We start from the raw sequence: 57,671 nt of genomic DNA on the forward strand, positions 1-57,671 counted from the left end.
GGTGCCGTGATTGAAACGCCGATGGGCACCATGCAGGGACACTACGTGATGGTCGACGAGCAGGGTGAAACCTTTCACGTTGAGATCCCGGTTTTCCGCCTCGCAATTCAGACTCACATTCATTGATTTACACGCCTGTTGCCCGCGTCGTCGGGCAAATTTTCATACTGGATAAAAGTCTATGAGCACATACCTGATTGGTGACGTTCACGGGTGCTACGACGAATTACGTGCGCTGCTGCAGCAGGTCGATTTCGATCCTCAGCAGGATACGCTGTGGCTGACCGGCGACCTGGTGGCACGCGGCCCCGGCTCGCTTGAAGTCCTGCGCTACGTTAAATCGCTGGGTGACGCGGTGCGGCTGGTTCTGGGTAATCACGATCTCCATCTGCTGGCTGTCTATGCCGGCATCAGCCGTAATAAGCCTAAAGATCGTCTGACACCGCTACTGGAAGCAGACGACGCCGACGAGCTGATTAACTGGCTGCGTCGGCAGCCGCTGTTACAGGTCGATGAAGACCACAAGCTGGTGATGGGCCATGCCGGTATTACGCCACAGTGGGATATCGAAACCGCGAAAAAGTGTGCGCGTGAAGTGGAGTCGGTGCTCGCCAGTGACAGCTATCCGCTGTTCCTGGATGCGATGTATGGCGACATGCCGAATAACTGGAGCGAAGAGCTCACCGGACTGGCCCGCCTGCGCTTCAGTACCAATGCCCTGACCCGCATGCGTTACTGCTTCCCGAATGGTCAGCTGGATATGATCTGTAAGGATGCGCCGGAGTCGGCGCTGCCGCCGTTAAAGCCCTGGTTCAACATTGAGGGACCGGTAGCACGCGACTACACCATTGTGTTCGGTCACTGGGCTTCGCTGGAAGGCAAAGGCACGCCTGCAGGGATTATTGGTCTGGATACGGGCTGCTGCTGGGGCGGCACGCTGACCCTGCTGCACTGGGAAAGTCAGCGCTACTATGTGCAGCCTTCCAATCGCCAGCAACCGCTGCCGGATGAAGTCATTACGCAACAATCCGCAGGTTGATCAGACAAACAAAAACGCCCTGAAAATTCAGGGCTTTTTTTATTGCGCGCGGGCTTAACGGCGGCGATCGAGGATCTCAAAACAGTAGCTGTGTGAGTTCTGCGCATCCGCGTCATGAAACTCGCTGAAGGTCGATTGCCACTCATCGGGCTCATAGTCCGGGAACTGAGTGTCGCCTTCCACTTCCGCATCAATATGGGTCAGATAGAGACGGTCAGCGCGCGGCAGCATCTGCTCATAAATCCGGCCGCCACCAATCACCATCACCTCTTCCGCCTCACCTGCAGCCTCTAACGCCGCCTCCAGCGAGGTGACCCAGGTAACGCCTTCCGTGCTGCCCGGCTTGCTGCTGACCACGATGTTCAGACGGCCCGGCAACGGACGACCAATCGATTCAAAGGTCAGCCGCCCCATAATAACCGGCTTTTTCAGCGTGTTGCGCTTAAACCACGCCAAATCTGCAGGCAGGTCCCACGGCATGGCGTTCTCCATACCAATAATGCGATCTGCTGCTAATGCCGCGATAAGACTAATCATGTTAACCACTCACTGGAAAAAATTGGCGCCATCATACGTAAAGGCGAAACTTTCGTCGATAGCGGGAAAGGTCTATTTGCGTAAAGCTGTTTAGCCACCGCGTTTTCGCGCTGATGCAGAGTTTTTCACCGCACATTGGCAGCAGTTGACCACAGCTCGCCAGAGATCCGGCTCAGGCTGGTACAAAAAGGAGAGGAAGAGATAAAAACGGCTCCCGCAGGAGCCGTCAGGATAATCAGAAGTCGTAGCGCAGACGCACCAGATTCATATCACCGAGGTTATCAGTGCTGGAGGTAAAGACATGTTCGTAATCGACGCGGAAGCCATAGTCGAGGAACAGCGTAACGCCCAGGCCGTTATCGATACGCTGGTAATTACGACCGTTAGCGTACTCGATACGATCGCCCATGACATAAGGCTGCACCGCTTTCAGACCATACTGCGCCACCGGAACTTTATAACCGGCAAAGTATTCAATGCCCCAGGCGTCGTCAGCAAAGTAATCGTGCACATCTTTGCGTTTGGTGGTCATGAAGTTCTGATACCAGCCACCGCCCGCCGAAAGGGTCCAGTTGCCTGGCGTCCAGCTCAGCGCAGTACCCAGAATGTTCTGGTCATAATCTTTGCTGTCGCCGTTATCCGGGTTACGCATCGCCGCACGGGTATAGTTCCACGCCGTGCCCCAGGTCAGATCGTCAGTGATGTGATAATCCAGACCCAGCGAACCGCCGCCTTTACGTTTGTAGCGCAGGCCGTTGCCTGGCAGATATTCGTTATCGTCAAACAGGTAGGAGGCATAGAGATCGACGTCGCCGAAGGTGTTTTTATACTTCAGCTGCTTACGCGAGCGGTAAGATCCGTCGTAGTCGCCATTGATGCCGTTGCCAGGTGCCTGGCCGATCATGTCGTAATCCCAGATATCGGTTTTGGCGCCTACTACGTCGTAATAGACGCTGTTCTGCTGGCCAAAGGTCAGCTGACCCCAGGTTTTGCTTTTCAGACCGGTATAGAGCTGGCGACGGGTGGTGTTATTGGCACCATCCGCGTAGTGACGATCCCAGTCGAATACCGCCGGCACGTTGACGCCCAGCTCGTAGTAGCTGATCCAGCTGACATCATCAAACAGGTAGTAGTCAGCACCGAAACGGAAACGGGTGCCGCCGTCAAAGCCGTCACGCTTGTAGGATTTATCATTGACGCCGGTCTGGTGGTTGACCTGGGCACGAATACTGCCGCCCACGGTAAAGTTCAGACGGCTAAGCGGATCGCCCGCCTGCGGGTCCTGTTTTAACAGGGTAATTTCCGCCTGGCTGGCGAAAGGGAGCATTGCCATTAGTGCAGCCACTGCACTCAGAGAAAAAGTACGCATTTTCATTTTATTTTTGTCCTGAATCCGCTCTGGTAATAAGCGGCAGGCATAGTACTGATGAAAGATTTGTACAGGAAGTGTTTCAATTATAAAAACGTGCGAAACGACTTTATTCGCACCGAAAGCTAAAAAATTAAGCCAAATCAGTAGCTTTAATTCAAATGCGTCTGCTTATCACGAGCATTTCAGTACCAATAAAAGCCAAAAAAAACGGCTCCCGCAGGAGCCGTTATCACCATTATTTCGCTTTGATTTGTGCGTGCATTTCCTGCACCGAAATAACCTGTTCCGTCGGATCGGCATTCAGCGCCATCGCCGTGGCGAAACCGCCGTTCAGCGTGGTGTCGTAGTGCACTTTATACTGCAGTGCGCTGCGGCGAATCAGCTTGGAATCTTCAATTGCCTGACGGCCTGCGGTGGTATTGACGATGTAGGTGTACTCGCCATTCTTCAGACGATCCTGAATGTGCGGACGCCCTTCATGCACCTTGTTGACCAGCCGCGGATTGATGCCGGCTTCACCCAGCACTACCGCCGTACCGTGGGTCGCATCCAGTTCGAAACCAAACTTCTGCAGTTTAGCGGCGAGGTCGACGATACGTTTCTTATCGCCTTCACGCACCGACAACAGCGCACGGCCTGATTTCTTCATGTTGCTCTGCGCACCGAGCATCGCTTTGGCAAAGGCTTCAGCGAAGGTCCGGCCCACACCCATCACCTCACCGGTGGAGCGCATTTCCGGGCCCAGGATCGGGTCGACACCCTGGAACTTGTTGAACGGCAGCACCACCTCTTTCACCGAATAGTAAGGCGGAATCACCTCTTCGGTGACGCCCTGCTCGGCCAGGGTTTTGCCAGCCATCACGCGCGCTGCCACTTTCGCCAATGGCACACCGGTCGCCTTGGAGACGAACGGCACGGTACGCGCGGCGCGAGGGTTGACCTCAATCAGATAGACTTCATTGTCTTTCACTGCGAACTGCACGTTCATTAAGCCGCGCACGTTGAGCTCAAACGCCAGCTTCTCAACCTGCTGACGCATCACATTCTGAATCTCCTGATTCAGGGTATAGGCCGGCAGGGAACAGGCGGAGTCACCGGAGTGCACGCCAGCCTGCTCAATGTGTTCCATGATGCCGCCAATCAGCACCCGCTCACCGTCGCAAATCGCATCGACATCCACTTCTACCGCATCATCAAGGAAGCGGTCGAGCAGTACCGGCGCATCGTTTGAAACCGAGACCGCCGTCTGGAAGTAGCGCTTGAGGTCGATTTCGTCATAGACGATCTCCATCGCGCGTCCACCCAGCACATAGGAAGGACGCACCACCAGCGGATAACCCAGTCCGGCGGCTTTTTCCACCGCCTGCTCCAGCGTCGCCACTGTGGCATTCGCCGGCTGCTTGAGGTTCAGGCGATCGACAGCCTGCTGGAAACGCTCACGGTCTTCAGCACGGTCAATCGAGTCCGGGCTGGTTCCGATAACCGGTACGCCAGCGGCTTCCAGCGCGCGCGCCAGTTTCAGCGGGGTCTGACCGCCATACTGGACGATAACGCCCTTCGGCTGCTCGATGCGCACAATCTCCAGCACATCTTCCAGCGTGACCGGTTCGAAGTAGAGGCGATCAGAGGTGTCGTAGTCGGTCGAAACGGTTTCCGGGTTACAGTTGACCATAATGGTCTCGTAACCATCTTCACGCAGCGCCAGCGCCGCGTGCACGCAGCAGTAATCGAACTCAATGCCCTGGCCGATACGGTTGGGTCCGCCGCCCAGCACCATAATCTTTTCGCGATCCTGATTCGGATTCGCTTCGCACTCTTCTTCATAAGTGGAGTACATGTAAGCGGTATCGGTGGCGAACTCTGCGGCGCAGGTATCCACGCGCTTGTAGACCGGGTGCAGGTTAAACTGCTGACGCAGCTTACGAATCTCGCTTTCAGCCACACCAGCCAGCGTCGCCAGTCGTGCATCGGCAAAGCCTTTACGCTTCAGGGCGCGCAGGAACGTATAGTCGAGGCTGTTAACCCCTTCACGCGCTACCTGCTCTTCCAGCCGCACCAGCTCTTCAATCTGCACCAGGAACCAGCGGTCGATGTTGGTCAGGTTGAAGACGCCATCCACGGACATGCCGGCACGGAACGCATCCGCGATATACCAGATGCGGTCAGAACCGGCATCTTTCAGTTCGCGACGGATGCGGGTCAGCGCTTCCGGATCGTCGAGGTGAACTTTCGGGTCGAAGCCATTAGCTCCGACTTCCAGCCCGCGCAGCGCTTTCTGCATCGATTCCTGGAAGGTGCGGCCAATCGCCATCACTTCACCCACCGATTTCATCTGGGTGGTCAGGCGATCGTTGGCACCGGCAAATTTTTCAAAGTTGAAGCGTGGGATCTTGGTCACCACGTAGTCAATCGAGGGCTCGAACGAGGCTGGCGTTAAGCCGCCGGTGATGTCGTTCATCAACTCATCGAGGGTAAAGCCGACCGCCAGTTTGGCTGCCACTTTAGCAATCGGGAAGCCGGTGGCTTTGGACGCCAGCGCGGAGGAGCGCGAGACGCGTGGGTTCATCTCGATCACAATCAGTCGACCGTTTTTCGGGTTGACCGAGAACTGCACGTTGGAGCCACCGGTTTCGACACCGATTTCACGCAGCACCGCCAGCGAGGCGTTACGCATGATCTGGTACTCTTTATCGGTCAGCGTCTGGGCAGGTGCGACGGTGATCGAGTCACCGGTGTGAATACCCATCGCATCGAAGTTTTCGATTGAGCAGACGATGATGCAGTTGTCGTTCTTATCACGCACCACTTCCATCTCATACTCTTTCCAGCCAATCAGCGACTCATCAATCAGCAGCTCGTTGGTCGGAGAGAGGTCGAGACCGCGTTCGCAAATCTCTTCAAACTCTTCGCGGTTATAGGCGATACCGCCGCCGGTGCCGCCCATGGTGAATGAAGGACGGATGATGCAGGGGAAACCGACATCTTCAGCCACCGCCAGCGCTTCTTCCATATTGTGCGCGATGCCAGAGCGGGCGGTATCCAGCCCGATACTTTTCATCGCCACGTCGAAACGGCGACGGTCTTCAGCCTTATCAATCGCATCGGCAGTGGCACCAATCATGGTGACGCCAAATTCCGCCAGCACGCCCTGACGTTCCAGCTCCAGCGCACAGTTCAGCGCTGTCTGGCCGCCCATGGTCGGCAGGACCGCATCCGGGCGCTCTTTTTCGATGATTTTACGTACTACTTCCCAGTGAATCGGCTCAATGTAGGTCGCATCGGCCATTTCCGGGTCAGTCATAATGGTCGCCGGGTTGGAGTTGACCAGAATGACGCGGTAACCCTCTTCACGCAGCGCTTTACACGCCTGCGCACCGGAATAGTCAAATTCGCAGGCCTGGCCGATCACAATCGGACCGGCGCCAAGAATCAGGATGGATTTTATGTCTGTACGTTTTGGCATGATTAGCTCCTGATTACTTCGCTTTCGAACGGAATGCGTCAATCAATTCAATAAAGTGGTCAAACAGCGGTGCGGCATCGCCCGGCCCCGGACTCGCTTCAGGGTGACCCTGGAAGCTGAACGCGGGCTTGTCCGTGCGGTGAATCCCCTGCACGGTCTGGTCAAACAGCGAAATGTGCGTCACGCGCAGGTTCGCCGGCAGATCGGTTTCATCCACTGCAAAACCGTGGTTCTGCGCCGTAATCATCACGCGGTTGTTATCCAGATCTTTCACCGGATGGTTGCCGCCGTGGTGGCCCAGCTTCATCTTGACGGTTTTCGCTCCGCTGGCCAGCGCCAGTAACTGGTGGCCGAGGCAGATACCAAACAGCGGAATATCGGTTTTCAGGAAGGCCTGAATGGCGCTGATGGCATAGTCACAGGGTTCCGGGTCGCCCGGACCGTTGGAGAGGAAAATGCCATCCGGGTTCAGCTTCAGCACTTCTTCGGCCGGTGTCTGTGCCGGAACGACCGTCAGGCGGCAGCCGCGGTCCACCAGCATCCGCAGGATGTTACGCTTGGCACCGTAGTCATAAGCGACCACATGGTAAGGCAGCGCTTCCGCTGAGGCCTGCTCTGGCAGTCCTCCTTCCAGCTGCCAGCTGCCCTGCTGCCAGCTATAGGTTTCCGCTGTGCAGATTTCTTTCGCCAGATCCATTCCTTTCAGACCCGGAAACGCCTGGGCTTTTTGCAGCGCCAGCGCAGCATCCGGGTTGTCACCGGCAATGATGCAGCCGTTCTGTGCCCCTTTCTCACGCAGTAAGCGCGTCAGCTTACGGGTATCAATATCGGCAATCGCCACAATGTTATTGCGCTGCAGGTAGGCGGATAAGCCCTCTTCGCTACGGAAGTTGCTGGCGATCAGCGGCAGATCACGAATAACCAGGCCCTGAGCATGAATCTGACTGGATTCTTCGTCGGCGGCATTGGCACCGACATTGCCGATATGAGGATAAGTGAGAGTGACGATTTGGCGGGAATAGGAAGGATCAGTGAGGATTTCTTGATAACCGGTCATTGAGGTATTGAAAACGACTTCCCCCACTGCCGACCCTGTTGCCCCGATGGCCCGACCGTGGAATTGGGTTCCGTCTTCCAGAACCAAGAGCGCTGACTTAATCAAAACATCCTCCAGGGAATAAACAGTCACAATATCTGCATATTAATTCAAAATAGTGGCCTGAATCAATGCAAAAACCGCCTGAATTGTCGATTTTTGGCAAATTGCGCGCATTCTAATGATCGACCTGGTGCTTGTCTACCCTGAGCCGGTATTTTTTCACTATTATCTGCCTTCTGAGTGGTAAAACGGGCATGAGCGGTAAAAAGAGAGGAAAACTCGGTGGAATAATCGTTTGCCAGACAGCAAAAAATCGAAACCGTGACGTAGCGGCGGTTATTTTTGACCAAATGGTCAAAATTAGCAATTTTAAGAGCAGAAAATCAGTGATGAAGATTAAAAATAGATTTTACGATGCATTATGACATCGAAACGCCTGTTTTGGATAAAATTAAGGGCAATGAAAACATTGCCCCTTTTCAATCAAGTAATTACCGATTGAAACAACCACATCACGATGGTTCACAACACTCACAACATCGATAAATCCAGCACATCACGCATATCAAACAGGCCAGATTTCTTGTCTTTCAGCCAGGATGCCGCCTTAACGGCACCATTTGCAAAGGTCATACGGCTTGAAGCCTTGTGGGTAATCTCTACCCGCTCGCCAATATCAGCAAACATCGCCGTGTGCTCACCCACGATATCCCCCGCCCGCACCGTCGCGAAGCCGATGGTCTGTGGCTGGCGCTCACCGGTATGGCCTTCACGGCTATAGACCGCATGCTCATCCAGTTTCCACTGCATGGCATCGGCAATCGCTTCCCCCATCGCCAGCGCGGTGCCAGACGGCGCATCCACTTTGTGACGATGGTGAGCTTCAATAATTTCGATATCCGCATAGTCGCCCATTACTTTGGCCGCCTTCTCCAGCAGCTTCAGCACCAGGTTCACGCCCACGCTGAAGTTAGCGGCGAATACAATGGCGATCTCTTCTGCGGCGGCACGGATCGCTGCTTTACCGGCTTCATCAAAACCGGTGGTGCCAATCACCATCGCTTTCCCCTGCTCACGACAGACAGCCAGATAATCCAGCGTGCCTTCCGGGCGGGTAAAGTCGATCAGCACATCGAAGTCATCGATCACGGCGCCTAAGTCGTCAGCGATAATAATGCCGTTTTTGCCAATACCGGCCATCTCACCGGCGTCGCTGCCGATCAGAGAAGAGCCCGGACGCGCCAGCGCGGCACCCAGTTCTACCCCGTCCGCCTGCTGCGTCGCCTGGATCAGATGACGGCCCATACGGCCCGGTGCGCCGACAATGGCAATGCGGATATTCTTCATATTTATTCATTCCTAAAACAAAACTATGCATCCAAAGCGTCATCAGGTTAACCACGAGTTAACAGGCACGCCACTATTAATCAGGGATAATAAGAATTTTATGCCAGCCGCGCGCGATTATCAGTAAAAGCAATCATGGCAGCGCATTGGCGAGAGAGAAAAACAAAAAAGGCCGAACAGAGTCGGCCTTTATTTTAAATCACAATCAGTCACTTACTGCACGTTACGCACATCAACCCGCAGTTCTTTCGGCACTTCAAAGACGATATTCTCTTCACGACCAATCAGCTCAATCGCCGCTTCGCCGCCCAGGTCACGCAAGCGCTGGATCACCTGCTGCACCAGAATATCGGGCGCTGATGCACCTGCGGTCACGCCGATGCAGTCAACACCTTTGACCCACTCTTCCTGAATATCATCGGCAGAGTCAATCAGCTTCGCCAGTTTACCGGCACGCTGGGCCAGTTCCGCCAGACGGTTAGAGTTAGAGGAGTTTTTCGAGCCTACCACCAGCACCACATCCGCATCTTTAGCCAGGGTACGCACCGCTTCCTGCCGGTTGGTGGTGGCGTAGCAGATGTCATCTTTACGCGGCCCGATGATCGCCGGGAAGCGCTGACGCAGCGCATCAATGATGTCAGAGGTATCATCCACCGACAGCGTGGTCTGCGTCATGAAGCTGAGATTGTTCTCGTCTTTCACCGTCAGCTTAAACACATCTTCCGGCGACTCGACCAGATACATACCGCCTTTGGGGTTGTTGTACTGCCCCATAGTGCCTTCCACTTCCGGGTGCCCGGCGTGACCAATCAGAATCGCTTCCACGCCCTTACGGCTGGCGCGCGCCACTTCCATATGTACTTTGGTCACCAGCGGACAGGTAGCATCAAACAGCATGGTGAGATTGCGCGCCTTCGCTTCTGCACGCACCGCCTGAGAGACACCGTGCGCAGAGAAGATCAGAATCGCGTCATCGGGCACTTCACTAATCTCTTCAATGAAGATGGCGCCGCGTTCGCGCAGACTGTTGACCACGTAGCGGTTGTGCACCACTTCATGACGCACATAGATCGGTGCGCCGTACATCTCCAGCGCACGCTCGACAATACTGATTGCCCGATCTACGCCAGCGCAGAAACCGCGCGGATTAGCCAACAGGATTTGCATCGTTCGCCTCCAGTGCCGGATCAATCTCCAGCACCTCGATATCAAACTGAACACGATGACCTGCCAGCGGATGGTTGAAATCGACGGTGATGGAATCACCTGAGACTTCACGGATCACCCCTGGCATTTCACTGCCGCCCATGCCGGTGAACAGCATAATGGCACCCACTTCAGGTTCTCCCGCGTCGATAAAATCACGACGGGAGAAATACTGGATCAGATCAGGGCTGACGCTGCCAAACGCCTCTTCGGGCGCCAGGGTGAACTGTTTAGTTTCACCCGCCTTCAGCCCCAGCAGCGCCTGTTCCAGCGCAGCCGACAGGCTGCCATCGCCCAGACGAAACAGCGCCGGCTTGCCGTTTGCACGGGTCGATTCCGCCGTCGAGCCGTCTTCCAGCTTCAGCGTAAAATGCACCAACACCGCGCTGTCGCGCTGTACAGACTCACTCATCACTTACCCTTTCTGTTTTGCCTGTTTGCTGGCCGGGCTGAAAAAGCCCTCCAGCACCACTAACGCCGCACCAATACAGATGCCGCAGTCAGCGATATTAAATGTAGCGAAGTGCCAGTTACCGACGTAGAAATCGATAAAATCGACCACAAAGCCGTGATAAGAGCGATCAAACAGGTTGCCTATCGCTCCGCCGATGATCAGTGCATAGGCGATATTGGCGATCTTCTGACTGGCGCGATTGCGATACATCATCACCAGCAGCGAGACCACAATCGCCAGCGCGATACCGGCAAAGAACCAGCGCTGCCAGCCGCCTTTGTCCGCCAGGAAGCTGAACGCCGCACCGTAGTTGTGGGCGTAGAACAGATTCAGGAACGGCATCAGCGGCTGCGTTTCGTGCAGCATCATGTTGTTCATCACCCACTGCTTACTGGCGAAGTCGACAACAATCACCACCAGCACCAGCCACAGCCAGCGCAATCCGGTTGAGAAAATAGGTTTACGCATCAGGCAAATTTACGCTCTTCACCGTTGCCGGCTACGTTGGTATAACAGCGACCACACACTTCAGCGTGCTCCGGGTTCTGACCGACGTCGGTAGTGTAATGCCAGCAACGCTGACATTTCTCGCCTTCCGCTTTATGCAGGGCAATTTTCAGACCTTTCAGCAATTCACTCTGCTGCGCTTCGTCGTTCGCCAGGGCGTAATCCGCCACCTGCGCGCCCGAGGTCAGCAGCACAAAGCGTAGTTCATTGCCCAGCGCCTGCAGTTTGGCCGCCAGCTCTGGCTCGGCATAGAGCGTCACCGTCGCTTCCAGTGCGCCACCGATACGTTTGTCGGCACGCGCCTGCTCGATCACCTTGTTAACTTCGCCGCGCACTTTCAGCAGCTCAGCCCAGTAGGCGTCGTTCAGCGCTTCATCTTCTGCCAGGCCAAACAGGCCCTGATACCACTCTTCGGTGAAGACATACTGCGCGCGATCGCCAGGCAGGTAGCCCCAGATCTCATCCGCGGTAAACGACATGATCGGTGCCATCCAGCGCACCAGCGCCTCAACGATGTGCCACAGCGCGGTCTGACAGCTGCGACGCGCCAGGCTGTCGCCTTTGGCGGTGTACTGACGGTCTTTGATGATGTCGAGATAGAAGCTGCCCATCTCCACCGAACAAAACTGCATCAGGCGCTGGATCACTTCATGGAAGTCATAGTTTTCGTAGGACGCGGTAATATCCGCCTGCGCCGCCTGCGCACGGCCCACGGCCCAGCGATCCACCACCACCATCTCTTCCGGCTGCACCAGGTCGGTCGCCGGATTGAATCCGCTGAGGTTAGCCAGCAGGAAGCGGGCAGTGTTACGGATACGACGATAAGCATCGGCAGAACGCTTCAGGATCTCGTCTGACACCGCCATTTCGCCGGAGTAGTCGGTTGAAGCCACCCACAGACGCAGAATATCAGCGCCCAGTTTGTTCATCACATCCTGCGGCGACACGGTGTTGCCGATCGACTTCGACATCTTGCGGCCCTGACCATCCACGGTGAAGCCGTGGGTCAGTACCTGACGATAAGGCGCTTTGCCTTTCATCGCCGTGGAGATCATCAGTGAGGACATGAACCAGCCGCGATGCTGATCCGAACCTTCCAGATACATATCCGGGGCGTGACCGCCAAACTCCGGACGCGCATCGACCACGGAGTAGCTGGTTGAACCGGAGTCAAACCAGACGTCCAGGGTATCAGGCACCTTAACGTAGTTATCGGCGTCATCGCCCATCAGTTCACGCGGATCGAGATCCCACCATGCCTGAATGCCATCCTGCTCTACGCGCTGCGCGACTTTCTCCATCAGCGCCAGCGTCTCCGGATGCAGCTGCTCGGTCTCTTTATGGACGAACAGCGCCATCGGCACGCCCCAGGTACGCTGACGCGAGATGCACCAGTCAGGACGGTTAGCCACCATCGATTCAATGCGCGCCTGACCCCAGTCCGGGATCCACTGCACGCCTTTGATCTCCTGCAGCGACTGCGCACGCAGGCCTTTCTGATCCATGCTGATGAACCATTGCGGTGTGGCGCGGAAGATGATCGGCGTTTTGTGACGCCAGCAGTGCGGATAGCTGTGCAGCAGTTTCTCAACGTGCAGCAGCGCATCTTTCTCTTTCAGCAGCTCAACGATCATGTCGTTGGCTTTAAAGACGTTGACCCCATCCAGCGTCGGATAGGTGCCTGGCAGATAGCTGCCATCCGGACCGACCGGATTGGCGGTTTCGATGCCATATTTCTGGCCGATGATATAGTCATCCGGGCCGTGGCCTGGCGCCGTGTGCACCGCACCGGTACCGGCTTCCAGCGTCACGTGATCGCCCAGTACCACCAGCGACTGAATCGCCATGAACGGATGCTGGAATTTCTGCAGCTCCAGCGCCGCGCCTTTGCATTCGCCCAGCACGCGCCATTCGCTGACGCCAGCGCGCTTCATCACGCTTTCGACCATCTCTTTCGCCAGGATCAGCGCGCGACCGTCGATCTGCAGCAGCTGGTAGTCAAATTCAGCGTTTAATGAGATCGCGCGGTTAGCCGGCAGCGTCCACGGCGTGGTGGTCCAGATCACCAGGGAAATCGGGCCATCAACCTGCGCCGCACCAAACGCCTGACGCACCGCGTCGGCATCGATAGCGTTGAACATCACGTCGATTGAAGGCGAAGTCTTGTCGTAATACTCCACTTCCGCTTCTGCCAGCGCAGAACGGCAGTCAAGGCACCAGTGCACCGGCTTGGCGCCTTTGTGCAGGTGACCGTTACCGATGATTTTACCCAGCGCGCGAATGATGTTGGCTTCGGTGGTGAAATCCATCGTCAGGTAAGGACGATCCCAGTCGCCGAGCACGCCCAGACGAATAAAGTCCGCCTTCTGGCCTTCAACCTGCTCAGCCGCATATTGGCGACAGGCGGCGCGGAACTCGGCGGCAGTGACCTTCTCGCCTGGCTTGCCGATCATCTGTTCAACTTTATGCTCGATCGGCAGACCGTGACAGTCCCAGCCCGGCACGTACGGCGAGTCGTAGCCCGCCATGCCTTTCGACTTGACGATAATGTCTTTCAGAATCTTGTTAACGGAGTGACCAATATGAATGCTGCCGTTTGCATACGGAGGGCCATCATGCAGGATAAAGGTTTTTTTCCCCTTTTTGGCTTCGCGGATAATGCCGTACAGGTTGTCAGCATTCCAGCGTTGCAACATTCCCGGTTCGCGTTTGGCCAGATCGCCACGCATCGGGAATCCCGTTTCCGGCAAATTCAGGGTAGATTTATAGTCACTCATCAGATTCTCGATTCCGTTTTTCGCTCAGGTTAAAGCCCAAAGAACTGCCGGGCCGTTACCACATCTTTCGCAATTTGTTCTTTCAACGCCTCCAGTGAGGCAAAGCGCTGCTCGTTTCGTAATTTATGCTTCAGCACCACGTCGATGTGCCGGCCATACAGATTCATATTGATGTCAAGCAGGTGAACTTCAAGCTGCTGGCGTAAACCTTTTACCGTCGGGCGGGTACCGATGTTGGCGACACCGGGTAGCGGCTCTGGCGTCAGGCCGTGTACCTCTACCGCATAGACCCCTTTCACCGGTGAAACGCTGCGGCGCAGAGGAAGGTTAGCGGTAGGAAAACCCAGCGTGCGTCCCAGTGCATCACCGTGCACCACACGACCTGAAATACTGAAGGGGTGGCCTAACAGCGACTGCGCCAGCGCTAAGTCATCCGCGGCCAGCGCCTGACGAACGGCGGTGCTGCTGATGCGCTTGCCGCCGTCACAGAAGGTTTCGGTGCTGACGACATCAAAGCCATACTCCGCACCGGCTTTCTGTAATAACAGGAAATCCCCCTGGCGACCAGCGCCAAAGCGGAAATCATCGCCCACCGCGAGATAGTTCACGCCCAGTTTTTCGACCAGTAATTCACTGATAAAACTCTGGGCGGACAGGGCCGCAAAGCGGCGGTCAAAGCGAACGCACAACACTTTATCGACCCCAGCTTCAGCCAGGTAGCGCAGTTTTTCACGCAGACGCGTCAGACGAGCCGGGGCTTTGTCACCCGCAAACAGCTCCAGCGGTTGTGGCTCAAAAACCATCACTACCACCGGTAAATTACGCTTCCGTCCCTCTTCACACAGACGGGACATCAGCGCCTGGTGACCGCGGTGCACGCCATCGAAATTACCAATGGTCAGAACGCAGCCGCGATGCTGCTCGTTAAGATTATGAATACCGCGGATAAACTTCATGGCTGACTCAAACCGGTGGAAATCGGCGGATTATACCCTTGAAACCGGCTGAGGTTAACCCGTCAGCACGCCTTTCATGCTTAACGGTGCGCATTTACTGGCGTGGAAGCCCCGGATAAGAATTTTGTCGCGAAATACTGTATTCAGCGAGGCGAAGCTGGTAGAATCTTGCGCCATCAAATACGTAACCGAGTGCTGCTCATAGAGCGACGCTTATTTGCACAAATCCATTGACAAAATCAGGTTGGAAGGGCATAGTCCTCGGCCTTTGATTTGTCTCTATAGAACACATTTGGGAGTTGGACCTTGGCTAATATCAAATCAGCTAAGAAACGCGCCGTAACATCTGAGAAACGCCGTAAGCATAACGCTAGCCGCCGCTCTATGATGCGTACCTTCGTTAAGAAAGTATACGCGGCGATCGCTTCAGGCGACAAAGCTGCTGCGCAGAACGCATTCAATGAAATGCAACCAATCGTGGACCGTCAGGCTGCTAAAGGTCTGATCCACAAAAACAAAGCTGCACGTTATAAAGCAAACCTGACTGCACAGATCAACAAACTGGCTTAATCGCCGCTTGTTCATCGCTTTGTTGAAAGAACCGGCGCTATGCCGGTTTTTTTTCGTCTGCGATATGGCGAGGAAACAGCGCGCTGAAGTCGGCATGGCAGATACGCTGGACGGCCGGATGCTGAATCATTCGCTCAGCAAAGATGATGTGATACTCCTCTAATACCGTATCCAGCCGTCCGATCTCCCTGATCACCTCACGCTGCCAGATCTCCTGCCGGTCCAGTGCCGGAGCGACAAAAAGCGCATTCTGCTGAGCACCAAACGCTTTCATTAACGCGGCATCATCAAACTCGCCCAGAATCTCAACCTGCAAACCCTGACTGTCGATCCAGTTAAGAATCTTACGTCCCAGCATTGAACGGCGTCCCGGAATCAGCAGGCGGCGCGTCTCCAGACAGGCGGGAAAAGGCTGTTCCGGCAGCGGCTGGGTGGACCAGAAACTGACCGGACACTCGCCCAGCTTGACCGAAAACAGCCCTTCCTGCTGGGTCGAGTCGATGGAGCAGTCAGAGATGATCATATCCAGCTTATGCTGACTGAGCTGCTCCAGCAGCATTTCATGGGTCGACTCGAAGCAGCGCAGATGGATCTTCTCTTCCGCCACCACCGCCGTCTCCAGCACTTTGCTCACCAGTTGCTTAGAGAGCGCATCCGCCACGCCCACATCAAACAGCAGATGCGACTCTTTGCGGTAGTTGACGATATCCAGCATCTCCTGACCGAGCATAAACATGCGGTCCGCATAGCGAAACACCAGTTGCCCCAGCTCAGTCGGCACCAGCCCGCGTCCCTGACGGCGGAACAGCTTGCCCTGCAGGCGCTCTTCCAGCGCCTTGATCTGTCCGGTAATGGTTTGCGGCGTCAGGGAGAGCGCCTCCGCCGCACCGACAATCGATCCCTCCCGGCAGGCGTGCCAGAAGTAGTAGAGATGATTGTAATTAATGTGCGACATGGTCCGGATTCCCGCGTAGCTGCGCCGGGCGATTGGCCAGACGCCGCCACAGAATCAGATAGCCCAGCACCGCAGAGAGAATCGATCCAATCAGAATACCGAGCTTCGCCAGGGTAATCAGTTCAGCATTGGTATCGCCATAAGCCAGCGAGCCGATGAAGATCGACATCGTAAAGCCGATACCGCACAGCACGCCCACCGCCGCGATGTCCTTAATGTGGGTATTTTCCGGCAGCCGGGCTAAGCCGGTTTTCACCGCCAGCCAGCAGAACAGGGTGATCCCCAGCGGTTTACCGATCAGCAGTCCGGCAACAATCCCCAGCGGCAGCAGCGAGAACAGGCTATCAAACGAGACGCCCTTCAGTGAGACCCCGGCATTGGCAAAAGCAAACAGCGGCAGAATCAGCCAGCGCACCCAGGGATGCAGCGCATGCTCCAGGTGAATGGCCGGTGAGTGCCCCTCTTTCTTCGCCAGCGGGATCAGGAAGCCGACCACCACACCAGCCAGCGTCGCGTGGACGCCCGATTTCAGCACCGCCGTCCACAGCACCATGCCAACCAGTAAATAGAGCCCGGTATTGCGGACGTTGAGCAGGTTCATCAGCGCCAGCACGCCAATCGCGGCGGCGGCCACACCCAGTGAAGCGACCGAGAGATCGTGGGTGTAGAACAGCGCGATAATCACAATCGCCCCGAGATCGTCGATGATCGCCAGCGCCATCAGGAAGATCTTCAGCGCGGGCGGCACGCGGCTGCCTAACAGCGCCAGAATACCGAGAGCAAAGGCGATGTCGGTGGCGGTCGGGATCGCCCAGCCGCTGCGTGTTTCGGCGTCAGCGCCATTAAACAGCAGGAACAGCACCGCCGGTGCCACCATCCCGCCCAGTGCGGCAATCAGCGGGAAAATCGCCTGGTCACGCTTAGCCAGCGCGCCCATTACCAGTTCCCGTTTGACCTCCAGCCCCACCATCAGGAAAAACAGCGCCATCAGCGCATCGTTGATCCACAGCAGCAGATTTTTGCTGATATCGAGATTGCCAAAACGAAACTCGACCGGTATTGCCAGCAGGTCGCGGTAACCCTGTTGTGTGTCACCGTTGTTGGCGAGAATCATCGCCAGCGCAGCCGCCAGGATCAGCACTACCCCGCCGGTCGCATCACTATTCAGGATTTTTTTTAGTCTGATATTCACACGCGTTATCCTTATCCATCCAGAGATCAATCAAAGTCTCTAAGAGTAACGATAATGATAGCTCGAAAAAAACAGATTATTTAGCGTATATCGCTCGGAAATAGCGAGCTATCGCCCCAGGCAAAAAAAAGCCAGCGACCTGGCGCTGGCTTCGGAGCAGGATGCACTTAGCGGGTTAAGTCATCAAAGAATTTTTTCACGCCGTCGAAAAAGCTCTTGGAGCGCGGGCTGTTGTGCTCGCCGCTCGGTCCGCCAAAGCTCTCTTCCAGTTCACGCAACAGCGCTTTCTGTTTCTCGTTGAGGCTGACAGGCGTTTCCACTACCACCCGGCACAACAGATCGCCAACCGCACCGCCGCGTACCGACTTCACGCCGCGTCCGCGCATGCGGAACAGTTTACCGGTCTGGGTTTCAGACGGCACTTTCAGCTTCACACGACCATCCAGCGTCGGCACTTCAATCTCACCGCCCAGTGCTGCCATCGCAAAGTTGATTGGCACTTCACAGTAGAGGTTGTTCTCTTCACGTTCAAAGATCGGGTGCTTCTTCACCGATACCTGAACGTAGAGATCGCCCGCAGGTGCGCCCTGCTCGCCGGCTTCACCTTCACCACTCAGACGGATGCGGTCACCGGTGTCGACTCCGGCCGGGATTTTCACCGACAGCGTTTTCGACTTCTCTACCCGGCCATGACCATGACAGGCATTGCACGGATCTTTAATCACCGAGCCGCGACCGTGACAGGTCGGACAGGCTTGCTGCACGGTAAAGAAGCCCTGGCGCATCTGCACCTGGCCCGCACCGTGACAGGTCGAACAGGTCTGAGGCTGCGTTCCCGCTTTTGCGCCGCTGCCGTGGCAGACGTCACACTCTTCCAGCGTAGGAATGCGGATCTCTTTGGTCACGCCGCGTACCGCTTCTTCCAGCGACAGCTCCATGTTGTAGCGTAAATCGGCGCCACGGGCTGCGCGCTGACGGCGGCCGCCACCAAAGATGTCACCGAAAACGTCGCCAAAGATATCGCTGAAATCTGCGCCGCCGCCACCAAAGCCGCCGCCACCGAATCCACCGCCGCCCATGCCACCCTGTTCAAAGGCGGCGTGGCCATATTGATCGTAGGCCGCACGCTTCTGCGCATCGGTCAGGATTTCGTAGGCTTCCTTGACCTCTTTGAATTTGGCTTCGGCCTCTTTGTCACCGGGATTGCGGTCCGGGTGAAACTTCATCGCCAGGCGTTTGTAAGCCTTTTTGATTTCACGCTCGTCTGCGGATTTGGCGACGCCTAAAATCTCGTAGTAATCACTCTTCGCCATATTTATTTAGCCCTTAACATGATCGCACGGGCGTGGAGAGAACTCCTACGCCCGTGCTGGTTTCAACGGCTGTCAGGCCAACCGTCGCGCCCGGTCAGGGGCAATTATTTCTTGTTGTCTTTCACTTCTTCAAATTCAGCGTCGACAACGTCGTCATCTTTCTTCGCTGACGCATCGCCGGCATCCGCCGCACCCGCCTGAGACTGCTGTGCGGCTTCCATCAGTTTGCCAGACACTTCCATCAGCGCCTGCATTTTGGCGTCGATTTCCGCTTTGTCTTCGCCTTTCAGCGCGGTTTCCAGTGCGGCCAGCGCAGCTTCGATAGGCGCTTTGTCGTCAGCGGTCAGCTTATCGCCCGCTTCATCCAGCTGCTTACGCGTGCTGTGGGCAATCTGGTCACCCTGGTTACGGGTCTGTACCAGCTCTTCGAACTTACGGTCAGATTCAGCGTTCGCTTCCGCGTCACGCACCATTTTTTCGATCTCTTCGTCGTTCAGACCGGAAGAGGCTTTAATGGTGATTTTCTGCTCTTTACCGCTGTTCTTATCTTTCGCTGACACGTGCAGGATACCGTCCGCATCAATATCGAAGGTAACTTCGATTTGCGGCATACCGCGCGGTGCCGCCTGGATACCGTCAAGGTTGAACTGGCCCAGTGACTTGTTGTCATTGGCGCGTTTACGCTCACCCTGCAGCACGTGAATCGTCACGGCTGACTGGTTATCTTCAGCTGTTGAGAACACCTGGCTGTGCTTGGTCGGGATAGTGGTGTTCTTGCTGATCAGCGACGTCATCACGCCACCCATGGTTTCGATACCCAGTGACAGTGGCGTTACGTCCAGCAGCAGCACGTCTTTCACGTCACCGCCCAGTACACCACCCTGAACCGCTGCACCTACTGCAACCGCTTCGTCCGGGTTCACGTCTTTACGTGGCTCTTTACCAAAGAATTCCGTTACTTTGGCCTGAACCAGCGGCATACGCGTCTGACCACCGACCAGAATAACGTCGTTGATGTCAGACACTGACAGACCGGCATCCTGCAGCGCAACTTTCAGTGGCGCAATAGAACGGGCAACCAGATCTTCCACCAGTGACTCCAGTTTCGCACGGGTCACTTTGATGTTCAGGTGCTTAGGACCGGTCGCGTCTGCCGTGATGTATGGCAGGTTAACGTCGGTCTGCTGCGCTGAAGAAAGCTCGATTTTCGCTTTTTCTGCCGCTTCTTTCAGACGCTGCATTGCCAGCGGATCGTTGTGCAGATCGATGCCCTGATCTTTCTTAAATTCTGCGACCAGATAGTTGATCAGGCGGCTGTCGAAGTCTTCACCACCCAGGTGGGTATCACCGTTGGTCGCCAGAACTTCAAAGGTTTTTTCGCCATCAACTTCGTCGATCTCAATGATTGAGATATCGAAGGTACCGCCACCCAGGTCATAAACTGCGATGGTGCGGTTGCCCTGGCCTTTATCCAGACCATACGCCAGCGCGGCTGCCGTTGGTTCGTTGATGATACGCTTCACTTCCAGACCCGCGATACGGCCGGCATCTTTGGTCGCCTGACGCTGCGCATCGTTAAAGTAGGCCGGAACGGTAATAACGGCTTCAGTTACTGGCTCACCGAGGTAATCTTCGGCGGTTTTCTTCATTTTTTTCAGCACTTCAGCAGAGATCTGCGGGGGTGCCATTTTCTGACCTTTCACTTCCAGCCAGGCGTCACCGTTGTCTGCATTGGTGATTTTGTACGGCATGATTTTGATATCACGCTGCACTTCTTCGTCCTGGAAGCGACGACCGATCAGACGCTTAATCGCGAACAGGGTGTTCTGCGGGTTGGTCACTGCCTGACGTTTAGCCGGTTGACCGACCAGAGTCTCGCCATCCTGCGTGTAAGCAATAATTGAAGGCGTGGTGCGATCGCCCTCGGCATTCTCCAGCACGCGTGCTTTAGTGCCATCCATGATCGCAACACAAGAGTTGGTTGTACCCAGGTCAATACCAATAATCTTACCCATCTAAACATCTCCCACTTAAATTCGTTGCCAATTTGGGTTGTGAACCTTTTATGTGGGCGGGTTGTTTGCATTCAACCTGCCAGCACATGCTTTTTTTCCAACGTTCACAACGCTCGATGACAAGTAAATGGGGCCGCTTCGATGCGCATCAAGGGTTAAACCAAAAAAAAATTTTTCATCATTGGCCCTGTTGGGATCAAAGATCGCTGGCAGGGTGGTGAATATGATGCGGCGCTCCGCTTAGCGTCTGGAGCGAGGCGGAGACCTTTTCTTTCATCAACGATCGTTTAACCGCCGAGGAACTATGGCAAATTCAACGCTGGCTAACCCTGCCCCGCTGGGACTCATGGGATTTGGCATGACAACTATTCTGCTGAACCTGCACAACACTGGCTTGTTCACCATGGACGTCGCCATTTTAGCGATGGGCATTTTTTATGGTGGGATCGCGCAGGTGCTGGCCGGACTGCTTGAGTTCAAAAAGAACAATACCTTTGGGCTGACCGCCTTTACCTCTTACGGCATGTTCTGGCTGAGCTTTGTGGCGATACTGCTGCTGCCGAAAATGGGTCTGGCAAATGCCACCGACGAACGCTTTCTTGGTGCCTGGCTGGCACTGTGGGGTATCTTCACGCTCTTTATGTTCGTCGGGACGCTGAAGGGTGCGCGGATGCTGCAGTTTGTTTTTGCCTCGCTGACGCTGCTGTTTGCCCTGCTGGCGGTGGCGCATCTGATGCATCTGCCAGCACTGGTGCCCTATGCAGGCTGGGTGGGTATTGTGTGTGGCGCCAGCGCCTGTTATCTGGCAATGGGTGAAGTGCTGAACGAAACCTTCGACCGCGTTGTTCTGCCGATTGGTGCAAAGCAGGTCTGAGCAGCGTTATAAGCGGAGCCTGGCTCCGCTTATGCCGTTACCCTTGTTTCACCGCCTGATACAGGCCAGGCTGATGGCTGATATCACGCCGCAGCCAGATACCCACCACCAGCCCCACCAGCGCCAGGGCCAGCACATACCAGGCGGGCGCGAAGGTCGAAAAACGCATCATCAGCGTAACCACGATAGGCGTCAGACCGCCAAAAATCGCATAGGAAAGGTTGTAAGAGAATGAGAGACCGGTAAAACGCACCTCAGCCGGAAACGCGCGCACCATCACAAACGGCACCACGCCGACCACGCCGACGCTTAATCCCACCACACCATACAGCAGAAACAGCTGCTGCGGATGGCTGGCAACCTGATGGTAAAAAAGCCAGCTACACAGCGCCAGTAGCACGCTGCCGACGCACAGCGTGCGGCTGGCACCAAAGCGGTCAGCCGCCATACCGGCAATAATGCAGCCGAAGCAGAGCATCACGGTGGCGATGCTGTTGGCCTGCAGGGTCAGCGCGGGCGCAATCCCTTGCTGCTTCTGCAACCAGACCGGCGACATCAGGATGACCACCACGATGCAGGCTGACAGCAGCCAGGTCAGCAGCATGGAGATCGCCACCGATTTTTTATGCCGGGTGAGCACGGTTTTCAGCGGCAGCGTCTCCGCCAGCGCTTTACGCTGTTGCATCGCCACAAATACCGGCGTCTCATGCAGCCAGCGGCGCAGGTACATCGCCCCCAGCCCAAACAGCCCGCCGAGCAAGAACGGAATACGCCAGCCGCCCTCAAGGATCGCCTGCTGCGTCATCGAGGTATTGATCAGCGTCGCCACCACCGAACCCAGCAAAATACCCACGGTCAGCCCGGCGGTCAGCGTGCCGCAGGCGATACCGATGCGTTTATAAGGAACATGCTCTGCCACAAACACCCAGGCACCCGGCACTTCACCGCCAATCGCCGCACCCTGCAACATACGCAGCAGCAGCATCAAAATCGGCGCAGCGATGCCGAGCGTTTGCCAGGTTGGCAACGCGCCCATCATCAGGGTCGGCAACGCCATCAGTAAGATGCTCAGGCTGAACATCTTCTTACGCCCGACCTTATCGCCAAAGTGCGCCATGATAATGCCGCCCAGCGGGCGCGCCAGATAACCGGCCGCGAATATCGCGAAGGTTTGCAACTGGCGCAGCCACTCAGGCATATCGGCGGGGAAAAAGAGTTCGCCGATCACTGCGGCGAAGAAGACGAAAATAATGAAGTCGTAAAATTCCAGCGCGCCGCCGAGAGCGGCCAGCGCCAGCGTTTTGTAATCTTTGCCAGTCAGGCGCTGAACAGATGTCGGATTCATAATATTCCAGAGGCAAAAGAGAAAAGGTTGTAAAGCTGGGCTTACTATACCGTCAATCTTTTGCCACACCAGCCAGGCTGTAGCTTATGCCTGAAAAGCGGAATATTTAGTTATTTATCTCACGTATCGCGCTTTTAGGCCGAAAAGCTGCTACCACGTCGGCGTAAGTTTCCACGTATGGTCCTTCCAGCAACTGTAAACAATAAGGTACGGAGGCGAAAATGCCGTGCACCTTCACCTTACCCTCTTCATCCTTCAGACCTTCCAGCGTCTCTTTGATCGATTTCGGCTGGCCGGGCAGATTAAGGATCAGCGACTGTTTGCGGATCACTCCGACCTGACGCGACAGAATGGCGGTCGGCACAAACTGCAGGCTGATCTGGCGCATCTGCTCACCAAAACCGGGCATTTCGCGATCGGCAACGGCTAAGGTAGCGTCCGGTGTGACATCGCGCCGTGCCGGTCCGGTGCCGCCGGTGGTCAGTACCAGATGGCAAAAACGTTCATCAACCAGTTCGCAAATGGCCTGTTCGATCATCGGCTGCTCATCCGGTACCAGCCGTGATTCGATCTCAAATGGCGTGCTGATGGCGCTGTTCAGCCAGCTTTCCAGCGCCGGAATGCCCTGATCCTGATAAATGCCGTTGGCGGCGCGATCGGATACCGAGATCAGGCCTATGCGTAATGTGTTCATGATTATCTTCGCTGTGATTTACCGCGGTGCGGTGGAATAAAAGGGGAAGAGCAGAAAGGATAATACAAAGCGAAAGTGACGGAAAAGGGAAACCGTGACGGACAGTGCCGTCACGGTCAGGCATTACAGCAGTTCTGCCAGCATCTTCTCAAGTTTGCCCTGATCAACGGCAAAATTGCGGATACCTTCGGCCAGCTTCGCCACCGCCATTGGGTCCTGGTTGTGCTGCCACAGGAACTCAGACTCGGTCATGCGGGCCGGACGCGCTTTCACTTCACCGCTGTAGCTCAGCTTGCGCTCCAGCGTGCCTTCGCTTTCTGCCAGCTCTTTCAGCAGCGCAGGCGAAATGGTCAGACGATCACAACCAGCCAGTTCGATGATTTCGCCGACGTTACGGAAGCTGGCACCCATCACTACGGTTTCATAGCCGTGCTGCTTGTAGTAGTTGTAGATTTCAGAAACCGATACCACGCCTGGATCTTCGTGCGCGGCATACTCTTTCTTATCGGTGTTGGCTTTGTACCAGTCGAGAATACGGCCAACAAACGGTGAAATCAGGAACACGCCCGCTTCAGCACAGGCACGCGCCTGGGCGAAGGAGAACAGCAGCGTCAGGTTACAGTTGATGCCTTCTTTTTCCAGCTGCTCCGCCGCGCGGATACCTTGCCAGGTTGAAGCCAGTTTGATCAGGATACGATCGTTGCTGATACCGGCATCGTTATAGAGTTTGATCAGGCTGCGGGCTTTGGCGATGCTGCCTTCAGTGTCGTAAGAGAGACGGGCATCGACTTCGGTCGAAATGCGGCCGGGGATCAGTTTGAGAATTTCCAGACCGATGTTAACCGCCAGCTTGTCAGAAACCAGCTGCAACTGCTCTTCTTTGTTGCTGCTCTGCTCACGCGCCCAGCCGATCGCTTCATCGATCAGTTTGCGGTATTCAGGGATTTGTGCGGCGTTGAGAATCAGAGAAGGGTTGGTAGTAGCGTCCTGCGGCTGGTACAGCTTCATGGCTGCAATATCACCGGTGTCGGCTACCACGGTGGTGAGCTGACGCAGGGAAGTAAGTTTGTCCGTCATGTTCTTTTCTCTTAGTTAACTGTCAGGGTGAAAAAAGGCTGTTGCGATAATATCACGCGTCAACGGTGGCGCAAGGTCAGGGAATGCCGTTTACCATAGCGTGAACAAATAGGTGTGATTCGTCATTCTTTGCGGCTTTTTTGGTACACTGCGTGGCTTAACGAACAGCCAATCCCCTGTAAAACCAGGTGTTAACCGAGGAAGCAACTATGTTGATGGTGATCTCGCCCGCCAAGACGCTGGATTACGAAAGTCCGCTGGCGACCCCGCGGTTTACCCAGCCTGCCCTGTTAGAAAAGTCACAACAGCTGATTGAGATTGCGCGCGATCTGTCACCCGCCAGCATCGCCTCGTTAATGGGCATCAGCGACAAGCTGGCGCACCTCAATGCTGAGCGTTTTAACAGCTGGCAGCCCGATTTCAGCCCGGACAACGCCCGCCAGGCGATTCTGGCGTTCAAAGGGGATGTCTACACCGGCTTGCAGGCTGAGACCTTCAGCGATCAGGATTTCGATTTCGCTCAGCAACATTTACGTATGTTGTCCGGCCTGTATGGCGTCCTGCGTCCGCTGGATCTGATGCAGCCCTACCGGCTGGAGATGGGCATCCGGCTGGCCAATCCGGCTGGCAAAGATCTCTACAGCTTCTGGGGCGATCTGCTGACGGAGACGCTGAACGCCGCGCTGGCGGAACAGGGTGACGCGGTGCTGATTAACCTCGCCTCTGATGAATACTTCAGGGCGATCAAACCGAAAAAGCTGCAGGCGCAGCTGATTAAGCCGGTGTTCCTCGATCAGAAGAACGGCAGTTATAAAGTGATTAGCTTCTATGCCAAGAAGGCGCGCGGATTAATGAGTCGCTTCGTGATTCAGCAGCGTCTGACAAAGCCGGAACAGCTTAAAGCGTTTGATGTGGATGGCTATGCTTTTGATGCTGCCAGCAGCAGCGAGACGGAGCTGGTGTTTAAGCGCGCCGGGCTGTAACCGGCTGCGCCCGTGGTGCCTCCCGTTATTCGGGAAGCACCACAAAGGGTTATTTCAGCAGAAAGGCCCGCAGTGCGGCAAAATCGGCCTGCATCTGATGTGACAGCAACGGCAGTTCTGCCCGCTCCGCCAGTTCCGGTGGCAGCGTCAGCGTCTGTTCCAGAATCTCTTCCACGCTCTCTCTGAATTTCGCCGGATGCGCGGTGCCAAGGAACAAACCATACTCCCCGTCCTGCAGCTGATCGCGCAACAGACGCCAGGCAATCGCAGCGTGCGGCTCAGAGATATAGCCCAGTTCCGCCAGCTCACGCATGGCGGCGCGGGTGGTCTCATCCGAAACCGCGCCGTAGGCCAGATCGGTTAACCGCCAGGTCTTACGGCGGAATAGCTCTTCAACGCGCGGCCAGTTGTTAGGCTGGCTGACATCCATGGCATTCGACAACGTCGAGACCGTCAGATTCGGCTGCCACTCGCCGTTACCCAGGAAGCGCGGCACCGTATCGTTGGCGTTAGTGGCTGCGATAAAGCGCTTGATCGGCAGACCCAGCGATTTCGCCAGCAGACCGGCGGTCAGATCGCCAAAGTTGCCGCTCGGCACCGACACCACCAGCTGATTACGTTTTTCCTGTGGCAACTGGGCGACCGCTTCAAAGTAGTAGCAGATCTGCGCCAGCAGACGGCTGATGTTGATGGAGTTGGCTGAGTTCAGACCAATCGCCTGCTTCAGCTCTGCATCATCAAACGCCTGTTTCACCAGCGACTGGCAGGCATCGAAATCGCCGTCGATAGCGATGGTTTCGATGTTGCCGCCCAGGGTACAGAAGAGTTTCTCCTGCAGCGGGCTGATTTTGCCCTGCGGATAGAGGATCACCACCCGCACGTTCTTCATGCCGTAGAAAGCGTGCGCCACGGCCGCACCGGTATCGCCGGAGGTGGCGGTTAAAATGGTGATCTGCTCATCTGAGCCGCTGACATACGCCAGCATTTGCGCCATAAAACGGCCGCCGAAATCTTTAAACGCCAGCGTCGGGCCGTGGAACAGTTCCAGACAGGCGATATCTTCACTGACCGCTTTGACCGGTGCCGGGAAAGCAAACGCGGCTTTAACACGCTCAGCCAGCTGGTGGGCCGGGATTTCGTCACCAATATAGGCCGAGAGAATTTTGCTGCTGCGGCTGACAAAATCCATCTCCAGCATCGCGTCGATGTCGGTCAGTTCAAACTCTGGCAGCTCAAGCGGGAAAAACAGCCCCTGCTGCGAACCCAGACCCTGTTTCACCGCCTGGGCGAAGCTGACCTGCTCGTTGTGATCCTTTAGATTGTAGAGTTTCATGCGTTATCCCAATTGTCGTGCGCCAGCCGTGTCAAGACGGCAGATATGGACGAAGCCTTCATCATTCTGCAGATAGTGCTGGCTCAGCCAGTCAGCCATCCGCTGTGCCGTTTCCATCTGATTGCAAACGGCGAAAAGTGTCGGACCGGAGCCGGAAATCCCGCAGGCCAGCGCGCCAATATCCTGCGCGGCCTGCCGTGCATCGGCGAAGCCTGGCAGCAGTCGGGTGCGATAAGGCTCGGCGATCACATCCTGCATCAGTTTAGCTGCCAGCTGCGGCTGACGCGTATGGCAGGCGTGAATGAAGCCCGCCAGCAGACGGCCATGCTTGATGCAGTCCTCTTTACGATACTGCGCCGGCAGAATCGCGCGCGCTTCGGCGGTAGAAACTTTAATGCCTGGGTAGGCCATCACCCACAGCCAGTCATCAAAGCCCGGCACCGGCTGGCTGATAATGTCGTTCTCTTCCAGCATCAGCTGAATGCCGCCGAGGAAGCACGGTGCCACATTATCATAATGGACGCTGCCGGAAATCCGCCCTTCCAGCTCGCCCATCAGCAACAGCAGCTGGCTGTCGCTGAGTGGCTTACCGCAAAATTCGTTCATAGCCATCAGGCCAGCCACCACCGAACAGGCGCTCGACCCCAGCCCGGAGCCGATCGGCATGTTCTTCTCTAGCGTCATCGCCACCGGAATCTCTTTCCCCAGCGCCTCGCAGAACCGCTGCCAGCACTGATAAACGATATTCTCTTTGGGATCGGCTGGCAGCTTAGTCACGAAACGGCCCGCGTTGGTCAGGCTGAAGCGATCGGCCGCTTCGACCGAGACGCAGTCGCCCAGCAGCGAGCCATCCACCGGCGACACCGCCGCGCCCAGCACATCGAAGCCGACGCTGACGTTACCAATTGAGGCCGGTGCATAAATTTTTACCATTATTAAACTCCCAACTTCCATGACAGCGTGCGCAGCAGGTCAGCAAAAACACCGGCTGCCGTCACATCATTTCCTGCACCGTACCCGCGCAGTACCAGCGGAATCGGCTGATAGTAGCGGCTGTAAAAGGCCAGCGCGTTCTCGCCGTTTTTCACTTTATACAGCGGATCGTTACCGTCGACGGCATCGATTTTCACTTTGCAGACGCCGCCCTCTTCAATCACCCCGACGAAGCGCAACACTTTCCCTTCATCGCGTGCCTGCGCCACCCGTGCGGCAAAGGCGTTATCCAGCTCCGGCAGGCGCTGCATAAACTGTTCGACATCCTGAATGGCGGTCAGACTCTCCGGCAGCAATGGTTCGATCTCAATGTCGCTCAGCTCCAGCTGGTGACCCGCTTCACGGGCCAGAATCAGCAACTTACGCGCCACATCGGTGCCGGAGAGATCGTCACGCGGATCGGGTTCAGTGAAGCCCATTTCGCGGGCCATATTCGTCGCCTGAGACAGCGTTACGCCCTCATCCAGCTTGCCGAAGATAAACGACAGCGAGCCGGAGAGAATACCGGAAAAGCGCAGCAGTTCGTCACCGGCATTCATCAGGTTCTGCAGGTTTTCGATCACCGGTAAGCCTGCGCCGACGTTGGTGTCGTAGAGGAATTTACGTCGTGACTTCGCCGCCGCCGAGCGCATCTGCTGGTAATAATTCCACGACGAGGTGTTGGCCTTTTTGTTCGGCGTCACCACGTGGAAACCCTCGCTGAGGAAATCCGCATATTGATCGGCCACCGCCTGGCTGGAGGTACAGTCGACGATCACCGGGTTCAGCAGATGGTACTCTTTCACCAGACGGGTCAGACGGCCGAGGTTAAACGGCTCTTTGGCTTCGCTCAGCGCCGCTTTCCAGTTGCTCAGATCGATGCCGTGTACATGGGTCAACAGCGCGCGTGAATTGGCAATGCCGCAGACCCGCAGATCGATATGCTTCTGCTTCAGCCACGCCTGCTGACGGTGTAACTGATCCAGCAGCGCGCCGCCCACCCCGCCGACGCCGACCACAAACACTTCGATGACCTGATCGGTGGCGAACAACATCTGATGCACCACACGCACCCCGGTGATCACTTCGTCATTATTCACCACCACCGAGATCGAGCGCTCGGACGAGCCCTGGGCAATCGCCACGATATTGATGTTGGCGCGCGCCAGCGCCGAGAAGAATTTTGCCGAAATGCCGCGCAGCGTGCGCATACCGTCACCGACCACCGAAATCACCGCCAGGTTTTCAATGATATCCAGCGGATCGAGCAGGCCATCTTTCAGTTCAAGATAGAACTCCTCTTCCAGCACGTGGCGCGCCCGCGCCAGTTCATTCTGCGGTACACAGAAGCTGATGCTGTATTCGGAAGAGGATTGGGTGATCAGCACCACCGAGATACCGGTGCGTGACATCGCAGCAAACACCCGAGCCGCCATTCCGACCATCCCTTTCATGCCAGGACCGGAGACGTTAACCATCGCCATATTATTCAGGTTGGTGATGCCTTTGACCGGATTCTCATCCAGCTCGCCCTGGCCGCCGATCAGCGTGCCGGGCGCCTGCGGGTTGGCGGTATTTTTAATCAGGCACGGGATCTGGAACTGGGCAATCGGCGCGATGGTACGCGGATGCAGCACTTTGGCACCAAAATAGGAGAGCTCCATCGCCTCTTGGTAGGACATCGATTTCAGCAGGCGCGCATCCGGCACCTGGCGCGGATCGCAGGTATAGACGCCATCGACATCGGTCCAGATTTCACAGCAGTCGGCGCGCAGACAGGCCGCCAGCACCGCTGCCGAATAGTCTGAGCCGTTACGTCCCAGTACCACCAGTTCACCGCGCTCATTGCCGGCGGTGAAGCCGGCCATCAGGATCATATTCTGTGGCGGGATCTGGCTGGCGGCAATGCGACGGGTCGATTCGGCGATATCTACGGTCGATTCGAGGTAGTGACCAACTGCCAGCAGTTTCTCGACCGGATCGATAACGCTGACCTCGTGGCCTCGCGCCTGCAGCAGCGCTTCCATAATGGCGATCGAGAGTTTTTCACCGCGGCAGATAATCGCCGCATTCACGCTGTCGGGACATTGCCCTAACAGGCTGATGCCATGCAGCACCTGTTTCAGCTGAGCAAACTCAAGATCAACGCGGGTTTTCAGGCGCTCGTACTCAAAGCCGGGCTGCGCGTCCGCCAGGCCCTGCAGCAGCGCGCTGAAGATGCGTTCGGCATCGCTGATATTCGGCAAAGCGTCCTGACCACTGATGGTTTTTTCGATCATCGCCACCAGATGGTTGGTAATCTTTGCTGGCGCAGAGAGCACGGTTGCAACCTGTCCTTGTTGCGCATTATTTTCCAGAATGTCGGCGACGCGGAGAAACCTTTCCGCATTCGCCACCGAGGTCCCGCCGAATTTCAGCACTCGCATAATTTAAACTCTCCTGAATTTAAGCCGAAAAAAAAGCCCGCACTGTTTAGGTGCGGGCTTTTTTCTGTTTTTTCCTGTATGCGTCAGCCCGCACCGTTACCTGAGGTAATGGTGGTGGTAATAATTGTGATGTTCAGGCTGTTTTTACGCATTGAGATTTATTTTCTGTCTGTTTTTGTCTGTCCGTCTGGCCTTCAGAAGTAAAGCAAAGCGCACGTTAAGTCAACGAATTTGTCCGAAGGTCAAATTTTCGGCACTGCGCACAGCTGCCTGTGAAAGCACTAAATCGTGTGCGATCGTTTGCCATGCTAAAATTCTCTACGATCTGTCGCTGGAAAATCCGCTTTTTCCCGAGGATTTATCTATAAGTTTTTTTTCTATGTCATGCAGCAGGCGGTGCAGCATCGCGCTGTCACGCTGTTCCAGCAGGCCAATGCGCTGGTTAATCCAGTCTGCCATTTTCTCGTCGTCGCTGACTTCCAGCGTCTGCAGTAACTGATGAAAACGCTGACGCAGCGCCTGTAGCTGCTGCGCGTCTGCCGCCGCGACTGCCGGTGCCGCCACCTGATTCAGCTTCGCCAGCTGATAGCAGTAGACCATGACCGCCTGCCCCAGATTCAGCGATGGGTAGTCGTTCGCCATCGGAATGCCGGTCAGCAGATCAACCTGCTCCAGCTCCTCATTGGTCAGCCCGCTGTCTTCACGTCCAAAGACCAGCGCCATGCTGTTCACCCACTGACGCTTTTCCAGCAGCTGAATTTCAACCTGTTCAGGCGTGGCGTAATAGCGGAATTTTGCCCGGCTGCGGGCGGTGGTCGCCACCGAGAAGTCAATATCCGCTAACGCCTCAGCCAGGGTCGCGTAGGTCTGGAGGTTATCGAGGATGTCGCCGGCACCATGCGCGACCCGGCGCGCTGCCGGGTCCTGCCAGGCGTCACTGGCGACAATCCGCAGCTGGCTAAAGCCCATGGTTTTCATCGCGCGCGCCGCAGCGCCAATATTTTCTGCCCGGGCAGGCGAGACCAGAATCAGGGGAAAAAGCATGTTTATTCCGTTGGGTTTGCTGACATAACGCCATATTAACACGGCTGTTAATGATTTAGCCGCCTCGCAGAAACAACAAAAGCAGATGTTAAAACCGCCAGAAATCGATGCCAAACGCGTTTTTGCGGCTCAGATGGGCCTTATTTATAAAATCGTTATAAATTCATTGAAATTCAGTAAGCTAAAATACCGTTCCCTTCCGGTTATAGTTTGCAAATTACGCGCCGCAAATGTAGCAAAAATGCTGCTTTTTGTGAGCTAAGCAGGCAATCTACGAGAAGTTTTTCACAAAAGTGTTAACGTGCTACAATTGCATTTGATATAAGTCAACGAAGCGTTGTTTTTATGCATATCGGTTGTAGTTGGTGCTGTTAGGTTGCTGTTAATGCAGTTAGGATATGCGCCATTATCTTTCTCTCACGGGGCATGCGATTTTCATCCTGACTGGCTGAGCTAATACTGTTGTTGACGTTGATAGATGGCTTATCAGAATAGTATTCCGTACAACGGTTCAGCACGGTCCGCCGCTCTCGATGATGAAGAACGCCATAGCGCTGTACGCCCTGTTTTTAATTTGTTGGCAAATTTTAGGTAGCTAAACATGCAGACCCCGCACATTCTTATCGTTGAAGACGAACTGGTCACGCGTAATACCCTCAAAAGCATTTTTGAGGCGGAAGGTTATGTGGTGTATGAGGCGACGGATGGTGCTGAAATGCATCAGGTGCTGACCGACAATGACGTCAATCTGGTCATTATGGACATCAACCTGCCCGGTAAAAACGGCCTGTTACTGGCCCGTGAACTGCGCGAACAGGCTAACGTCGCTCTGATGTTCCTGACCGGCCGTGATAACGAAGTCGATAAAATTCTCGGTCTGGAAATTGGCGCTGACGACTACATCACCAAGCCCTTTAACCCGCGTGAACTGACGATCCGTGCCCGCAACCTGCTGTCACGTACCATGAATCTGGCGCTGCCAAGCGAAGAGCGTCGTCAGGTTGAGAGCTATAAGTTCAACGGCTGGGAGCTGGATATTAACAGCCGCTCGCTGATCAACCCGAACGGTGAACATTACAAGCTGCCGCGCAGTGAGTTCCGCGCCATGCTGCACTTCTGCGAGAACCCGGGCAAGATTCAGACCCGTGCGGATCTGCTGAAAAAAATGACCGGTCGCGATCTCAAACCGCATGACCGTACCGTCGATGTGACCATCCGCCGTATTCGTAAGCATTTCGAATCAACGCCGGATACGCCAGAGATTATCGCCACCATTCATGGTGAAGGTTATCGCTTCTGCGGCGACCTGCAGGACTAACCGGTCCGCTGGTAAAAAAACGCCCTGACGGGCGTTTTTTTTTGCCTTAGCGCCACGGCATAATCGGGACTGCGCTCAGGGCATTTTTCGGCGAGCCTTCCACCACTTTATCGGAGTAGGTCAGATAGACTAAGGCGTTGCGCTTTTTATCGAAGAAGCGTACAACCTGCAGCTTCTTGAAGATCAGTGAGGTGCGCTGGCGAAACACCACGTCACCCTGCGCTTTGCCCTGCGCAATCTTCTCACTCAGCTCGACCGGGCCGATCTGCTGGCATGAGATGGCTGCGTCAGAGGTGTCTTCCGCCAGACCTAATCCGCCCTTGATGCCGCCGGTTTTCGCCCGACTGATATAACAGGTTACATTTTTAACATCGGGGTCATCGAAGGCCTCAACGACAATCTTGTGGTCGGGTCCGAATATCTTGAACACCGTATCTACCGAGCCAATTTCCTCGGCGAGCAGCGGGCTGGAAAAGGTCAGAGTGGCAAACGCGGCGATCATAAGACGAGATATTGTCATGGAGTTACCATTGCAAATGGAATAGACGAGACTGTAATGTACTGTCAATCGAGTTAATGACCAAACCAAAACGGGTTTAAGCCCGCACTGATGTAGCACCATCTTCCTGAGAAAGCTGCCCACGCCTTTTGAGCATTTAGTGCTATTATTCGACGACTGCGTTTAGCTGCACCACCAGAGTATGAGGATGTTTTATGGACCAAGCCGGTATCATTCGCGATTTGCTTGTCTGGCTGGAGAGCCATCTGGATCAACCCCTTTCACTGGACAATGTCGCCCTGAAAGCAGGTTACTCTAAATGGCATTTACAAAGGATGTTCAAGGACGTCACTGGCCATGCAATTGGCGCTTATATCCGTGCGCGACGTCTGTCAAAGGCCGCAGTTGCACTGCGTCTGACCAGCCGCCCGATTCTGGATATTGCCCTGCAGTATCGTTTTGACTCGCAGCAGACCTTTACCCGTGCGTTTAAAAAGCAGTTTAACCAGACGCCGGCCTGGTATCGCCGCTCTTCAGAGTGGAATTCATTTGGCATCCGTCCGCCAATTCGCCTCGGCGATGAGACGCAGCCTGAACCGAGCTTCGTTACCTTGCCGGAAACGGTGCTGGTGGGGCAAACCCAGAACTACACCTGTACTCTGGAGCAGATCTCCAGTTACCGCGACGAAATGCGCATCCACTTCTGGAAGCAGTTCCTGCTGGAGACCGATACGGTGCCGCCGGTGCTGTATGGCCTGCACCAGGTGCGCGCCAGCCAGGATAAGGATGATGAGCAGGAGATCCTCTACACCACCGCAGTGCCGGCCGACAGCGCCATGAATCTGCACTCCGGCCAGAGCGTGATCCTCGAAGCGGGCGATTATGTGCAGTTCACCTACACCGGACCGCGCGTTGAGCTGCAGGAGTTTATCCTGTTGCTGTACGGCACCTGTATGCCGACGCTGGGCCTGACCCGCCGCCAGGGACAGGATATTGAACGGTTTATCACCGACGGTGGTAAAAAGCGCAGCGAGCCGCCAACAGAGATCCGCTGTGAATATCTGATTCCGATTCGTCGTCAGCCCGCCGCCAGTTAAGCCCTTCTGCCGTCATGCCGACGGCAGAAAGTACTTCTCTTTAGCGCTGCAGCTCGTCGAGCGCCGGCGCATCAAGATGGGAAATATCCCCGGCCGTTTCCACCACCCAGCCCTGCGCCAGCCAGGCGCTCTGTTGATGATCGACGCGTGAGATCGAGCAGTTACGCAGCCGCAGACGCCGCTCCGCATGGGCTGGCAGGCCGAGGATGGTGCTGACCAGTACCCCCAGCGCCATGCCGTGACTGACAATCAGTGGCCGGCTGCCCGCAGGCAGATCGAGACAGGCATTCAGCGCCTGATGCATCCGCGTGGCCATCTCGGTCATCGACTCACCGTTCGGGATACGTCCCCCTTCGGTACCGTTAACCAGCGTGGCGCGCCACTGCTCCTCTTCGGCGGTTAACCCGTCGAGCGGACGCTTCTCCAGCACCCCCATGTTCAGTTCGCGCAGGCGAGGATCGAGCGTCACCACGCAACCACAGGCATCGGCGATGATCTCAGCCGTGTGGCGCGTACGCCCGAGATCGCTGGCGATAATGTGCGTGATGCCCAGACTCCTGACGCGTTCACCCACCTGATGGGCTTGTTGCTCACCTTTTTCCGTCAGCGGACTGTCGGACTGACCCTGAATGCGGCGTTCCGCATTCCATACCGTTTCACCGTGACGAACAAGATAGACCTGTAGCATGCTTAGTTTCCGTTATACTGCGACAAAAATCGCCTTAGAGCCTTCCCCATCAGACGTCATCATTGCAGGCAGTCTGGCGAGAGGCAGCGCGAAACAACCGGAGCGTACAGGCAGTACGTAAGGGTTGTGGCACTGCTCAGGTTCAGGCTGGCCAGTAAAATAGCCTGATGGGCCAGGCTCTTAATCACCTAAGGGTTCAATCAATTATGTACCATGTTGTCGCAGCCACCACCAACCCAGCGAAGATTCGCGCGATTGCGCAGGCATTCAACGACGTTTTCGGCGAGGGATCCTGCCATATTGAAGGGGTCGAGGTCGATAGCGGCGTTGCCGCACAGCCGTTAACCCATCTTGAAACGCGAACTGGCGCACGTCAGCGGGTAATGAATGCCCGACAGGTCCGACCTGAAGCAGCATTCTGGGTGGCCATTGAGGCCGGCATTGAAGATGACTGCGCCTTTGCCTGGATGGTGGTGGAAAATCAGAAACAGCGTGGAGAATCCCGCTCGGCCAGCTTCACGTTGCCGCCGGTGGTACTGGCTGGACTGCGTGAAGGCCGCGAGCTGGGCGAGGAGATGGCACGGTTAACCGGCATTGAGAATATTAAACAGCAGGGCGGCGCGATTGGTGCTTTTACTCAGGGCCTGCTCAGCCGCTCCAGCGTCTATCATCAGGCACTGATCCTGGCGCTCTGCCCGTTTGTTCATCCGCTTTATCAGCAGTGATCAGCGACGGCCCAGATGCGCTTCCAGCCAGCGTTTCAGCTCGGGCGGGGCCTCTTTCAGGCTGTTTGAGCCACGCGTGATGGTTGCAATGCCGACCCCAAGCTCGTTTTTCAGCTCGCGCTGGCTCATCTCGCCGTTCATCAGCTCTTCAATAATCCGCAGACGGGTGCCAAAGGCTTCGCGCTCATCCGGCGTCATCATCAGCTGCATCAGCGGCAGCGCATGGCCGTCCGCAAACGCCTGCTGCATCAGCCCGACAAAGCGATGCCAGCTATCCTCTGCCAGGTGCGCATCGGTGGGGGAATCAGGTTGGGTCATGAAGAGGCTTCCGTACTCGCTAAAGAGTACGGAAGCTTAGCACAGCTAGTAACGGCGATTCCACTCAGCATCTGACAGGATCTTGTCAGGCTGGCCCATGAAGTGACGATAGTAGGCGTCATACGCCAGAACATTCTTCACGTAGCCACGGGTTTCTGAGAACGGAATGGTCTCAATAAACGCCACCGCATCGAGGTTACCGCCACTGACTTTCTGCCAGCTGCGTACCCGTCCAGGCCCGGCATTGTAAGCCGCCGAGGCGAAGATCCGGTTCTGACCAAACTGCTGATAGACATACTCCAGGTACTGCGTCCCGATCTGGATATTGGTCTCCGGGTCCAGCAGCTGACTGGTATTGGCGTAACCCGGAATATTGTACATTTTGACGGTATGCGCCGCAGTGGCTGGCATGATCTGCATCAGGCCGCTGGCACCGACCGGTGAGCGCGCTTTCGGGTTCCACGCACTCTCCTGACGTGAGATAGCCATCGCGTAGCTCGGCGGGATCTGCTTATCCTGGGTATTACGCTGATAGACGCTCTGCCACGCCAGCGGGAAGCGCTCTTTCAGGCTGTCCCACATTTTGGCGGTAATGGTGGCCTGCACGCTGAGATCCCACCAGTCCTGCTCGTTGGCGTAACGCGCCAGCATCTGCTGCTGACTGTGCGGCCGGCTGGCAATCAGGTTAGCCCATTCGCTGCGCGCCAGGTTATCCAGTCCCCAGTACATCAGCTCACGAACCCGGGCCAGCTCTGCGCCCTGAACCGTGGCACTATCGGGCTTCGGCGCTTCATCGACCTGCAGCGGATAGTCCACACCCAGTCGCTGCGCCGCTACCATCGGATAGAAGCCGCGCGCCTGCATCAGCTTACGCAGGATCTCTTCCGCTTCCTCTTTGCGATCTTTTTCAAACAACAGATCGGCCTGCCAGTATTGCCACTCATCCTTCTCTTTAGCTTCCAGCGGCAGGCGGGCGATCCAGGTATTCAGGCCGCGGCGATCGTGCTGGGAGAGCGCCAGCCGCACCCGGCGTTCCACCAGCGCGGTCGATTCGCTGTTCATCACTACCGCATCACGCCAGCGCGCCTGTTCTGAAGTCAGGTCGCTGCCCATCATGCGCCACACAACGATCTCCTTCAGCGCCTGCTCATCCTCCGGCCCCATTTTCTGGGCACGCGCCAGAATCGGGATCAGGCTGCGGGCGTTTTCCATATCCTGGCGTGCTACCCGCGTGAAGGCGTAAAGAGTGGCCTGACGGGTAAAGTCTGTTGGTCCGACGGCGCTGGCAAAGGTGCTGACCGTCAGCGGGTCCTGCTGCAGCGCCTGGATCGAATCTGACATGGTCTGGTAATCGGCCGGCAACGATTTCGCCAGATAACTCACCAGGCTGTCGTTGCCCGCTTTCATCGCCAGCCGGATGCGTTCCAGAATGGTAATCGGTGAGAGCTGGCCGGAGGCCTGCCATACCGAGAAGAGTTTATCGCAATCGTTGGGCAGCGCCGTGCCGCGCAGCCAGATCTGCTTCGCGCCGTCAAAAGCCGCCTGCTGCTGGCCGGTGGCCCATTTGGCGTAGTACCAGTTACAGCGCGCCTGTACCGGTTTCGGCTCGGTCGGACTGAAATTAAGCACGCCCTGCCAGTCCTGGCGATGCGCCAGCACGTTGATAAAACGGGTGCTGAGCGAACGCGCCGGTGGCAACGTCGGATACTGGCGGATAAAGTTTTGCACCGCCAGGCTGGTCTCCTGATCGAGATCCTGCGCCAGCAGACGATACTGCAGATAAGGATAAAGGGGATAATCCTGTAGCGTTGGCAACAGCTGATCCACCGTGGCCATCTGGTTACTGTCCCAGGCCTGTTTAATTTGTTGATAACGCTGTCGTTGTTGATCAAGCGAATCGGCCCATGCGCTGCTGGCCGTGCCGACCAGGCAGATCCCTATCATCCAGTTACGCCACTTCACCACGTAAATCTCCTCTGTTGCTGGGCGCCGGCAGGTTGCCAGACTCCCTTCATGCTAACCAGGCCACCCGGCTCTTGCCATGTTCTTCACAAAATTTACGCACGCAGAGGTTAAACGCACCGTCATCGCCCGTCCGCTGCGCCGCAATTGTGCAAATAATCATCACAAAAACTTATGGCAACCACACTTAACGCGTTGAATCATAGCGTTAAAAAAATGGCACAGCCTTTGCTCTGTTGAACCCCATCTTGTATACCAGCTGGAATTCAACGTATGGCTTCGACCTTTGGCTTGACCCTTCACGACTGGCAGCAACGCTATCAATCGGCACCGCAGCAGATTATTCCGCTGCTGGAGGCGCATCTGGCGGCGCTGGACCCGCAGGATAACGCCTGGATCTATCTCGCGACCCCGGCTCAGCTGATGGCGCAGCTGGAACCGCTGCTGGCGCAGTACCAGCGCGATCCCGCATCGCTGCCGCTGTTTGGCGTGCCGTTCGCCGTCAAGGACAACACCGATATTGCTGGCTGGCCGACCAGCGCCGCCTGCCCGGCCTTTACCTATATCGCAGATAACGACGCGACGGTGGTCGCCAGACTAAAAGCCGCTGGCGCGGTGGTGATTGGCAAAACCAACCTCGATCAGTTTGCCACCGGCCTGGTGGGCACCCGTTCACCCTATGGCGCGGTCTCTAACACCTTTGATGCCGACTACGTCAGCGGCGGCTCCAGCTCCGGTTCCGCCTCGGTGTTAGCGCGCGGGCTGGTCGGCTTCTCACTCGGCACCGACACCGCCGGTTCGGGTCGGGTCCCGGCCGGATTTAATAATATTGTTGGCCTGAAACCCACCAAAGGCTGGTTTTCTGCGCACGGCGTGGTGCCGGCCTGTCGGCTGAATGACACGCTCTCCGTCTTTGCCCTGACGGTGGAGGATGCCTTTACCGTCGCCACTCTGGCCGGTGGTTATGACGCCGCTGACGCCTACTCGCGCGTCAATCCGCATACCGCACCGGCCAGCCTGCCCGCTCACCCTCACTTTGCCATCCCGGCGAATCCAGAATTCTTTGACGATGCGGCAGCCGAAGCGGCCTGGGATCGGGCGCTGGAAGCGCTGCTGATTGCGGGCGTAACGCTGCAGCCGATTGATTTCACGCCGTTCAGCCAGCTGGCAGAGCAGCTCTATTCCGGTCCCTGGGTGGCCGAGCGTACCGCCGCGGTCGGCGACATGCTGCATCGTCCGGCGGAGATGGACCCGGTGGTGCACGGCATCGTCGCCAGCGGCCTGAAATACAGCGCCGTTGAGGCGTATCAGGCGGAGTACCTGCGGGCGGAGCTGACGCGTCAGATTCAGCAGACTCTGGCGCAGTTTGACGCGCTGGTGGTACCGACCTCGCCCACCATCCACACGCTGGCGGAGATGAAGCAGGAGCCGGTGGCGTACAACTCACAGTTCGGCACCTACACCAACTTCACCAACCTGGCCGATCTCGCCGCGCTGGCGCTGCCCGGACCGTTCCGCAATGACGATTTACCGGCGGGCATTACACTGATCGCGCCTGCCTGGCACGATCGTGCGCTGGCCGACTTTGGGTTGCGCTGGCAGCAGCAGTTAGCGCTACCGCTCGGTGCCACCGGCCAGCCGCAGCCGACCCGGTCGCGCGCCCTGCCGCCTTCAGCCGATCACGTACGGGTGGCGGTGGTCGGCGCGCATCTCACCGGGATGCCGCTTAACTTCCAGCTCACCAGCCGTCAGGCGGTGTGGGTGGAGGAGACGCAGACCGCGCCGGATTATCGCCTGTTTGCGCTGCTGAATGGGCCGATCAAAAAACCGGGCCTGATGCGCGACGATCGCGGTGCCGCTATCACCGTCGAGCTGTGGGATATCCCGCTGGCGCGCTTTGGTGAGTTCGTGGCGGAGATCCCGCCGCCGCTGGGCATCGGCAGCCTGACGCTGGCGGACGGCCGGGTAGTGAAAGGCTTTATCTGTGAAGGGTCCGCGCTCAAAAACGCGCTGGAAATTACTGAAACAGGCGGCTGGCGCAACTGGCTGGCGACGCAGGGGAGTCACTAAACCATGTTCAGCACCGTACTCATTGCCAACCGTGGCGAAATCGCCTGTCGTGCCATCCGTACCCTGAAACGCCTGGGCGTGAAAAGCGTGGCGGTCTACTCCGATGCCGATCGTAATGCGCAGCACGTTAAGCAGGCCGATGTGGCGATCGCGCTGGGCGGCGATAAAGCCAGCGACAGCTATCTGCGCATCGACAAAATTCTGGCAGCAGCGCAGCAGAGCGGCGCTGAAGCCATCTGGCCGGGCTATGGATTCCTGTCCGAGAGCCTGCCGTTCGCCGAAGCCTGTGAGCAGGCGGGCATCGCCTTTGTCGGCCCGACAGCGCAACAGATCGGCGAGTTCGGTCTGAAACACCGCGCCCGTGAACTGGCCGCACGCGCCGGTGTGCCAATGACGCCCGGCACGCCGCTACTGGATTCGCTGGAGGCGGCATTGCAGGCCGCCGATGAGATCGGTTATCCGGTGATGCTGAAAAGCACCGCGGGCGGCGGCGGGATTGGCCTGACGCGCTGCGCCGATGCCGCGGCGTTAGCCAGCGCCTGGGAGAGCGTGCGTCGTCTGGGCGAACAGTTCTTCAGTGATGCTGGCGTATTTCTGGAGCGCTGCATCGATCGCGCCCGCCATGTGGAAGTGCAGATCTTTGGCGACGGTCGCGGCACCGTGGTCGCGCTGGGTGAGCGCGACTGCTCACTGCAGCGGCGTAATCAAAAAGTGGTGGAAGAGACCCCGGCTCCGGGCCTGTCGGCCGCCACGCGTGACGCCCTGCTCGCCTCGGCGGTGCGTCTGGGTGAGCTGGTCAACTACCGCAGCGCCGGTACCGTCGAGTATATCTATGACGTCACTCAGCAGGCGTTTTACTTTCTCGAAGTGAATACCCGGCTGCAGGTTGAGCATCCGGTCACCGAATGCGTGACCGGGCTGGATCTGGTCGAGTGCATGTTAAAAGTGGCGGCGGGCGATGAGATCGACTGGCCGCGCCTGCAGCAGCCACCGCAGGGCGCCGCCATTGAAGTGCGGCTCTACGCGGAAGATCCGCTGAAAAACTTCCAGCCGAGCCCCGGCCTGCTCACTGCCGTCAGCTTTCCCGCCGGCGTGCGCGTCGACAGCGGCATTGAAACCGGCAGCGAAGTCTCCAGCTTCTACGATCCGATGATCGCCAAACTGATTGTGCACGCCGACAGCCGCGAGGCGGCGCTGGAGAAGATGCAACAGGCGCTGGACGCCACTCAGCTGCATGGCATCGCTACTAACCTCGACTATCTGCGGCAGATCGTGGCGACCGGGGCGTTTCGCAGCGGCGCGGTCTGGACCCGATATCTTGATAGCTTCACCCCCTCCGCGCCGGTGATTGAAGTGCTGCAGCCCGGTACCTTCAGCTCGGTTCAGGATTATCCCGGCCGCCTCGGCTACTGGGACATTGGCGTTCCGCCTTCCGGCCCGATGGATGATTTCGCCTTTCGGCTGGCGAACCGGATTGTCGGTAACGACGAATCAGCGGCGGGTCTGGAGTTTACCCTGCAGGGCCCGACACTGCGCTTCCACTGCGATGCGATTATCGCCCTGACCGGCGCAGACTGTGCGGCGACGCTGGAGGGCGAGCCGGTCAGCAACTGGCAGCCGCTGACGATCAAAGCGGGACAGACGCTGGCGCTGGGTCGCGCGCAACAGGGCTGCCGCGGCTATCTGGCGGTACGCAACGGCCTCGACGTGCCGGAATATCTCGGCAGCCGCAGCACCTTCTCGCTGGGCCAGTTTGGCGGCCACGCCGGACGGACGCTGCGCGTCGCGGACATGCTGACCCTCTCCCGGCCTGAACTGCCAGCCTGCACCACACCGCCGCCGATCAGCGCGCCACAGGCACCCGATCCGGCCATGATCCCGCACTACGGCACCGAATGGCGCATTGGCGTGCTCTACGGCCCGCACGGCGCGCCAGACTTCTTCACCCAGGCCGCTATCGACGAATTTTTTGCCAGCGACTGGCAGGTCCATTACAACTCCAACCGCCTCGGCGTGCGGCTGGTCGGCCCGAAACCGAGCTGGACCCGCGCCAACGGCGGCGAGGCGGGCCTGCACCCTTCTAACGTCCACGACTGCGAATATGCCATTGGTGCCATCAATTTTACCGGCGACTTCCCGGTGATCCTGACGCATGACGGCCCGAGCCTGGGCGGGTTCGTCTGTCCGGTCACCATCGCCAAAGCCGAGCTGTGGAAAGTCGGTCAGGTTAAACCGGGCGATCGCATTCGTTTCCATCCGATCGCGGCTGATGAAGCACTGGCGCGGGAAAAGGCACAGCAGCAGGCGATCGCCACGCTGCGCCCACATCATTCCCCCGCGTTTGCTATCCCTTCGCTGGCCGAAACCGAGCACGGTTCCGCCACCGTGCTGGCCGCACTGGACGCCACCGCAACCACACCGCAGGCGGTTTACCGTCAGGCGGGCGACAAATATGTGCTGATTGAATATGGCGACAACGTGCTGGATCTGGCGCTGCGACTGCGCGTTCACCTGCTGATGGCTGCACTACGCGAGCGGGCGGTGCCCGGCGTCGAAGAGTTGTCGCCCGGCGTGCGTTCGCTGCAGGTGCGCTACGACAGCCGCATCCTCAGCCAGTCTGAACTGATGTCGCTGTTGCTGACGCTGGAAGCGACGCTGGGCGACGTCAGCACGCTGAAAGTGCCGTCGCGCGTGCTCTGGATGCCGATGGCGTTTGAGGACAGTGCCACGCTGGATGCGGTAACCCGCTATCAGGAAACGGTGCGGCCCAGCGCGCCCTGGCTGCCAAACAACGTTGATTTTATTCAGCGTATTAATGGATTAACCGATCGCGAACAGGTGCGCGACACCCTGTTCAACGCCAGCTATCTGGTGCTTGGGCTGGGCGATGTCTATCTCGGCGCGCCCTGTGCGGTGCCGATCGATCCGCGCCATCGTCTGCTGAGTTCCAAATACAGTCCGGCACGCACCTTCACCGCCGAAGGCACGGTCGGCATCGGCGGCATGTACATGTGCATTTACGGCATGGATTCACCCGGTGGCTATCAGCTGGTTGGCCGCACGTTACCGATCTGGAACACCTTTCTGAAAAACCCGCAGTTCGCGGCTGAAGAGCCGTGGCTGCTGCGCTTCTTCGATCAGGTGCGTTTCTATCCGGTGAGCGAAGCCGAACTGACGCAGCTGCGGGAAGATTTCCGCGAAGGCCGCGCCAGCGTAAGGATTGAAGAGACAGAGTTTGATTTCGCTGCCCACCAGCAGTTCCTGGCGGACAACGCCGGGGAGATTGCGGCCTTCCGCCAGCGTCAGGCGGCCGCGTTTGAGCGGGAAGTAACGCTGTGGGCAGAGGAAGAGCAGAACGCGCCGCTGACGCCGGATGCCCCGCCGCCGGTCGCTGAGCAGGATGAGAGCGCGCTGGCGGTGCAGGCCGATATGAATGGCAACATCTGGAAAGTGCTGGTGCAACCGGGTGAGACGGTCAGCGCCGGTCAGACGCTGGTAATCGTCGAGGCGATGAAGATGGAGCTGGCGATTGTCGCGCCGCAGAACGGACGAGTGAAACGTATTGCCTGCCAGGCGGGTCGTCCGGTGAGTCCGGGCGAAAGCCTGCTGTGGCTGGAATAAGGAGTCACGATGACGATGCATTCTCCCACCCCGAAAGTCCGGCCGGAAGCGCTGGCGGAACGGGTTTATCAGGCGCTGAAGGAGGAGATTTTTGCCTTTCGCCTGATGCCCGGCGACCGCTTCAGCGAAAGTGAAATTGCCGGTCGCATGGCGGTCAGCCGCACCCCGGTCCGTCAGGCGCTGTTCCGGCTGGAACGTGAAGGCTTCGTTGAGGTGTGGTTCCGCAGCGGCTGGCAGATCAGGAATTTCGATTTTGCCTGGTTCGAGTCGCTGTATGACCTGCGTACCGTGCTGGAGTGTGAGGCGGTGAAACGGTTGTGCGCCCTGCCCGCCGCGCAGTGCAGCGCCCTGTTAAGCGGGCTGACACGCTTCTGGTGCCAGGACGAGCGGCTGACTGCCGGCCTTACCGTGTCACAACATGATGAGGCGTTTCACATGACGCTGGTCGCCGCCGCAGGCAATCCGGAGATGGCGCGTATTCACGCTGAGCTGACGGAGAAAATCCGCATCATCCGCCGTCTCGACTTCACCTCTGACGATCGGATAACCGCGACCTATCAGGAGCATGAACAGATTTTACAGGCGATTTTTCAGCAACAGACCGAGGAGGCACAACGCATCCTGACCGACCATATCGCCGTCAGCAAGGCGGAAGTCAGGAAAATTACTTTGCACCGACTCCAGCAGGCCCGGCTTCAACCCATTGAATAACAAACATCACAATTAGGGGTTTTATCACCATGAAAAGACGTTCATTGCTCAAGGCTTTCGCGCTTTCCGCTACCGTTGCCAGCATGGGTCTCGCCTGGAGTGCTCAGGCGGCTGACACCATTAAGGTCGGTATTATGCATTCCCTCTCCGGGACCATGGCAATTTCGGAAACGCCACTGAAGGATGTGGCGCTGATGACCATTGATGAGATCAACGCCAAAGGCGGCGTGCTGGGGAAAAAGCTGGAGCCGGTGGTGGTCGATCCCGCCTCCAACTGGCCACTGTTTGCCGAGAAGGCGCGGCAGTTACTGACCCAGGATAAAGCGGCCGTGGTGTTTGGCTGCTGGACCTCGGTATCGCGTAAATCGGTGCTGCCGGTGTTTGAGGAGCTGAATGGCCTGCTGTTCTATCCGGTGCAGTATGAAGGTGAAGAGATGTCACCTAACGTGTTCTACACCGGCGCAGCGCCTAACCAGCAGGCGATCCCGGCGGTGGAATATCTGATGAGCGAGGATGGCGGCAGCGCGAAACGCTTCTTCCTGCTCGGCACCGATTATGTCTATCCGCGCACCACCAATAAGATCCTGCGCGCCTTCCTGCACAGCAAAGGCGTACAGGATAAAGATATCGAAGAGGTCTACACGCCGTTTGGTTACAGCGATTATCAGACCATCGTCGCCAACATCAAAAAGTTTGCTGCCGGCGGCAAAACGGCGGTGGTCTCCACCATCAACGGCGACTCCAACGTTCCCTTCTATAAAGAGCTGGCGAATCAGGGCATTAAAGCCACCGATATTCCGGTGGTGGCCTTCTCGGTCGGCGAAGAGGAGCTGCGCGGTATCGATACCAAACCGCTGGTCGGTCAGCTAGCTGCCTGGAACTATTTTGAGTCGATCGATAACCCGACCAACGCGAAATTTGTCGCCGACTATCGCGCCTATGCGAAGGCCCACAACCTGCCAAACGCCGCGACGGTAGTAACCAACGATCCGATGGAAGCGACCTATGTCGGCATTCATATGTGGGCGCAGGCGGTAGAAAAAGCCGGTACCACCGACGTGGATAAAGTGCGGGCGGCGATGGCCGGTCAGACCTTTAAGGCACCAGACGGCTTTACCCTGACCATGGATCAGACCAACCACCATCTGCATAAGCCGGTGATGATTGGCGAAGTGGAAGAGAACGGCCAGTTCAACGTGGTGTGGCAGACCGATCAGCCGGTACGCGCGCAGCCGTGGAGCCCGTACATTGCCGGTAATGATAAGAAACCGGATCACCCGATGAAAGCCGCGCAGTAAGTGCGTCAGGTGCCGGCCTGCGGCTTTGCAGACCGGCGCCCCGCTGCGTAGATGGCACAACGCAGATCGTCTGCCGCTTATCTCTTTAACGAGGTCCTCTCTATGAACCTTTGCCGCTGCCTTTTCAGCCTGCTGCTGCTGATGCCGCTGCTTGCCAGCGCCGGACCGGCGGCCGACTTCGCCGCTGCCAGCCGCAGCCAGCAGGCGACACTGCTGCAACAGTGGGCCGCCGCGCCAGACAGCAGCCGGTTACCGCTGCTGGAAGCGCTGAATGCCGAAAGCGTGGTCATCGACCAGAATAAACAACCGTTCAGCCAGCAGGGCAACAGGCTGCTGCCGCTGGATGCCCAGCCACAGCCAGACGGCCCTCTGAAAAAACTGTTTATCAACAACCGGCTGCGGGTGCTGATTAACGGCGCACTGGCGGCCCACCAGCTGGTGAGTGACGATGCCGATCTGCGGCTGCGTGCTGCACGACAGCTACAAAATGATGGCGCGGCCGATCAGCTGCCGCTGATTGAGCAGCGGCTGGCGGCCGAAAAAGATAGCCGGGTACATGCCGCGCTGACGCTGGCGCTGGCTAACCTGCAACTGGCGGATGCCCAGCCGATGGTGCGGCTCAAGGCGGTGACGCTGCTGGGTGAGTCCAGCGATCCCAATACCCAGGCCAGCCTGCAACGCTTAACCCAGCCGACGAATGAACCGGACGCCACGGTGCGCGCCGCCGCCGCCGACAGCCTGCAACAGATCCAGAAACGCCTGATGTGGGGCGATCTGCTGGGCCAGGCGTTCAGCGGTCTGTCGCTGGGCTCGGTATTGCTGCTGGCGGCGCTGGGGCTGGCGATCACTTACGGCCTGCTTGGGGTGATCAATATGGCGCACGGCGAAATGCTGATGCTCGGTGCCTATGCCACCTGGTGGGTACAGAGCCTGTTTCAGCAGTTTGCCCCGCACTATTTAGCCTGGTATCCGCTGCTGGCGCTGCCGGTGGCGTTTATGGTGACGGCCGCAATCGGGATGGCGCTGGAGCGCACGGTGATCCGCCATCTCTACGGTCGCCCGCTGGAGACGCTGCTGGCGACCTGGGGAATCAGCCTGATGCTGATCCAGGCGGTGCGGATGCTGTTCGGGGCGCAAAACCTCGAAGTGGCGAATCCGCAATGGCTGTCGGGCGGATTGCAGGTCCTGCCTAACCTGGTGCTGCCGTGGAACCGCATCGCGGTGATCCTGTTTGTGGTGTTTGTGCTGGCGCTCACCTGGCTGCTGCTGAATCGCACCCGTCTTGGCATGAACGTGCGCGCCGTGACCCAGAATCGCGCCATGGCGGACTGCTGCGGCGTGCCGACTGGTCGCGTCGATATGCTGGCGTTTGGCCTGGGTTCCGGCATTGCCGGTCTGGGCGGCGTGGCGCTGTCGCAACTCGGCAACGTCGGACCGGAACTCGGCCAGGGCTACATTATCGACTCGTTTCTGGTGGTGGTGCTGGGCGGCGTCGGCCAGCTGGCGGGCACCGTGGTTGCCGCCTTCAGCCTCGGCATTCTCAATAAAGTGCTGGAGCCGCAAATTGGCGCGGTGCTCGGCAAGATCCTGATTCTGGTGATTATCGTGCTGTTTATCCAGAAACGTCCTCAGGGGCTGTTTGCGGTGAAAGGAAGGGTGACTGACTGATGACGCAACCCATGACGCTCCGTGCTGCGCGCAAAGCGCCGCGCCTGACGCTCAGCATCGGCCTGGTGGTGACGCTGGCGCTGCTGGTGATGCCGTTTCTGGCACTGCTGCCAGCCAGTCATCCGCTGGCGATCTCCACCTATACCCTGACGCTGGTCGGCAAAATCCTCTGCTATGCGGTAGTAGCGGTAGCGCTCGATCTGGTGTGGGGCTACGCCGGTCTGCTGTCGCTGGGGCACGGTCTGTTTTTCGCCCTGGGCGGCTACGCGATGGGCATGTACCTGATGCGCCAGGCGGCGGGCGAAGGCCTACCGGCCTTTATGTCCTTTCTGTCATGGCGTGAGCTGCCGTGGTTCTGGAGCGGGACCGAGCACTTCGCCTGGGCGCTCTGCCTCAGCGTACTGGCGCCGGGCCTGCTGGCGCTGGTATTTGGCTTTTTTGCCTTTCGATCCCGCATCAAAGGCGTTTACTTCTCCATCATCACCCAGGCGCTGACCTACGCCGGTATGCTGCTGTTTTTCCGCAATGAAACCGGCTTTGGCGGCAACAACGGTTTCACCGGCTTTACCACCCTGCTCGGCTTTTCAGTCAGCGCGACCGGCACCCGCATCGGCCTGTTTATCGCGACGGTAGGATTGCTGTTGCTGAGCCTGGCGATCGGCTTCGCGCTGGCGCGCAGCAAGTTTGGCCGGGTACTGACCGCGGTGCGCGACGCCGAAAACCGTCTGATGTTCTGCGGTTACGATCCGCGCGGCTTTAAGCTGTTTGTCTGGACGCTGTCGGCGATGCTGTGCGGGCTGGCCGGAGCGCTTTACGTGCCGCAGGTCGGGATTATTAATCCCGGTGAGATGTCGCCAGCCAACTCAATTGAAGCCGCCATCTGGGTGGCGCTGGGCGGTCGCGGTACGCTGATCGGTCCGCTGCTGGGTGCGGCGATCGTGAACGGCGCGCGCAGCTTTTTCACCGTCGCGTTTCCGGAATACTGGCTGTTTTTCCTCGGCCTGATGTTTATCCTGGTGACGCTCTTTCTGCCGCACGGCGTGATTGGCCTGCTGCGCCGGAGGAAACATGACTGACGCACTCTTTACCCAACCTCACCCGGCGGATCGCCATCGGGCGCAGCGCGATCCGGTACTGCAGCTGGAGAAGATCAGCGTCTCGTTCGACGGCTTCCGCGCTCTGACCGATCTCTCGTTGCAGATCGGCGTCGGCGAACTGCGCTGCGTGATCGGCCCTAACGGCGCGGGCAAAACCACGCTGATGGACGTGATCACCGGCAAGACGCGGCCCGATTCCGGCCGGGTAATCTACGATCAGGACAGCGATCTTACCCGCCTGTCGCCGGTGGAGATCGCCCGCGCCGGGATCGGCCGTAAGTTCCAGAAGCCGACGGTGTTTGAAGCGTTAACCGTGTTTGAGAACCTGGAGATCGCCCTGAAGGCTGACAAATCGGTGTGGGCCAGCCTGCGCGCTCGCCTCAGTGGCGAGCAGCAGGATCGGATTGATGAGGTGCTGAAGCTGTTGCGGCTCGGCGCTGAACGGCAGCGTCGAGCGGGCCTGCTGTCGCACGGTCAGAAGCAGTTTCTGGAGATCGGTATGCTGCTGGTGCAGGAGCCGCATCTGCTGCTGCTGGATGAACCGGCGGCGGGCATGACCGATGCCGAAACGGACTACACCGCCGAGCTGTTTCGCAATCTGGCGGGTAAGCATTCGCTGATGGTGGTGGAGCATGATATGGGCTTTGTCGAAACCATTGCCGACCACGTCACGGTGCTGCATCAGGGACAGGTACTGGCCGAAGGCTCGTTGCGCGAGGTGCAGGCCAATGAGCAGGTGATCGACGTTTATCTGGGGCGCTGAAATGTTACAGGTTACTGAACTGAATCAATATTATGGCGGCAGTCATATTCTGCGCGGCCTGTCGTTTGAGGTGAAAGTCGGTGAGATCACCTGCCTGCTGGGCCGCAACGGCGTGGGGAAAACCACGCTGCTGAAGTGCCTGATGGGCTTGATTCCGGCGAAATCGGGCGAGATCCACTGGCAGCAGCAGAAGCTCAACGGCCGTAAACCGCACCAGCGGGTGCAGTCCGGCATCGCCTATGTGCCGCAGGGCCGGGAGATATTTCCGCGGCTGACGGTGGAGGAGAACCTGCTGCTGGGGTTGTCCCGCTTTCCGGCATCGCAGGCACGTCAGGTCCCGGATGAGATCTACCAGCTGTTCCCGGTGCTGTTTGCCATGAAATCACGCCGCGGCGGCGATCTCTCCGGCGGTCAGCAGCAGCAGCTGGCGATCGGCCGGGCGCTGGCCTGCCGCCCACAGCTGTTGATCCTGGATGAGCCAACTGAAGGGATCCAGCCGTCGGTGATCAAAGAGATCGGGGCGGTGATCCGCCAGCTGGCGCAGCGCGGAGATATGGCGATCCTGCTGGTTGAGCAGTTTTATGATTTTGCCGCTGAACTGGCGGACAGCTATCTGGTGATGTCGCGCGGCGAAATCGTGCAGCGTGGCCGCGGCGACAGCATGGAAGCCGATGGCGTGCGCGGCCTGGTGGCGATTTAAGGCCGCGCATCGCGCTTACAGCAAGCCGGTCTCGACGGAGAAGTGGCGCTGTTCGCCGCTGGCCAGGGTGATCAGGGTGCCGGCCTGCTGCGCCGCCAGAAAGCCTTCCGGCCGACAGGTGGCGGGCAGGATATAGGCCGCGACCTGTTGATCGGCGTTGTGCAGCAGCCAGCGGGTGGCGTGAGGAAACTGCGCGGTAGAGAAGCGCGTCATCAGGGCGTAGCCCGCCGGCGCGTGCAGCTCAAACTGCACCTCATCGCCATACTGCGGCAGATCGTCGGCGAAAAAGACGATCTCCGGATCGCACAGCTGCGGCTGATCGAGTTGCTGTAACGCCTTTGGATCGGCAGCCAGCTGCGCGGTGTAGTCGCGCCAGGCAGGCGTTGGTTTGAGATGGGCCGGGATCGAGCGACGCAGCTGAAAAGCCTGTTCGGGGATCGACTGCCGGAAACGTCCCTGATCGATCCACACGCTGTTAAGATGACACATATACTGCAGCGGCATCGGCGCGCCAGCCAGGTTAGTCACCGTCATCGCGATCGTCAGCCGGGGCCGATCGGCCTGAATGCGGACGGCGGGTGCCGCCAGGTAGTGATGGCCGAAGCCTTTGACATATTCACACTCCCCTTCCAGCGACAGCGTCTGATCCTCCAGCACCAGCCAGGCGCTCTCCATCCGGGCGCAGGCCATCTCACCGTGCAGCGGATGATTGTCCTCGGGCGACGGGCAGCCGTTCGCCAGCAATCCCGAGTGGAACGCAAAGCAGCCGTAGGTATCGATGATCGAATCGCCGGGCAGCGGCTGCTTAAAGCTGTTGCCCATGGTCAGGTTATGATCGTCGAACTGCACGTCCCAGATCATCTGACCGAGAAACGGCAGTATGGTCACGCTGCCGCGCCGGTTATGTATGCGCACCGCTTCAATCCCCGCCGGGTAGCGAAACAGCACCACCCGGAAGTCATCGCTCTCCAGCAACACCTCAGGGGTAAAATGGAACTGCTCACGGCGTAACGGTAAACGGGTTTTCATGATGCCTCCTCCAGCAGACGACCGCCAGACACCGGTTTCTTATGGCGCAGCTCGCCATAGAAGTAAAAGCCGACCCAGGCGAAGCAAAGCAGCGAGACGCCAAACGCCAGCTGCATTGAGCCAGCCAGATCAGACACCAGCCCCTGCAGCGCCGGGACGAATGCAGCACCGACAATCGCCATCACGATAAACGCACCGGCCACTTCGGTATATTTATTATCGACCGTCGCCAGGGTTCCGGCGTAAATGGTCGCCCAGCAGGGACCAAACAGCACGCTGACGAACACGGCGGCGTAGACGGCGGTAAAGTTCGGCACCAGCATCACATACGCCAGCGTCAGCACGCCCAGCACCGAATAGGCGATCAGCACCTTCTCGGCGCGGAAACGGGTCATCAGGAAATTCGCCACGAACTTGCCGATAAAGAAGCAGATAAAGCTGTAGATCATGAAGTTGGAGGCGTGACGTTCATTAGTCGCACCCAGCGTCAGCGCCAGCCGAATGGTGAACGACCAGACTGCGACCTGCATCCCGACATAGAGAAACTGCGTCACGATGCCGCGTTTAAAATGGCGGTTAGTCGCCAGATAGCGAAAGGTCTCCGCCAGCGAAGGCAGCGATGATTCGTTGCTTTGCGGTTTGCAGCGCGGATAGCGGGTAAACATAAACAGCAGCATCACCACTACTAATACCATCACCAGATATTTGTAGGGCTCCAGCGTATGTTCCAGCATCGTCAGGCGGAACGCGTGCGCCTGCTCTGCGGTCATGGACGCCATCTGACTCTCAAGGCTGTCGCCATCCTGGAACACCAGATATTTACCCAGCACAATGCCCATCAGCGCCCCAATCGGATAGAAGGTCTGGCTGATATTGAGCCGCAGCGTGGCGTGGTCGCGATGGCCAATCATCGAGCTGTAGGTGTTGGCGGCGGTTTCAAGAAAGCTCAGGCCGATGGCGATAGCAAAGATCGCCGCCAGAAACATGGTGTAGGTCGCCATGTGCGAGGCGGGATAAAACGCCACACAGCCAAGGATGTAGAGCGCCAGGCCGGTCAGGATCGCCAGCTTGTAGCTGGTTTTGCGGATCACCAGCGACGCCGGGATCGCAATCAGAAAATAGCCGCCATAAAAGGCGCTCTGCACCAGCGCGCTGGCAAAGTCGCTTAACGCGAACACGCTTTTAAACTGGGTAATCAGGATATCGTTGAGGCTGGCAGCGCAGCCCCACAGCGGAAACAGGCACGACAGCAGGATGAACTGAAAGCGCGGCGTTTTATTCAGATAGCCATCAGATTGCTGAACAATATTCTGTTGCATAGCGTGACCTCAGTGAAGGTTAAGAAAGCGCTGAAAACTCTCTGCGTCGGGATAGGCGCGCTGGGTGCCGCGTCCGGTGACGCTGCAGGCGGCATAGGCCGACGCCTGGGTCATGGCGGCCGCGACATCACCGGTTTTAACCAGCAGGTGCGCAAAACAGCCAATAAAAGCATCGCCCGCGCCGCTGGTGTCGACGGCCTGAACCGGCGTGGCGGCCACCCGATGCACCCTATCGCCGCTCATCCAGACCGAGCCGCGACTGCCGAGCGTGATGATCAGGTTTTTCAGTCCGCGCTTTAACAGCGACTGTCCGGCGAGGATCACCTCATCATCGCTGCTGACCGGCAGCCCGGTGAGGATCTCCAGCTCGGTTTCGTTAGGCATAAAGAAGTCGCACTTGCAGGCGTAGTGGATGTCGAGATCGGCCACCGCTGGCGCAGGATTAAGGATCACGGTGATCTGATGCTGACGGGCAAAATCGATGGCGTAATAGACCGTTTCCAGCGGGATCTCCAGCTGCAGGATGATCAGCTGGCAGGCTTTCAGCGCCTCTGCGGCAGCGTCGATATCGGCCGGCTTCAGCTGCTGGTTGGCGCCTTTGATAATCAGAATGCGGTTCTGCGACTGGTCATCGACAAAGATCGGCGCGACGCCGCTGGAGGTGCCCGGTGCGGTGGTGACAAAGCGCGTGTCCACGCCCTGCTGTTGCAGATTAGCCACGGTGTTGGGGGCAAAGAGGTCATCACCGACCTTGCTGACCATCATCACCTTGCCGCCCATTTTCGCTGCCGCGACGGCCTGGTTAGCGCCTTTACCGCCACAGCCAAGGGCAAAGTCGGGCGCTTCAAGGGTTTCGCCCGCTTTCGGCAGGCTGTTGGTATAGGTAATCAGATCGACCATATTTGAGCCGATGACTGCGATATCCATGACTGTTTTCTCCCGGATGTTTTTTAACCAGCAAATGTTATAAAAGTAACAATAACAATTCCTGTTGGTTAAATATGTGATAAAAACCACATCCTGAAGGGGCGGTTTCTGCTGTTCTGGCCGAATTAAGGCCGGTTATCGTGTTACGATTGTAACAATCAGACAGCAGAGCAGACTGCCGCCAGGGTCGCGGCCTGGCGGCTGAAAGGCCACCGCCGGGCGACGGCGCTGGAGGTTTGCGGGGTTTAGCAATTGCAGGTAAGATTGAAAATCAGCCTGGCGGAGAGGACGCAACCCCTTAAAATCTGTGAGGTTTGTCGCGATGATTACGCCGGTTTCCGGTCCCTCAATCAGCCCAGCAGGATACTCAACAGACAGAGATGAACATGGAAACCCGGCGCGACGAACGTATTCATAAGCTGACGCAGGCGCTTAAACGCACCGATAAACTGCATCTGAAAGACGCGGCGCAGCTGCTTGGCGTGTCAGAGATGACTATCCGCCGCGATCTGACCGAGCCGGCCTCCAGCGTCGTGCTGCTGGGCGGCTATATCGTCAGCGATCCAAAAAGCCACGCCGGCCACTACTTTGTCACCGACCAGCACGGCCAGAATGCGGCCAGAAAACAGCGGCTGGCACAGGCTGCCGCCAGCCTGATCGGTGAAAATGACACGGTGTTTTTTGACTGCGGCACCACCCTGCCCTACGTCGTCGATGCCATTCCAGACGCGCTGCCGTTTACCGCGATCTGTTGCGCTATGAACACCTTCCTGGCGTTAAAAGAGAAACCGGCCTGTAACGTGATCCTCAGTGGCGGCGAATTTCATGCCGACAACGCGCTGTTTACGCCGATCGGCGCCCATTCGATCCTCGACGATCTCTGTCCGACCCTGGCGTTTATCTCAGCGGCCGGGATCGATAAAGATCAGGGCGCGACCTGCTACAACATCAATGAGCTGGCGATGAAGCATCACGCAATGCGTCGGGCGCGCCAGTGCATTCTGGTGGCTGACAGCAGTAAATATGGCAAGGTGCTGCCTGCCCGCATCGCCGAACTGCGCCGCTTTGATCTGCTGGTGAGTGACAGCGCACCCGATCAGGCTCTGCAAAACTGGCTGGCGCAACAGGCGATTCCGCTGCGCCTGCCGTAAAGGTCTGCCTGACGGCGGCAGAATACTTCGCCGTCAGCCGTTCACGTTACTCTTGCCACTCCCCGGAACTGCATCCCGCCAGCGAGACGCTGATGGCGCGTCCGGTCCCCTTTTCCGACAAAACGCCTGTGCATTATCGGCTGCGCGGAAATCAGGCAGTCAGGCCGAACTGCGGCACACGTCGGAAATTCGCCGCGCCCCGGCTGTGATTAGACGGTGAAAAAGGCTAAACTTCGACATCATCCCAATGACCAACAGACCCAGAGGCTCAATACAACGTGGCTCAATTCGTCTATAGCATGCACCGCGTCGGCAAAGTGGTTCCGCCGAAGCGACACATCCTGAAGAACATCTCCCTTAGCTTCTTCCCTGGCGCGAAAATCGGCGTCCTCGGCCTGAACGGTGCCGGGAAATCCACCCTGCTGCGCATCATGGCCGGCATCGATAAAGATATCGAAGGGGAAGCGCGCCCGCAGCCAGGCATTAAGATTGGCTACCTGCCGCAGGAGCCGCAGCTCAACCTGGAACACACCGTGCGTGAGTCGGTTGAAGAGGCGCTGTCTGAAGTGGTTGGCGCGTTAAAACGTCTCGACGAAGTCTACGCGCTGTATGCCGAAGAAGGCGCGGACTTTGACAAACTGGCCGCTGAACAGGGCCGTCTGGAAGAGATTATCCAGGCACACGATGGTCACAATCTGAATACTCAGCTGGAGCGCGCTGCGGATGCATTGCGCCTGCCAGACTGGGATGCGAAAGTCGCCACGCTCTCCGGTGGTGAACGTCGCCGCGTCGCACTCTGCCGTCTGCTGCTGGAAAAGCCAGACATGCTGCTGCTCGACGAACCTACCAACCACCTGGACGCCGAATCTGTCGCCTGGCTGGAACGCTTCCTGCACGACTTCGAAGGTACCGTAGTGGCGATTACCCACGACCGTTACTTCCTTGATAACGTGGCGGGCTGGATTCTGGAACTGGACCGCGGCGAAGGCATCCCGTGGGAAGGCAACTACTCCTCCTGGCTGGAGCAGAAAGATGCCCGTCTGGCGCAGGAAGCCTCGTCTGAAGCGGCCCGCCGCAAGTCGATTGAGAAAGAGCTGGAGTGGGTTCGTCAGGGCACTAAAGGCCGTCAGTCTAAGGGTAAAGCCCGCCTGGCGCGCTTCGAAGAGCTGAACAACACCGAATACCAGAAGCGTAACGAAACCAACGAACTGTTTATTCCGCCTGGCCCACGTCTGGGTGACAAAGTGCTGGAAGTCAGCAATCTGCGTAAATCGTACGGTGACCGCGTGCTGATTGACGATCTGTCGTTCTCGGTACCGAAAGGGGCGATTGTCGGCATCATCGGTCCGAACGGCGCCGGTAAATCGACGCTGTTCCGCATGATGTCCGGTCAGGAACAGCCTGATTCCGGCAGCATCGTGCTCGGCGATACCGTCAAGCTGGCGTCAGTCGATCAGTTCCGTGACAGCATGGACAATTCCAAAACCGTATGGGAAGAGGTCTCCGGCGGTCAGGACATCATGCGTATCGGCAACACCGAAATGCCAAGCCGCGCCTATGTCGGTCGCTTTAACTTTAAAGGCGTCGATCAGGGCAAACGCGTCGGTGAACTGTCGGGCGGTGAGCGCGGTCGTCTGCACCTCGCCAAGCTGCTGCAGGTTGGCGGCAACATGCTGCTGCTCGATGAACCGACCAACGACCTGGACATTGAAACCCTGCGTGCGCTGGAAAACGCCCTGCTGGAGTTCCCGGGTTGCGCGATGGTGATCTCGCATGACCGCTGGTTCCTGGACCGTATCGCGACCCACATCCTGGACTATCAGGATGAAGGCAACATCGAATTCTTCGAAGGTAACTTTACCGAATACGAAGAGTACAAGAAGCGCACCCTTGGCGCCGAAGCGCTGGAGCCGAAGCGTATCAAGTACAAGCGTATGATTAAGTAATCGCAGCGTGATTGATGTTAAAAAGGGAAGCGAGTGCTTCCCTTTTTTATTAAATTAATAAATCCGAGTCCATTGTTCAATAATCCCTTGATGCTCCTCATCATTTTTTTAAATAAAATGCAGGTGAATATATTCTTTTTATCAAAACCAATCACAATATTATCTCCGGGAACCGCCAGTTCTGTTATCGGATTGCTTTCATAGTAAAGTCGGAACTCGGAACGAGTTTCATGTGACTCTCTGGCATCATACCAGGTAACGGATGCATTGCAGCTGACATTACTGCCCCTAAGGATAAAAGTAGTTTCAATCACCCTATTTTCATCACCCAGAATATTTTTAAGAGCCGTTACGCCATTAAACTCTCGCTGATCGTAAAGCTCACTTTTTGATAAGGTTTTGATACATGCAGTCTTTAAATTTTGAGCTTTCATAAAAATCCTCTTCCTCTGAGAACCACAGGAAACATCATCATATTTAATGAAATATAATTTTCTGCTACAGGTATCAAACTTATAAGTTAATGTAATTCCTGTTATATAAAAGTCAGCGATAAAAATCCCTGAACACCGGGGATAGCAGCGCGAACTCAACAAAGCGCGCCAGCGCCGGCGAGTTGAGTTTACGTCCCGGATAGACCAGCCACAGTTCATTCCCTTCCATCTGCCAGTCCGGCAGCACCGGCACCAGACGCGGGTCCGCCATCGCACCGTCGGTAAGAAAATGCGGCAACAGCGTAATGCCAGCATCTGCCAGCGCAGATTCACGGGCGTAGATTAAATTATCCGTCAGATGGCCCGGCGGCAGCAGCCAGCGATAATACTCATCGTCACGCTGTAATACCCACTCGTTCCAGGCGCGATGGGCGATGCAGCGATGCGCAGCCAGCTGTTGCGGATGCACCAGCGGCGGATGCCGATCAAGATAGTGTTGCGAGGCCACCAGCAGGCGCTGGCAATAGCCGACCCGACGACCAATCAGCGATGACTCCTGCGGCTGACCGGTACGCAGCGCTACATCAAACCCCTCCTGCACCAGATCACGCATATCATCCGAGATCGAGACATCCAGCGTTACGTCGGGATAAAGCTGTAAAAACGCCGCATTGCAGCGCGCCAGCAGCGTGGCGCCAATGCCGGCCGGACTGGTGATACGCAGCCGGCCACTGGGATTCTCGCGCAGGCTGGCGATCGCCTGATCGGCGCGTTCGCTGG

General features: G+C 57.4%; 49 protein-coding genes and 1 other annotated feature (2 of these 50 running past the window's edge). Of the genes, 18 read left to right on the forward strand and 31 right to left on the reverse strand.

Annotation, left to right across the window (positions count from 1 at the left end):
* Both apaG and apaH read left to right on the forward strand, forming a co-directional pair.
* Positions 1–126, forward strand: partial view of a Co2+/Mg2+ efflux protein ApaG gene (gene apaG, locus WFK59_RS11820; protein ID WP_094119240.1) — the 3' end only. 252 nt of this gene lie to the left of the window's left edge; 126 of the gene's 378 nt are visible here — the last part of the coding sequence; its start codon lies beyond the left edge, outside the window; the stop codon is at positions 124–126.
* Between the two features lie 55 nt (positions 127–181).
* Positions 182–1,039, forward strand: coding sequence for a bis(5'-nucleosyl)-tetraphosphatase (symmetrical) ApaH (gene apaH / locus WFK59_RS11825; RefSeq protein WP_336755863.1), 858 nt, complete (start codon positions 182–184; stop codon positions 1,037–1,039).
* A 54-nt stretch (positions 1,040–1,093) separates the two neighbouring features.
* On the opposite strand, the gene folA is transcribed toward apaH, so the two are convergent.
* The 10 genes from folA to ribF form a co-directional block, all read right to left on the reverse strand.
* Complete coding sequence (gene folA, locus WFK59_RS11830) at positions 1,094–1,576, reverse strand: type 3 dihydrofolate reductase (RefSeq protein ID WP_233985330.1); 483 nt, start codon at positions 1,574–1,576, stop codon at positions 1,094–1,096.
* A 235-nt stretch (positions 1,577–1,811) separates the two neighbouring features.
* On the reverse strand, positions 1,812–2,945 hold the full coding sequence (locus WFK59_RS11835) for a porin (RefSeq protein WP_442956311.1): 1,134 nt from the start codon (positions 2,943–2,945) through the stop codon (positions 1,812–1,814).
* Positions 2,946–3,183: 238 nt separating this feature from the next.
* Positions 3,184–6,411, reverse strand: coding sequence for a carbamoyl-phosphate synthase large subunit (gene carB / locus WFK59_RS11840; RefSeq protein WP_094119235.1), 3,228 nt, complete (start codon positions 6,409–6,411; stop codon positions 3,184–3,186).
* A gap of 13 nt (positions 6,412–6,424) precedes the next feature.
* Positions 6,425–7,573 (reverse strand): glutamine-hydrolyzing carbamoyl-phosphate synthase small subunit, encoded by a 1,149-nt coding sequence (gene carA / locus WFK59_RS11845; protein WP_336755865.1) that lies wholly within the window; start codon positions 7,571–7,573, stop codon positions 6,425–6,427.
* A 468-nt stretch (positions 7,574–8,041) separates the two neighbouring features.
* On the reverse strand, positions 8,042–8,857 hold the full coding sequence (gene dapB / locus WFK59_RS11850) for a 4-hydroxy-tetrahydrodipicolinate reductase (RefSeq protein WP_336755866.1): 816 nt from the start codon (positions 8,855–8,857) through the stop codon (positions 8,042–8,044).
* Positions 8,858–9,070: 213 nt separating this feature from the next.
* Positions 9,071–10,024, reverse strand: a complete 954-nt coding sequence (ispH, locus tag WFK59_RS11855; RefSeq protein WP_233985334.1) for a 4-hydroxy-3-methylbut-2-enyl diphosphate reductase — start codon at positions 10,022–10,024, stop codon at positions 9,071–9,073.
* Entirely contained in the window at positions 10,005–10,475 is a 471-nt protein-coding gene (fkpB, locus tag WFK59_RS11860) for an FKBP-type peptidyl-prolyl cis-trans isomerase (protein ID WP_233985335.1), read from the reverse strand. The genes ispH and fkpB overlap by 20 nt, the downstream gene beginning before the upstream one ends.
* Positions 10,476–10,478: 3 nt before the next feature.
* The gene (lspA, locus tag WFK59_RS11865; RefSeq protein WP_233985336.1) at positions 10,479–10,985 is read right to left on the reverse strand and encodes a signal peptidase II; all 507 of its coding nucleotides are present in this window, start codon (positions 10,983–10,985) and stop codon (positions 10,479–10,481) included.
* Positions 10,985–13,801, reverse strand: coding sequence for an isoleucine--tRNA ligase (ileS, locus tag WFK59_RS11870; RefSeq protein ID WP_233985337.1), 2,817 nt, complete (start codon positions 13,799–13,801; stop codon positions 10,985–10,987). Before ileS ends, lspA begins: the two co-directional genes overlap by 1 nt.
* A gap of 29 nt (positions 13,802–13,830) precedes the next feature.
* The gene (gene ribF / locus WFK59_RS11875) at positions 13,831–14,757 is read right to left on the reverse strand and encodes a bifunctional riboflavin kinase/FAD synthetase (RefSeq protein WP_336755867.1); all 927 of its coding nucleotides are present in this window, start codon (positions 14,755–14,757) and stop codon (positions 13,831–13,833) included.
* Positions 14,758–15,063: 306 nt separating this feature from the next.
* Here ribF and rpsT point away from each other — a divergent pair, with 306 nt between their 5' ends.
* Positions 15,064–15,327 (forward strand): 30S ribosomal protein S20, encoded by a 264-nt coding sequence (rpsT, locus tag WFK59_RS11880; protein ID WP_006117633.1) that lies wholly within the window; start codon positions 15,064–15,066, stop codon positions 15,325–15,327.
* A gap of 37 nt (positions 15,328–15,364) precedes the next feature.
* Here rpsT and nhaR read toward each other — a convergent pair whose 3' ends face one another.
* From nhaR to dnaK, 4 genes are all read right to left on the reverse strand, one after another.
* Complete coding sequence (gene nhaR / locus WFK59_RS11885) at positions 15,365–16,282, reverse strand: transcriptional activator NhaR (protein ID WP_233985339.1); 918 nt, start codon at positions 16,280–16,282, stop codon at positions 15,365–15,367.
* Positions 16,269–17,474, reverse strand: a complete 1,206-nt coding sequence (nhaA, locus tag WFK59_RS11890) for a Na+/H+ antiporter NhaA (RefSeq protein WP_233985340.1) — start codon at positions 17,472–17,474, stop codon at positions 16,269–16,271. The genes nhaR and nhaA overlap by 14 nt, the downstream gene beginning before the upstream one ends.
* Positions 17,475–17,641: 167 nt before the next feature.
* A complete protein-coding gene (gene dnaJ, locus WFK59_RS11895; protein ID WP_031376015.1) occupies positions 17,642–18,787 on the reverse strand; it encodes a molecular chaperone DnaJ in 1,146 nt (381 codons plus the stop codon).
* Between the two features lie 104 nt (positions 18,788–18,891).
* Positions 18,892–20,802 (reverse strand): molecular chaperone DnaK, encoded by a 1,911-nt coding sequence (gene dnaK / locus WFK59_RS11900; RefSeq protein ID WP_031376016.1) that lies wholly within the window; start codon positions 20,800–20,802, stop codon positions 18,892–18,894.
* A 304-nt stretch (positions 20,803–21,106) separates the two neighbouring features.
* Between dnaK and satP the strand changes: the two genes are divergently transcribed.
* On the forward strand, positions 21,107–21,676 hold the full coding sequence (satP, locus tag WFK59_RS11905) for an acetate uptake transporter (RefSeq protein WP_233985342.1): 570 nt from the start codon (positions 21,107–21,109) through the stop codon (positions 21,674–21,676).
* A gap of 37 nt (positions 21,677–21,713) precedes the next feature.
* Here the strand turns inward: satP and WFK59_RS11910 are convergent, their stop codons facing one another.
* From WFK59_RS11910 to tal, 3 genes are all read right to left on the reverse strand, one after another.
* The gene (locus tag WFK59_RS11910; RefSeq protein ID WP_233985343.1) at positions 21,714–23,021 is read right to left on the reverse strand and encodes an MFS transporter; all 1,308 of its coding nucleotides are present in this window, start codon (positions 23,019–23,021) and stop codon (positions 21,714–21,716) included.
* A 106-nt stretch (positions 23,022–23,127) separates the two neighbouring features.
* Positions 23,128–23,715 carry a molybdopterin adenylyltransferase gene (gene mog, locus WFK59_RS11915; RefSeq protein WP_336755868.1) on the reverse strand — a complete coding sequence of 196 codons (588 nt, stop codon included), beginning with the start codon at positions 23,713–23,715 and terminating at the stop codon, positions 23,128–23,130.
* A 123-nt stretch (positions 23,716–23,838) separates the two neighbouring features.
* Complete coding sequence (gene tal / locus WFK59_RS11920) at positions 23,839–24,792, reverse strand: transaldolase (RefSeq protein WP_013356716.1); 954 nt, start codon at positions 24,790–24,792, stop codon at positions 23,839–23,841.
* Between the two features lie 209 nt (positions 24,793–25,001).
* Here tal and yaaA point away from each other — a divergent pair, with 209 nt between their 5' ends.
* Positions 25,002–25,775 (forward strand): peroxide stress protein YaaA, encoded by a 774-nt coding sequence (gene yaaA / locus WFK59_RS11925; protein WP_233985345.1) that lies wholly within the window; start codon positions 25,002–25,004, stop codon positions 25,773–25,775.
* Between the two features lie 49 nt (positions 25,776–25,824).
* On the opposite strand, the gene thrC is transcribed toward yaaA, so the two are convergent.
* The 5 genes from thrC to WFK59_RS11945 all read right to left on the reverse strand — a co-directional run bounded on the left by thrC (position 25,825) and on the right by WFK59_RS11945 (position 31,550).
* The gene (gene thrC, locus WFK59_RS11930) at positions 25,825–27,108 is read right to left on the reverse strand and encodes a threonine synthase (protein WP_233985346.1); all 1,284 of its coding nucleotides are present in this window, start codon (positions 27,106–27,108) and stop codon (positions 25,825–25,827) included.
* 3 nt (positions 27,109–27,111) lie between these two features.
* A complete protein-coding gene (gene thrB, locus WFK59_RS11935) occupies positions 27,112–28,041 on the reverse strand; it encodes a homoserine kinase (RefSeq protein ID WP_233985347.1) in 930 nt (309 codons plus the stop codon).
* A gap of 2 nt (positions 28,042–28,043) precedes the next feature.
* Positions 28,044–30,506 (reverse strand): bifunctional aspartate kinase/homoserine dehydrogenase I, encoded by a 2,463-nt coding sequence (gene thrA / locus WFK59_RS11940; protein WP_336755869.1) that lies wholly within the window; start codon positions 30,504–30,506, stop codon positions 28,044–28,046.
* A 26-nt stretch (positions 30,507–30,532) separates the two neighbouring features.
* Positions 30,533–30,651: a sequence feature (Thr leader region), on the reverse strand.
* The gene (gene thrL, locus WFK59_RS22115) at positions 30,590–30,658 is read right to left on the reverse strand and encodes a thr operon leader peptide (RefSeq protein WP_409520461.1); all 69 of its coding nucleotides are present in this window, start codon (positions 30,656–30,658) and stop codon (positions 30,590–30,592) included. Its footprint overlaps the feature before it by 62 nt.
* A 166-nt stretch (positions 30,659–30,824) precedes the next feature.
* Positions 30,825–31,550, reverse strand: a complete 726-nt coding sequence (locus WFK59_RS11945; protein WP_233985349.1) for a tRNA/rRNA methyltransferase — start codon at positions 31,548–31,550, stop codon at positions 30,825–30,827.
* 601 nt (positions 31,551–32,151) lie between these two features.
* Between WFK59_RS11945 and arcA the strand changes: the two genes are divergently transcribed.
* On the forward strand, positions 32,152–32,868 hold the full coding sequence (gene arcA, locus WFK59_RS11950) for a two-component system response regulator ArcA (RefSeq protein WP_046289182.1): 717 nt from the start codon (positions 32,152–32,154) through the stop codon (positions 32,866–32,868).
* A gap of 46 nt (positions 32,869–32,914) precedes the next feature.
* On the opposite strand, the gene creA is transcribed toward arcA, so the two are convergent.
* Positions 32,915–33,388, reverse strand: a complete 474-nt coding sequence (gene creA / locus WFK59_RS11955) for a protein CreA (RefSeq protein WP_233985350.1) — start codon at positions 33,386–33,388, stop codon at positions 32,915–32,917.
* A 194-nt stretch (positions 33,389–33,582) separates the two neighbouring features.
* Between creA and robA the strand changes: the two genes are divergently transcribed.
* On the forward strand, positions 33,583–34,464 hold the full coding sequence (gene robA, locus WFK59_RS11960; protein WP_233985351.1) for an MDR efflux pump AcrAB transcriptional activator RobA: 882 nt from the start codon (positions 33,583–33,585) through the stop codon (positions 34,462–34,464).
* Between the two features lie 40 nt (positions 34,465–34,504).
* On the opposite strand, the gene gpmB is transcribed toward robA, so the two are convergent.
* Positions 34,505–35,152: a 2,3-diphosphoglycerate-dependent phosphoglycerate mutase GpmB gene (gene gpmB, locus WFK59_RS11965; RefSeq protein ID WP_233985352.1), complete on the reverse strand. Its 648-nt coding sequence runs from the start codon at positions 35,150–35,152 to the stop codon at positions 34,505–34,507.
* A gap of 206 nt (positions 35,153–35,358) precedes the next feature.
* Here gpmB and yjjX point away from each other — a divergent pair, with 206 nt between their 5' ends.
* Positions 35,359–35,877 carry an inosine/xanthosine triphosphatase gene (yjjX, locus tag WFK59_RS11970; RefSeq protein WP_031376028.1) on the forward strand — a complete coding sequence of 173 codons (519 nt, stop codon included), beginning with the start codon at positions 35,359–35,361 and terminating at the stop codon, positions 35,875–35,877.
* Here yjjX and trpR read toward each other — a convergent pair whose 3' ends face one another.
* The gene (trpR, locus tag WFK59_RS11975) at positions 35,878–36,195 is read right to left on the reverse strand and encodes a trp operon repressor (RefSeq protein ID WP_233985353.1); all 318 of its coding nucleotides are present in this window, start codon (positions 36,193–36,195) and stop codon (positions 35,878–35,880) included.
* 45 nt (positions 36,196–36,240) lie between these two features.
* Complete coding sequence (gene sltY, locus WFK59_RS11980) at positions 36,241–38,160, reverse strand: murein transglycosylase (protein ID WP_336755870.1); 1,920 nt, start codon at positions 38,158–38,160, stop codon at positions 36,241–36,243.
* Positions 38,161–38,430: 270 nt separating this feature from the next.
* Between sltY and atzF the strand changes: the two genes are divergently transcribed.
* From atzF to urtE, 8 genes are all read left to right on the forward strand, one after another.
* On the forward strand, positions 38,431–40,227 hold the full coding sequence (atzF, locus tag WFK59_RS11985) for an allophanate hydrolase (protein WP_336755871.1): 1,797 nt from the start codon (positions 38,431–38,433) through the stop codon (positions 40,225–40,227).
* A gap of 3 nt (positions 40,228–40,230) precedes the next feature.
* Positions 40,231–43,848: an urea carboxylase gene (gene uca / locus WFK59_RS11990; RefSeq protein ID WP_336755872.1), complete on the forward strand. Its 3,618-nt coding sequence runs from the start codon at positions 40,231–40,233 to the stop codon at positions 43,846–43,848.
* Between the two features lie 9 nt (positions 43,849–43,857).
* On the forward strand, positions 43,858–44,559 hold the full coding sequence (locus WFK59_RS11995) for a GntR family transcriptional regulator (RefSeq protein WP_233985357.1): 702 nt from the start codon (positions 43,858–43,860) through the stop codon (positions 44,557–44,559).
* 29 nt (positions 44,560–44,588) lie between these two features.
* Complete coding sequence (gene urtA, locus WFK59_RS12000) at positions 44,589–45,857, forward strand: urea ABC transporter substrate-binding protein (protein ID WP_233985358.1); 1,269 nt, start codon at positions 44,589–44,591, stop codon at positions 45,855–45,857.
* 102 nt (positions 45,858–45,959) lie between these two features.
* Positions 45,960–47,525, forward strand: a complete 1,566-nt coding sequence (urtB, locus tag WFK59_RS12005) for an urea ABC transporter permease subunit UrtB (RefSeq protein WP_233985359.1) — start codon at positions 45,960–45,962, stop codon at positions 47,523–47,525.
* Positions 47,525–48,601, forward strand: a complete 1,077-nt coding sequence (urtC, locus tag WFK59_RS12010) for an urea ABC transporter permease subunit UrtC (protein ID WP_233985360.1) — start codon at positions 47,525–47,527, stop codon at positions 48,599–48,601. The genes urtB and urtC overlap by 1 nt, the downstream gene beginning before the upstream one ends.
* Positions 48,594–49,385: an urea ABC transporter ATP-binding protein UrtD gene (gene urtD, locus WFK59_RS12015; RefSeq protein WP_233985361.1), complete on the forward strand. Its 792-nt coding sequence runs from the start codon at positions 48,594–48,596 to the stop codon at positions 49,383–49,385. Before urtC ends, urtD begins: the two co-directional genes overlap by 8 nt.
* Position 49,386: 1 nt before the next feature.
* Positions 49,387–50,085 (forward strand): urea ABC transporter ATP-binding subunit UrtE, encoded by a 699-nt coding sequence (gene urtE, locus WFK59_RS12020; protein WP_069728458.1) that lies wholly within the window; start codon positions 49,387–49,389, stop codon positions 50,083–50,085.
* A 15-nt stretch (positions 50,086–50,100) separates the two neighbouring features.
* Here urtE and WFK59_RS12025 read toward each other — a convergent pair whose 3' ends face one another.
* From WFK59_RS12025 to rbsK, 3 genes are read right to left on the reverse strand one after another with little or no spacing between them, the layout of a single operon-like run.
* A complete protein-coding gene (locus WFK59_RS12025) occupies positions 50,101–51,114 on the reverse strand; it encodes an aldose 1-epimerase family protein (protein ID WP_336755873.1) in 1,014 nt (337 codons plus the stop codon).
* Positions 51,111–52,433 (reverse strand): L-fucose:H+ symporter permease, encoded by a 1,323-nt coding sequence (gene fucP, locus WFK59_RS12030; protein WP_233985363.1) that lies wholly within the window; start codon positions 52,431–52,433, stop codon positions 51,111–51,113. The genes WFK59_RS12025 and fucP overlap by 4 nt, the downstream gene beginning before the upstream one ends.
* A gap of 9 nt (positions 52,434–52,442) precedes the next feature.
* A complete protein-coding gene (gene rbsK / locus WFK59_RS12035; RefSeq protein WP_336755874.1) occupies positions 52,443–53,360 on the reverse strand; it encodes a ribokinase in 918 nt (305 codons plus the stop codon).
* A gap of 386 nt (positions 53,361–53,746) precedes the next feature.
* Here rbsK and deoR point away from each other — a divergent pair, with 386 nt between their 5' ends.
* Both deoR and ettA read left to right on the forward strand, forming a co-directional pair.
* Complete coding sequence (gene deoR / locus WFK59_RS12040; protein WP_336755875.1) at positions 53,747–54,511, forward strand: DNA-binding transcriptional repressor DeoR; 765 nt, start codon at positions 53,747–53,749, stop codon at positions 54,509–54,511.
* A 278-nt stretch (positions 54,512–54,789) separates the two neighbouring features.
* Positions 54,790–56,457 (forward strand): energy-dependent translational throttle protein EttA, encoded by a 1,668-nt coding sequence (ettA, locus tag WFK59_RS12045; RefSeq protein ID WP_233985366.1) that lies wholly within the window; start codon positions 54,790–54,792, stop codon positions 56,455–56,457.
* Positions 56,458–56,474: 17 nt separating this feature from the next.
* On the opposite strand, the gene WFK59_RS12050 is transcribed toward ettA, so the two are convergent.
* On the reverse strand, positions 56,475–56,891 hold the full coding sequence (locus WFK59_RS12050) for a type II restriction endonuclease (protein WP_336755876.1): 417 nt from the start codon (positions 56,889–56,891) through the stop codon (positions 56,475–56,477).
* A 112-nt stretch (positions 56,892–57,003) separates the two neighbouring features.
* Positions 57,004–57,671: the 3' portion of a LysR family transcriptional regulator gene (locus tag WFK59_RS12055; protein WP_336755877.1), read on the reverse strand. It continues 229 nt past the right edge of the window; only the last 668 of its 897 coding nucleotides appear in the window; its start codon lies beyond the right edge, outside the window — the gene reads right to left on this strand; the stop codon is at positions 57,004–57,006.

It is taken from the genome of Pantoea sp. USHLN298, from assembly GCF_037149395.1.
Classification (GTDB): domain Bacteria; phylum Pseudomonadota; class Gammaproteobacteria; order Enterobacterales; family Enterobacteriaceae; genus Pantoea; species Pantoea astica.

Bases quoted from the DNA above. Each gene is read 5' to 3' on its own strand.
- ileS (WP_233985337.1), bottom strand. From the start codon at position 13,801: ATGAGTGACTATAAATCTACCCTGAATTTGCCGGAAACGGGATTCCCG.
- WFK59_RS11835 (WP_442956311.1), bottom strand. From the start codon at position 2,945: ATGCGTACTTTTTCTCTGAGTGCAGTGGCTGCACTAATGGCAATGCTC.
- arcA (WP_046289182.1), top strand. From the start codon at position 32,152: ATGCAGACCCCGCACATTCTTATCGTTGAAGACGAACTGGTCACGCGT.
- carB (WP_094119235.1), bottom strand. From the start codon at position 6,411: ATGCCAAAACGTACAGACATAAAATCCATCCTGATTCTTGGCGCCGGT.
- yaaA (WP_233985345.1), top strand. From the start codon at position 25,002: ATGTTGATGGTGATCTCGCCCGCCAAGACGCTGGATTACGAAAGTCCG.
- tal (WP_013356716.1), bottom strand. From the start codon at position 24,792: ATGACGGACAAACTTACTTCCCTGCGTCAGCTCACCACCGTGGTAGCC.
- nhaR (WP_233985339.1), bottom strand. From the start codon at position 16,282: ATGTCGCACATTAATTACAATCATCTCTACTACTTCTGGCACGCCTGC.
- deoR (WP_336755875.1), top strand. From the start codon at position 53,747: ATGGAAACCCGGCGCGACGAACGTATTCATAAGCTGACGCAGGCGCTT.
- WFK59_RS12050 (WP_336755876.1), bottom strand. From the start codon at position 56,891: ATGAAAGCTCAAAATTTAAAGACTGCATGTATCAAAACCTTATCAAAA.
- urtB (WP_233985359.1), top strand. From the start codon at position 45,960: ATGAACCTTTGCCGCTGCCTTTTCAGCCTGCTGCTGCTGATGCCGCTG.
- fkpB (WP_233985335.1), bottom strand. From the start codon at position 10,475: ATGAGTGAGTCTGTACAGCGCGACAGCGCGGTGTTGGTGCATTTTACG.
- urtA (WP_233985358.1), top strand. From the start codon at position 44,589: ATGAAAAGACGTTCATTGCTCAAGGCTTTCGCGCTTTCCGCTACCGTT.
- urtE (WP_069728458.1), top strand. From the start codon at position 49,387: ATGTTACAGGTTACTGAACTGAATCAATATTATGGCGGCAGTCATATT.
- ispH (WP_233985334.1), bottom strand. From the start codon at position 10,024: ATGCAAATCCTGTTGGCTAATCCGCGCGGTTTCTGCGCTGGCGTAGAT.
- trpR (WP_233985353.1), bottom strand. From the start codon at position 36,195: ATGACCCAACCTGATTCCCCCACCGATGCGCACCTGGCAGAGGATAGC.
- folA (WP_233985330.1), bottom strand. From the start codon at position 1,576: ATGATTAGTCTTATCGCGGCATTAGCAGCAGATCGCATTATTGGTATG.
- WFK59_RS11945 (WP_233985349.1), bottom strand. From the start codon at position 31,550: ATGCTTTTTCCCCTGATTCTGGTCTCGCCTGCCCGGGCAGAAAATATT.
- WFK59_RS11910 (WP_233985343.1), bottom strand. From the start codon at position 23,021: ATGAATCCGACATCTGTTCAGCGCCTGACTGGCAAAGATTACAAAACG.
- mog (WP_336755868.1), bottom strand. From the start codon at position 23,715: ATGAACACATTACGCATAGGCCTGATCTCGGTATCCGATCGCGCCGCC.
- gpmB (WP_233985352.1), bottom strand. From the start codon at position 35,152: ATGCTACAGGTCTATCTTGTTCGTCACGGTGAAACGGTATGGAATGCG.
- yjjX (WP_031376028.1), top strand. From the start codon at position 35,359: ATGTACCATGTTGTCGCAGCCACCACCAACCCAGCGAAGATTCGCGCG.
- uca (WP_336755872.1), top strand. From the start codon at position 40,231: ATGTTCAGCACCGTACTCATTGCCAACCGTGGCGAAATCGCCTGTCGT.
- dnaK (WP_031376016.1), bottom strand. From the start codon at position 20,802: ATGGGTAAGATTATTGGTATTGACCTGGGTACAACCAACTCTTGTGTT.
- thrC (WP_233985346.1), bottom strand. From the start codon at position 27,108: ATGAAACTCTACAATCTAAAGGATCACAACGAGCAGGTCAGCTTCGCC.
- satP (WP_233985342.1), top strand. From the start codon at position 21,107: ATGGCAAATTCAACGCTGGCTAACCCTGCCCCGCTGGGACTCATGGGA.
- ribF (WP_336755867.1), bottom strand. From the start codon at position 14,757: ATGAAGTTTATCCGCGGTATTCATAATCTTAACGAGCAGCATCGCGGC.
- thrB (WP_233985347.1), bottom strand. From the start codon at position 28,041: ATGGTAAAAATTTATGCACCGGCCTCAATTGGTAACGTCAGCGTCGGC.
- lspA (WP_233985336.1), bottom strand. From the start codon at position 10,985: ATGCGTAAACCTATTTTCTCAACCGGATTGCGCTGGCTGTGGCTGGTG.
- apaH (WP_336755863.1), top strand. From the start codon at position 182: ATGAGCACATACCTGATTGGTGACGTTCACGGGTGCTACGACGAATTA.
- dnaJ (WP_031376015.1), bottom strand. From the start codon at position 18,787: ATGGCGAAGAGTGATTACTACGAGATTTTAGGCGTCGCCAAATCCGCA.
- urtC (WP_233985360.1), top strand. From the start codon at position 47,525: ATGACGCAACCCATGACGCTCCGTGCTGCGCGCAAAGCGCCGCGCCTG.
- dapB (WP_336755866.1), bottom strand. From the start codon at position 8,857: ATGAAGAATATCCGCATTGCCATTGTCGGCGCACCGGGCCGTATGGGC.
- WFK59_RS11995 (WP_233985357.1), top strand. From the start codon at position 43,858: ATGACGATGCATTCTCCCACCCCGAAAGTCCGGCCGGAAGCGCTGGCG.
- creA (WP_233985350.1), bottom strand. From the start codon at position 33,388: ATGACAATATCTCGTCTTATGATCGCCGCGTTTGCCACTCTGACCTTT.
- rbsK (WP_336755874.1), bottom strand. From the start codon at position 53,360: ATGGATATCGCAGTCATCGGCTCAAATATGGTCGATCTGATTACCTAT.
- fucP (WP_233985363.1), bottom strand. From the start codon at position 52,433: ATGCAACAGAATATTGTTCAGCAATCTGATGGCTATCTGAATAAAACG.
- atzF (WP_336755871.1), top strand. From the start codon at position 38,431: ATGGCTTCGACCTTTGGCTTGACCCTTCACGACTGGCAGCAACGCTAT.
- WFK59_RS12025 (WP_336755873.1), bottom strand. From the start codon at position 51,114: ATGAAAACCCGTTTACCGTTACGCCGTGAGCAGTTCCATTTTACCCCT.
- urtD (WP_233985361.1), top strand. From the start codon at position 48,594: ATGACTGACGCACTCTTTACCCAACCTCACCCGGCGGATCGCCATCGG.
- robA (WP_233985351.1), top strand. From the start codon at position 33,583: ATGGACCAAGCCGGTATCATTCGCGATTTGCTTGTCTGGCTGGAGAGC.
- thrA (WP_336755869.1), bottom strand. From the start codon at position 30,506: ATGCGAGTGCTGAAATTCGGCGGGACCTCGGTGGCGAATGCGGAAAGG.